The 54905-nt window shown below is 27.8% G+C and carries 66 protein-coding genes, 4 tRNA genes and 1 riboswitch (2 of these 71 running past the window's edge); of the genes, 42 read left to right on the top strand and 28 right to left on the bottom strand.

Features of this window, described 5'->3' with window-relative positions:
* The 12 genes in view from argS to secF are tightly spaced (at most 53 nt apart) and all read left to right on the top strand, a layout consistent with a single transcriptional unit that may run on beyond the window.
* Positions 1-1257, top strand: the 3' portion of a protein-coding gene (argS, locus tag ACTTAX_RS01630) for an arginine--tRNA ligase (RefSeq protein WP_440692342.1). Its footprint begins 477 nt before the window's first position; only the last 1257 of its 1734 coding nucleotides appear in the window; the start codon falls outside the window, past its left edge; it ends in the stop codon at positions 1255-1257.
* On the top strand, positions 1257-1520 hold the full coding sequence (locus ACTTAX_RS01625) for a hypothetical protein (RefSeq protein ID WP_440692340.1): 264 nt from the start codon (positions 1257-1259) through the stop codon (positions 1518-1520). Before argS ends, ACTTAX_RS01625 begins: the two co-directional genes overlap by 1 nt.
* A complete protein-coding gene (locus ACTTAX_RS01620; protein ID WP_440692338.1) occupies positions 1510-2460 on the top strand; it encodes a glycoside hydrolase family 3 N-terminal domain-containing protein in 951 nt (316 codons plus the stop codon). The genes ACTTAX_RS01625 and ACTTAX_RS01620 overlap by 11 nt, the downstream gene beginning before the upstream one ends.
* 9 nt (positions 2461-2469) lie before the next feature.
* On the top strand, positions 2470-3213 hold the full coding sequence (locus ACTTAX_RS01615) for a segregation and condensation protein A (RefSeq protein ID WP_440692335.1): 744 nt from the start codon (positions 2470-2472) through the stop codon (positions 3211-3213).
* Positions 3206-3907 carry an SMC-Scp complex subunit ScpB gene (gene scpB, locus ACTTAX_RS01610; RefSeq protein ID WP_440692333.1) on the top strand — a complete coding sequence of 234 codons (702 nt, stop codon included), beginning with the start codon at positions 3206-3208 and terminating at the stop codon, positions 3905-3907. Before ACTTAX_RS01615 ends, scpB begins: the two co-directional genes overlap by 8 nt.
* Before the next feature lie 47 nt (positions 3908-3954).
* Positions 3955-4155: a twin-arginine translocase TatA/TatE family subunit gene (tatA, locus tag ACTTAX_RS01605; protein WP_262589223.1), complete on the top strand. Its 201-nt coding sequence runs from the start codon at positions 3955-3957 to the stop codon at positions 4153-4155.
* A gap of 5 nt (positions 4156-4160) precedes the next feature.
* On the top strand, positions 4161-4379 hold the full coding sequence (gene tatB, locus ACTTAX_RS01600) for a Sec-independent protein translocase protein TatB (RefSeq protein WP_440692331.1): 219 nt from the start codon (positions 4161-4163) through the stop codon (positions 4377-4379).
* Positions 4372-5142, top strand: a complete 771-nt coding sequence (tatC, locus tag ACTTAX_RS01595) for a twin-arginine translocase subunit TatC (RefSeq protein WP_262589221.1) — start codon at positions 4372-4374, stop codon at positions 5140-5142. Before tatB ends, tatC begins: the two co-directional genes overlap by 8 nt.
* Positions 5135-6394, top strand: a complete 1260-nt coding sequence (serS, locus tag ACTTAX_RS01590; protein ID WP_440648414.1) for a serine--tRNA ligase — start codon at positions 5135-5137, stop codon at positions 6392-6394. The genes tatC and serS overlap by 8 nt, the downstream gene beginning before the upstream one ends.
* Positions 6395-6447: 53 nt before the next feature.
* Positions 6448-6738: a preprotein translocase subunit YajC gene (yajC, locus tag ACTTAX_RS01585; protein ID WP_262589219.1), complete on the top strand. Its 291-nt coding sequence runs from the start codon at positions 6448-6450 to the stop codon at positions 6736-6738.
* Between the two features lie 13 nt (positions 6739-6751).
* Positions 6752-8305 carry a protein translocase subunit SecD gene (secD, locus tag ACTTAX_RS01580; protein WP_440692329.1) on the top strand — a complete coding sequence of 518 codons (1554 nt, stop codon included), beginning with the start codon at positions 6752-6754 and terminating at the stop codon, positions 8303-8305.
* Positions 8305-9201 carry a protein translocase subunit SecF gene (secF, locus tag ACTTAX_RS01575; RefSeq protein ID WP_262589217.1) on the top strand — a complete coding sequence of 299 codons (897 nt, stop codon included), beginning with the start codon at positions 8305-8307 and terminating at the stop codon, positions 9199-9201. Before secD ends, secF begins: the two co-directional genes overlap by 1 nt.
* Here secF and ACTTAX_RS01570 read toward each other — a convergent pair.
* Together ACTTAX_RS01570 and uvrA are read right to left on the bottom strand one after the other, a co-directional pair.
* Positions 9198-9800, bottom strand: a complete 603-nt coding sequence (locus ACTTAX_RS01570) for a urate hydroxylase PuuD (protein WP_440692327.1) — start codon at positions 9798-9800, stop codon at positions 9198-9200. The genes secF and ACTTAX_RS01570 overlap by 4 nt on opposite strands.
* A 50-nt stretch (positions 9801-9850) precedes the next feature.
* Positions 9851-12703 (bottom strand): excinuclease ABC subunit UvrA, encoded by a 2853-nt coding sequence (gene uvrA, locus ACTTAX_RS01565; RefSeq protein ID WP_440692325.1) that lies wholly within the window; start codon positions 12701-12703, stop codon positions 9851-9853.
* Positions 12704-12792: 89 nt separating this feature from the next.
* Between uvrA and ssb the strand changes: the two genes are divergently transcribed.
* The 6 genes from ssb (at position 12793) to ACTTAX_RS01535 (ending at position 18226) form a co-directional block, all read left to right on the top strand.
* Complete coding sequence (ssb, locus tag ACTTAX_RS01560) at positions 12793-13245, top strand: single-stranded DNA-binding protein (protein ID WP_262589214.1); 453 nt, start codon at positions 12793-12795, stop codon at positions 13243-13245.
* Positions 13246-13250: 5 nt separating this feature from the next.
* Positions 13251-15830, top strand: a complete 2580-nt coding sequence (gene gyrA, locus ACTTAX_RS01555; protein WP_440692323.1) for a DNA gyrase subunit A — start codon at positions 13251-13253, stop codon at positions 15828-15830.
* Complete coding sequence (gene coaD, locus ACTTAX_RS01550; RefSeq protein WP_440692321.1) at positions 15830-16324, top strand: pantetheine-phosphate adenylyltransferase; 495 nt, start codon at positions 15830-15832, stop codon at positions 16322-16324. The genes gyrA and coaD overlap by 1 nt, the downstream gene beginning before the upstream one ends.
* Positions 16317-16877: a peptidylprolyl isomerase gene (locus tag ACTTAX_RS01545; RefSeq protein ID WP_262589211.1), complete on the top strand. Its 561-nt coding sequence runs from the start codon at positions 16317-16319 to the stop codon at positions 16875-16877. The genes coaD and ACTTAX_RS01545 overlap by 8 nt, the downstream gene beginning before the upstream one ends.
* An 8-nt stretch (positions 16878-16885) precedes the next feature.
* Positions 16886-17998: a tRNA guanosine(34) transglycosylase Tgt gene (tgt, locus tag ACTTAX_RS01540; protein ID WP_440692319.1), complete on the top strand. Its 1113-nt coding sequence runs from the start codon at positions 16886-16888 to the stop codon at positions 17996-17998.
* Between the two features lie 152 nt (positions 17999-18150).
* Positions 18151-18226, top strand: a tRNA-Lys gene (locus ACTTAX_RS01535).
* 10 nt (positions 18227-18236) lie between these two features.
* Here the strand turns inward: ACTTAX_RS01535 and ACTTAX_RS01530 are convergent.
* A complete protein-coding gene (locus ACTTAX_RS01530) occupies positions 18237-19064 on the bottom strand; it encodes a M48 family metallopeptidase (RefSeq protein WP_440692317.1) in 828 nt (275 codons plus the stop codon).
* 112 nt (positions 19065-19176) lie between these two features.
* Here ACTTAX_RS01530 and ACTTAX_RS01525 point away from each other — a divergent pair, with 112 nt between their 5' ends.
* Positions 19177-19833, top strand: coding sequence for a DUF502 domain-containing protein (locus ACTTAX_RS01525; RefSeq protein ID WP_440634143.1), 657 nt, complete (start codon positions 19177-19179; stop codon positions 19831-19833).
* On the opposite strand, the gene recG is transcribed toward ACTTAX_RS01525, so the two are convergent.
* Positions 19830-21881, bottom strand: coding sequence for an ATP-dependent DNA helicase RecG (recG, locus tag ACTTAX_RS01520; protein WP_440692315.1), 2052 nt, complete (start codon positions 21879-21881; stop codon positions 19830-19832). The genes ACTTAX_RS01525 and recG overlap by 4 nt on opposite strands.
* Positions 21882-21904: 23 nt before the next feature.
* On the opposite strand from recG, the gene ACTTAX_RS01515 reads away from it, so the two are divergent.
* Complete coding sequence (locus ACTTAX_RS01515; RefSeq protein ID WP_440692313.1) at positions 21905-22162, top strand: succinate dehydrogenase assembly factor 2; 258 nt, start codon at positions 21905-21907, stop codon at positions 22160-22162.
* A gap of 5 nt (positions 22163-22167) precedes the next feature.
* Here the strand turns inward: ACTTAX_RS01515 and ACTTAX_RS01510 are convergent.
* Positions 22168-22257, bottom strand: a tRNA-Ser gene (locus ACTTAX_RS01510).
* A gap of 85 nt (positions 22258-22342) precedes the next feature.
* Between ACTTAX_RS01510 and rarD the strand changes: the two genes are divergently transcribed.
* From rarD to ACTTAX_RS01465, 9 genes are read left to right on the top strand one after another with little or no spacing between them, the layout of a single operon-like run.
* Positions 22343-23221 (top strand): EamA family transporter RarD, encoded by an 879-nt coding sequence (gene rarD, locus ACTTAX_RS01505; protein WP_440692311.1) that lies wholly within the window; start codon positions 22343-22345, stop codon positions 23219-23221.
* On the top strand, positions 23208-24209 hold the full coding sequence (locus tag ACTTAX_RS01500) for a lytic murein transglycosylase (protein WP_440692309.1): 1002 nt from the start codon (positions 23208-23210) through the stop codon (positions 24207-24209). The genes rarD and ACTTAX_RS01500 overlap by 14 nt, the downstream gene beginning before the upstream one ends.
* Positions 24199-25038, top strand: coding sequence for an SPOR domain-containing protein (locus ACTTAX_RS01495; RefSeq protein WP_440692307.1), 840 nt, complete (start codon positions 24199-24201; stop codon positions 25036-25038). The genes ACTTAX_RS01500 and ACTTAX_RS01495 overlap by 11 nt, the downstream gene beginning before the upstream one ends.
* Positions 25031-26182, top strand: a complete 1152-nt coding sequence (locus ACTTAX_RS01490) for a D-alanyl-D-alanine carboxypeptidase family protein (RefSeq protein ID WP_440614371.1) — start codon at positions 25031-25033, stop codon at positions 26180-26182. Before ACTTAX_RS01495 ends, ACTTAX_RS01490 begins: the two co-directional genes overlap by 8 nt.
* Positions 26175-26789: a dTMP kinase gene (gene tmk, locus ACTTAX_RS01485; protein ID WP_440676893.1), complete on the top strand. Its 615-nt coding sequence runs from the start codon at positions 26175-26177 to the stop codon at positions 26787-26789. Before ACTTAX_RS01490 ends, tmk begins: the two co-directional genes overlap by 8 nt.
* Positions 26786-27715, top strand: a complete 930-nt coding sequence (locus tag ACTTAX_RS01480) for an AAA family ATPase (RefSeq protein ID WP_440692305.1) — start codon at positions 26786-26788, stop codon at positions 27713-27715. The genes tmk and ACTTAX_RS01480 overlap by 4 nt, the downstream gene beginning before the upstream one ends.
* Complete coding sequence (gene metG, locus ACTTAX_RS01475) at positions 27708-29249, top strand: methionine--tRNA ligase (protein WP_440692304.1); 1542 nt, start codon at positions 27708-27710, stop codon at positions 29247-29249. The genes ACTTAX_RS01480 and metG overlap by 8 nt, the downstream gene beginning before the upstream one ends.
* On the top strand, positions 29242-30003 hold the full coding sequence (locus tag ACTTAX_RS01470; RefSeq protein ID WP_440692303.1) for a TatD family hydrolase: 762 nt from the start codon (positions 29242-29244) through the stop codon (positions 30001-30003). Before metG ends, ACTTAX_RS01470 begins: the two co-directional genes overlap by 8 nt.
* Positions 30004-30008: 5 nt before the next feature.
* Positions 30009-30779, top strand: coding sequence for an MBL fold metallo-hydrolase (locus ACTTAX_RS01465; RefSeq protein WP_440692301.1), 771 nt, complete (start codon positions 30009-30011; stop codon positions 30777-30779).
* On the opposite strand, the gene ACTTAX_RS01460 is transcribed toward ACTTAX_RS01465, so the two are convergent.
* The 3 genes from ACTTAX_RS01460 to ACTTAX_RS01450 are packed head-to-tail and all read right to left on the bottom strand — an operon-like array spanning position 30774 to position 32984.
* Entirely contained in the window at positions 30774-31316 is a 543-nt protein-coding gene (locus ACTTAX_RS01460; protein ID WP_440692299.1) for a glutathione peroxidase, read from the bottom strand. The two genes, ACTTAX_RS01465 and ACTTAX_RS01460, sit on opposite strands and share 6 nt — an antisense overlap.
* On the bottom strand, positions 31313-32494 hold the full coding sequence (gene nhaA, locus ACTTAX_RS01455) for a Na+/H+ antiporter NhaA (protein ID WP_440692298.1): 1182 nt from the start codon (positions 32492-32494) through the stop codon (positions 31313-31315). Before nhaA ends, ACTTAX_RS01460 begins: the two co-directional genes overlap by 4 nt.
* A gap of 4 nt (positions 32495-32498) precedes the next feature.
* On the bottom strand, positions 32499-32984 hold the full coding sequence (locus tag ACTTAX_RS01450; RefSeq protein WP_440692296.1) for a zinc-ribbon domain-containing protein: 486 nt from the start codon (positions 32982-32984) through the stop codon (positions 32499-32501).
* A 94-nt stretch (positions 32985-33078) separates the two neighbouring features.
* Between ACTTAX_RS01450 and ACTTAX_RS01445 the strand changes: the two genes are divergently transcribed.
* The 7 genes from ACTTAX_RS01445 (at position 33079) to ACTTAX_RS01415 (ending at position 36795) form a co-directional block, all read left to right on the top strand.
* A tRNA-Pro gene (locus tag ACTTAX_RS01445) sits at positions 33079-33155 on the top strand.
* A 5-nt stretch (positions 33156-33160) separates the two neighbouring features.
* A complete protein-coding gene (locus ACTTAX_RS01440; RefSeq protein WP_440692295.1) occupies positions 33161-33442 on the top strand; it encodes an ETC complex I subunit in 282 nt (93 codons plus the stop codon).
* 3 nt (positions 33443-33445) lie between these two features.
* Positions 33446-34438 carry a putative transporter gene (locus ACTTAX_RS01435; protein WP_440692293.1) on the top strand — a complete coding sequence of 331 codons (993 nt, stop codon included), beginning with the start codon at positions 33446-33448 and terminating at the stop codon, positions 34436-34438.
* Entirely contained in the window at positions 34438-35394 is a 957-nt protein-coding gene (gene glpX, locus ACTTAX_RS01430; protein ID WP_440692291.1) for a class II fructose-bisphosphatase, read from the top strand. The genes ACTTAX_RS01435 and glpX overlap by 1 nt, the downstream gene beginning before the upstream one ends.
* 31 nt (positions 35395-35425) lie before the next feature.
* Positions 35426-35500: transfer RNA gene (locus ACTTAX_RS01425), tRNA-Glu, on the top strand.
* A gap of 3 nt (positions 35501-35503) precedes the next feature.
* On the top strand, positions 35504-35752 hold the full coding sequence (locus ACTTAX_RS01420; protein ID WP_440692289.1) for a GIY-YIG nuclease family protein: 249 nt from the start codon (positions 35504-35506) through the stop codon (positions 35750-35752).
* Positions 35749-36795: a glycosyltransferase family 4 protein gene (locus ACTTAX_RS01415; RefSeq protein WP_440692287.1), complete on the top strand. Its 1047-nt coding sequence runs from the start codon at positions 35749-35751 to the stop codon at positions 36793-36795. The genes ACTTAX_RS01420 and ACTTAX_RS01415 overlap by 4 nt, the downstream gene beginning before the upstream one ends.
* Here the strand turns inward: ACTTAX_RS01415 and ACTTAX_RS01410 are convergent.
* Positions 36785-37699 (bottom strand): site-specific integrase, encoded by a 915-nt coding sequence (locus ACTTAX_RS01410; protein WP_440692286.1) that lies wholly within the window; start codon positions 37697-37699, stop codon positions 36785-36787. The genes ACTTAX_RS01415 and ACTTAX_RS01410 overlap by 11 nt on opposite strands.
* Positions 37700-37776: 77 nt before the next feature.
* On the opposite strand from ACTTAX_RS01410, the gene ACTTAX_RS01405 reads away from it, so the two are divergent.
* Genes ACTTAX_RS01405 through ACTTAX_RS01395 form a run of 3 tightly spaced genes read left to right on the top strand, consistent with a single transcriptional unit; the run spans position 37777 to position 38706 of the window.
* Complete coding sequence (locus ACTTAX_RS01405) at positions 37777-37977, top strand: DUF6356 family protein (protein WP_440692284.1); 201 nt, start codon at positions 37777-37779, stop codon at positions 37975-37977.
* A gap of 35 nt (positions 37978-38012) precedes the next feature.
* Positions 38013-38450 carry an N-acetyltransferase family protein gene (locus ACTTAX_RS01400; RefSeq protein ID WP_440692283.1) on the top strand — a complete coding sequence of 146 codons (438 nt, stop codon included), beginning with the start codon at positions 38013-38015 and terminating at the stop codon, positions 38448-38450.
* Positions 38431-38706 carry a methylated-DNA--[protein]-cysteine S-methyltransferase gene (locus ACTTAX_RS01395; protein ID WP_440618399.1) on the top strand — a complete coding sequence of 92 codons (276 nt, stop codon included), beginning with the start codon at positions 38431-38433 and terminating at the stop codon, positions 38704-38706. Before ACTTAX_RS01400 ends, ACTTAX_RS01395 begins: the two co-directional genes overlap by 20 nt.
* 544 nt (positions 38707-39250) lie before the next feature.
* Here the strand turns inward: ACTTAX_RS01395 and ACTTAX_RS01390 are convergent.
* From ACTTAX_RS01390 to rplM, 7 genes are read right to left on the bottom strand one after another with little or no spacing between them, the layout of a single operon-like run.
* Complete coding sequence (locus tag ACTTAX_RS01390) at positions 39251-40102, bottom strand: DMT family transporter (RefSeq protein ID WP_440692282.1); 852 nt, start codon at positions 40100-40102, stop codon at positions 39251-39253.
* Positions 40103-40118: 16 nt separating this feature from the next.
* Positions 40119-41021: an AEC family transporter gene (locus ACTTAX_RS01385; protein WP_440692280.1), complete on the bottom strand. Its 903-nt coding sequence runs from the start codon at positions 41019-41021 to the stop codon at positions 40119-40121.
* Positions 41021-42313 carry a homoserine dehydrogenase gene (locus ACTTAX_RS01380; RefSeq protein ID WP_440692279.1) on the bottom strand — a complete coding sequence of 431 codons (1293 nt, stop codon included), beginning with the start codon at positions 42311-42313 and terminating at the stop codon, positions 41021-41023. The genes ACTTAX_RS01385 and ACTTAX_RS01380 overlap by 1 nt, the downstream gene beginning before the upstream one ends.
* Entirely contained in the window at positions 42310-42534 is a 225-nt protein-coding gene (locus ACTTAX_RS01375) for a hypothetical protein (RefSeq protein ID WP_440692277.1), read from the bottom strand. The genes ACTTAX_RS01380 and ACTTAX_RS01375 overlap by 4 nt, the downstream gene beginning before the upstream one ends.
* Positions 42531-43553 (bottom strand): N-acetyl-gamma-glutamyl-phosphate reductase, encoded by a 1023-nt coding sequence (gene argC, locus ACTTAX_RS01370; RefSeq protein ID WP_440692276.1) that lies wholly within the window; start codon positions 43551-43553, stop codon positions 42531-42533. The genes ACTTAX_RS01375 and argC overlap by 4 nt, the downstream gene beginning before the upstream one ends.
* Before the next feature lie 33 nt (positions 43554-43586).
* On the bottom strand, positions 43587-44024 hold the full coding sequence (gene rpsI, locus ACTTAX_RS01365; RefSeq protein ID WP_440633395.1) for a 30S ribosomal protein S9: 438 nt from the start codon (positions 44022-44024) through the stop codon (positions 43587-43589).
* A gap of 1 nt (position 44025) precedes the next feature.
* Positions 44026-44484 (bottom strand): 50S ribosomal protein L13, encoded by a 459-nt coding sequence (gene rplM, locus ACTTAX_RS01360; protein WP_440614344.1) that lies wholly within the window; start codon positions 44482-44484, stop codon positions 44026-44028.
* Positions 44485-44626: 142 nt separating this feature from the next.
* A riboswitch (SAM riboswitch) is annotated at positions 44627-44693 on the top strand.
* Between the two features lie 2 nt (positions 44694-44695).
* On the opposite strand from rplM, the gene ACTTAX_RS01355 reads away from it, so the two are divergent.
* Complete coding sequence (locus tag ACTTAX_RS01355) at positions 44696-46024, top strand: O-acetylhomoserine aminocarboxypropyltransferase/cysteine synthase family protein (protein WP_440692274.1); 1329 nt, start codon at positions 44696-44698, stop codon at positions 46022-46024.
* A gap of 27 nt (positions 46025-46051) precedes the next feature.
* On the opposite strand, the gene ACTTAX_RS01350 is transcribed toward ACTTAX_RS01355, so the two are convergent.
* Positions 46052-47077 carry a COX15/CtaA family protein gene (locus ACTTAX_RS01350; RefSeq protein ID WP_440692273.1) on the bottom strand — a complete coding sequence of 342 codons (1026 nt, stop codon included), beginning with the start codon at positions 47075-47077 and terminating at the stop codon, positions 46052-46054.
* A gap of 43 nt (positions 47078-47120) precedes the next feature.
* Between ACTTAX_RS01350 and ACTTAX_RS01345 the strand changes: the two genes are divergently transcribed.
* Positions 47121-47411 (top strand): chorismate mutase, encoded by a 291-nt coding sequence (locus ACTTAX_RS01345; RefSeq protein WP_075506733.1) that lies wholly within the window; start codon positions 47121-47123, stop codon positions 47409-47411.
* A 1-nt stretch (position 47412) separates the two neighbouring features.
* On the opposite strand, the gene ACTTAX_RS01340 is transcribed toward ACTTAX_RS01345, so the two are convergent.
* Genes ACTTAX_RS01340 through ACTTAX_RS01315 form a run of 6 tightly spaced genes read right to left on the bottom strand, consistent with a single transcriptional unit; the run spans position 47413 to position 49927 of the window.
* Positions 47413-47604 (bottom strand): 50S ribosomal protein L33, encoded by a 192-nt coding sequence (locus ACTTAX_RS01340; RefSeq protein ID WP_023853780.1) that lies wholly within the window; start codon positions 47602-47604, stop codon positions 47413-47415.
* Positions 47605-47967 (bottom strand): MerR family transcriptional regulator, encoded by a 363-nt coding sequence (locus ACTTAX_RS01335; protein WP_440651442.1) that lies wholly within the window; start codon positions 47965-47967, stop codon positions 47605-47607.
* Positions 47960-48259, bottom strand: a complete 300-nt coding sequence (locus ACTTAX_RS01330) for an integration host factor subunit alpha (protein ID WP_440692271.1) — start codon at positions 48257-48259, stop codon at positions 47960-47962. Before ACTTAX_RS01330 ends, ACTTAX_RS01335 begins: the two co-directional genes overlap by 8 nt.
* Positions 48260-49261 carry a phosphate acyltransferase PlsX gene (plsX, locus tag ACTTAX_RS01325; RefSeq protein WP_440692270.1) on the bottom strand — a complete coding sequence of 334 codons (1002 nt, stop codon included), beginning with the start codon at positions 49259-49261 and terminating at the stop codon, positions 48260-48262.
* Between the two features lie 13 nt (positions 49262-49274).
* Positions 49275-49457, bottom strand: a complete 183-nt coding sequence (gene rpmF, locus ACTTAX_RS01320; RefSeq protein WP_023853776.1) for a 50S ribosomal protein L32 — start codon at positions 49455-49457, stop codon at positions 49275-49277.
* A 2-nt stretch (positions 49458-49459) separates the two neighbouring features.
* Positions 49460-49927: a ubiquinol-cytochrome C chaperone family protein gene (locus ACTTAX_RS01315; RefSeq protein WP_440692269.1), complete on the bottom strand. Its 468-nt coding sequence runs from the start codon at positions 49925-49927 to the stop codon at positions 49460-49462.
* Between ACTTAX_RS01315 and bamE the strand changes: the two genes are divergently transcribed.
* Positions 49926-50408 carry an outer membrane protein assembly factor BamE domain-containing protein gene (gene bamE / locus ACTTAX_RS01310; protein WP_440692268.1) on the top strand — a complete coding sequence of 161 codons (483 nt, stop codon included), beginning with the start codon at positions 49926-49928 and terminating at the stop codon, positions 50406-50408. The genes ACTTAX_RS01315 and bamE overlap by 2 nt on opposite strands.
* On the opposite strand, the gene ACTTAX_RS01305 is transcribed toward bamE, so the two are convergent.
* The 5 genes from ACTTAX_RS01305 to ribB form a co-directional block, all read right to left on the bottom strand.
* Positions 50395-52500 carry a sodium-translocating pyrophosphatase gene (locus ACTTAX_RS01305; RefSeq protein WP_440692266.1) on the bottom strand — a complete coding sequence of 702 codons (2106 nt, stop codon included), beginning with the start codon at positions 52498-52500 and terminating at the stop codon, positions 50395-50397. The two genes, bamE and ACTTAX_RS01305, sit on opposite strands and share 14 nt — an antisense overlap.
* Positions 52501-52576: 76 nt before the next feature.
* The gene (gene thiL, locus ACTTAX_RS01300) at positions 52577-53536 is read right to left on the bottom strand and encodes a thiamine-phosphate kinase (protein WP_440692265.1); all 960 of its coding nucleotides are present in this window, start codon (positions 53534-53536) and stop codon (positions 52577-52579) included.
* Entirely contained in the window at positions 53529-53930 is a 402-nt protein-coding gene (locus ACTTAX_RS01295; protein ID WP_440692263.1) for a transcription antitermination factor NusB, read from the bottom strand. The genes thiL and ACTTAX_RS01295 overlap by 8 nt, the downstream gene beginning before the upstream one ends.
* Positions 53927-54316, bottom strand: coding sequence for a 6,7-dimethyl-8-ribityllumazine synthase (gene ribH / locus ACTTAX_RS01290; RefSeq protein WP_440692261.1), 390 nt, complete (start codon positions 54314-54316; stop codon positions 53927-53929). The genes ACTTAX_RS01295 and ribH overlap by 4 nt, the downstream gene beginning before the upstream one ends.
* On the bottom strand, positions 54316-54905 hold the 3' portion of the coding sequence (gene ribB, locus ACTTAX_RS01285) for a 3,4-dihydroxy-2-butanone-4-phosphate synthase (protein ID WP_440692259.1). 511 nt of this gene lie beyond the right edge of the window; only the last 590 of its 1101 coding nucleotides appear in the window; its start codon lies off the right edge, out of view; it ends in the stop codon at positions 54316-54318. The genes ribH and ribB overlap by 1 nt, the downstream gene beginning before the upstream one ends.

Genomic DNA, 54905 nt, shown 5'->3' with positions numbered 1-54905 from the left:
AAACACAAAGTTACAAAAGAATATTATGTGAATGATTATGGTAACCAAATTATAAATTTTACTAAATCAGTATATTTTAGAATTAGAGAAGTTCATTTTAAAGAAACATTTCCTGAAGATAATCCTGATTTGTATCCTGGAGATTATCTAATTGATTTTGCAAAAAATATAATTTCAAATAATTCAGATCTTAAATTTGATAATTTTGATGAAATTAGAGACAAATTAACAGTCTTATCAATAGAGCAGGCGCTTCTGCTTATCAAAAACAACCTTAAAAGCTTGGGTATTAAACATGATAATTTTGTTAGTGAAAAAAATATCGTATTAAACAATGAAGTTGAAAGTGTAATAAATTTTTTAGAAAAAAATAACTTTATTTATAAAGGAAAAATCAAAGCCCCAGCTGGTGAAGATAACAAAGATTGGGTTGAAAGGGAGCAATTATTATTTAAATCAACAGAATTTGGTGACGATAAAGATCGTGCACTTCAAAAATCAGATGGTACATGGACTTATTTTGCAAGTGATGTTGCCTATCATAAAAATAAAGTTGATAGAAATTTTGATTACTTAATCAATATCCTTGGTGCAGATCATGCAGGTTATATAAAACGGATTACCTCCTCGGTTGAAGCACTGTCAGGAAAAAAAGATACATTAATTTGCAAAATTAGTCAGTTGGTAAAATTAATTAAAGATAACAAGCCTTTCAAAATGTCTAAAAGAAAAGGGGATTACATTACGGTTGATGACTTGATTGAAGAAGTTGGAAAAGATGCAACAAGATTTATTATGCTTAACAGAAGCAGTGATGTTGAATTAGATTTTGATTTCGATGCAGTCAAAGAAAAATCCAAAGACAATCCATTATATTATGTTCAATATTGTTATGCTAGAATTTCATCTGTATTTAGACATATAGATAAAGACTTAAATTCAAAAATTGAATTAAATGATTTCAATTTTGAATATTCTAATGATGAAATTAAAATTTTAAAAAAATTATCTGAGTGGCCAAAATGTATTGACACAGCTAGCACAAAATTAGAACCACATAGAATACCTGTTTACTTATACGATCTTGCATCGGAATTTCACTCGTATTGGAATTTAGGAAAACAATTTCCAGAAAAAAGGTTCATTAAAGATCAAAAAACAGTCTCACCAGATAAATTGATATTTTTGAAAGCTATTTCTAATGTTATTAAAACAGGTATGGATATTGTTGGTGTCGATACACCAAATCAAATGTAATGCTTAAAGAAATAAAGTACTTAATATTTGTTTTAGTAATAATTTTATTTATATTTTTTACAGGAAAATATTATTTTTCAGATGAACACAAAAAAAAATCATACAGATCTCATCAAAATATTGATGAGAAAATAAAATTATATTCAAAAAATTTACCAGTTTTAGAGAATGATACTCAAAATGTAATTGAGTATGTTAAGCAAACAAACAAAAAGAAAAAGAAAAAATTTAATTTTTGGAAATTATTAGACAATGATAAGTAAAAGAAAATCTTTTATAGTTGGTTTAAAATCAACAAAATTATCTAAAAATGAAATTTTATTTCTAAAAAAATATAAACCCTGGGGAATTATCCTATTTACTAGAAATATTAAATCTTTTGATCAAGTTAAAAAATTAACCTCTAGCATTAGAAAAATTTTTAAGGATAAAAAATATCCAATTATGATTGATCAAGAAGGAGGAAGAGTAAACAGATTAAAAAATTTAATTTCTTTTGATAATATGACATCTGAATATTTTGGAGATTTGTTTAATAAAGATAAAAAAAAATTTGAAGTCGTTTATAAGTTATTTGTAGATAAGACTTCTTATTTATTGAATTTAATTGGTGTGAATATTAATACTGTTCCAGTTTTAGACCTTAGAGTTAATGGCGCAAGCATAGTAATTGGTGATCGATCTTATTCAATAAATAAAAAAATTGTCTCTAAATTAGGAGATATTTGTATTGAATTATTTCAAAATAACTCAATAGGAACTGTAATGAAGCATATACCCGGTCATGGTTTAGCAAAAGTTGATAGTCATTATGCAAGACCAATTGTTACCAAAACATATGGATATCTTCTTAAAAACGATTTTTGGACATTTAAAAATAAGAAATCTTTATTTGCAATGACAGGTCATGTTGTTTATTCAAAAATTGACAAAAATAACACGGCTACACACTCTAAAAAAATAATAAATATCATTAGAAAAAATATAGGATTTAAGAATATTTTAATTTCAGATGACTTATCAATGAAAAGTTTAAGTGCTGATTTAAAACTTAATACTACTAATTTATTCAGCGCAGGTTGTAATCTTGCACTTCACTGCAATGGAAATATGAAAGAAATGAAGATAGTTGCAGAAAATTCACCTCAAGTGAATAGTTTTATTGTTAAAAAAACATCTCAATTTTATAAAATTTTAAGTTAATATCTTTACATGTCCACTAATGATTCTGAATTATTTAATGTCGATATAAATAATTATAATGGACCATTAGATGTACTTTTAGATTTAGCAAAAGCTCAAAAAGTTGATCTAGAAGAAATATCTATAACTAAGTTAGCAGATCAATTTCATGAGTATATTACCAAAGAAAAAAATTTAAATTTAGAAATTGCTTCTGAATATCTTTTAATGGCAACATGGTTAGCTTATTTAAAATCAAAATTACTTTTGCCTGGTACTCCTGAAGAAGAATTTAAAGTTCAAGAAGTTGCAGAAAAGTTAAAATTACAGTTAAAAAAATTAGAATTAATTAGATTATTATCCGAACAAATGCTTAAGAGAAAAAGATTAGGTAGAGAGATAAGAACAAGAGGTATGAAAGGAAATATTAGATCAATTTATAGCACAGAATATAACTTAAGTTTATTTGAACTAATGAAAGCTTACTCAACAATAATAATGACTAAAGATTTTCAAAAAATGAATATTCCAAAACTACCTGTGTTCACAACAGAAGATGGCATCAAAACAATTAGAGAATTTTTTGGTAAACTATTTGAGTGGAAAAAATTGGATGAATTAATACCAAGTAATTTTAAAAGTGGTTCAAAATACAAAAGAACTGGTAAGGCTGGGATATTTGCTGGATCATTAGAATTAGTTAAAGAAGGAAATTTATCAATTAAACAAGATAAATTGTTTGATGAAATATATATAAAGGAAATAAATGATTAAAAAAGCAAAAGCTTCAAAAGATAATATTTTAAAGTTTCCATCAAAACTATCTGATTTAGATAAAGAAATAGAAGCAATTATTTTTGCTGCAGCTGAGCCTTTAGATGTAGACACAATAGAAAGTAAAATTTCTAAAAAAGGTAATGTTCCAGAATCTTTAGAAAAATTAAAACAAGAATATTCAAATAGGGGAATTAATTTAATTTGTATAAAAGATAAGTGGTCTTTTAGAACATCGCCAAATTTATCAAGTTTGATGTCCCAAGAAAAAACTGTTGAAAAGAAACTATCTAGAGCTGCAGTAGAAACATTAGCTATAATTGTTTATCATCAACCAGTTACGAGAGCTGAGATAGAGGAAATAAGGGGAGTTGCTTTTGGTACAAATACTTTAGAGATATTAATGGAATTAAATTGGGTAAAACCAGGAGGTCGAAAAGATGTCCCCGGTAGACCAATTCAATACATTACTACTGATGATTTTTTAAGTCACTTCAACATACAAAAATTATCTGATCTTCCAACAATTGATGAATTAGGTGCTGCTGGTTTAATTGATAGTTCAAGCGTTGATAATGCTATTTTTGGAACTGGAAAATTTTACAAAGAAAAGCAAGAAGAGAAAAAAGAGGATATTTATTCCAATATAGATGAAATGCTAAACAGCACTCTAGACCCTGAAGAAAAAGATTAATAAAAAAGTAACTTTCAAAATAACCTTAAAAAGGTTATAAGTTTTTTATGAGTATAGGAATTTGGCAAATAGCTATTGTAGTTATATTGGTTGTTTTATTGTTTGGAAGAGGAAAAATTTCAAGCTTAATGGGTGATGTAGCTAAAGGTATTAAAAGTTTCAAAAAAGGAATGGCGTCAGACGTAACTGACGATACAGAGCCAAAAAATATATCTGACGATAACAAAGACTCGGATAACAAAAATTAATTTAAATGCCTACTATCGGTTGGTTTGAAATTTTAATTGTTGTTGCTATTGCAATAATAGTTCTTGGACCAAAGGATTTTCCAGTGATGTTAAAGAAAGCAGGCTCATGGATCGGATCAGCAAAAAGATACGTTAATAATATTCAAAATGAAGTTTCAAATCTAGAGATTGATGACGAAAAAATTGACAACGAAATAAAAAAAGAAATTAAAAAAGATGAGTAATGAAGATCAGGAAGGTGGATTTGTAAGTCACCTAACAGAATTAAGAAAAAGGTTAATAAATAGCTTTATCTTTTTATTTATCTTTTTTGTAATTTGTTACTTATTTGCAGAACATATCTATGGTTTTCTTGTTGATCCATTTGCTAGAGCTGTAAAAGAAGACGGCTCTGATAGAAGATTAATATTTACAGCTTTACAAGAGACCTTTTTAACATATCTTAAAGTATCTTTCTTCACTGCTTTTTTTGTTACATGTCCATTTATCTTGATGCAAATTTGGAAATTTATTGCACCAGGTTTGTACAAACATGAAAAGGTAGCAATTCTGCCTTACCTTATATTAACACCAATATTATTTTTTTTAGGAGGCATGCTGGTTTATTATTTGATAATGCCACTTGCGATTAAATTTTTTCTTTCATTTGAAAGCACAGGTCTTTCTACAAATTTGCCAATTCAATTAGAGGCTAAAGTTAATGAATATTTATCACTAGTTATGAAATTAATTTTTGCTTTTGGTATCAGTTTTCAGTTACCAGTTGTTTTAAGTTTATTGGCAAGAATCGGAATAGTTGATAGTCAATTTTTAAAAGAGAGAAGAAAATATGTAGTTGTTATAATATTTGCAGCAGCTGCATTGTTAACACCACCAGATCCAATTACTCAAATAGGTTTAGCAATACCTTTATTAATTCTATATGAATTATCAATATTTTCAGTAAAATTTATAGAAAATAAAAATTTACAAAAAGAAGATGCATAACATTAAAGAAATACGAAAAGATTTTTCCAAATTTCAAAAATCTCTTGAAAAAAGAAATTTAGAAGTAGATTTTGAAAAAATTCAAAAATTAGATGAACAAAATAGAAATTTAATTCAAAAAAAAGAAAGTTTAGAAAAAGAAAAAAAAGATATTTCTAAATCAAAAGATGAGAGTTTGTTTAAGAAATCTAAAGAAATTAGCAAGGAACTCGAGAAAATTGTAGAAGATCAAAAACAAATTAAGTTTGATTTAGATAGTATACTGTCTAGTATACCCAATATACCACATGAAGATGTTCCAAATGGTAAAGACGAAAATGATAACAAAGAAATATTAAAATCAGGAGAGATACCCAATTTAGAATTTAAACCTAAAACACATTACGAATTAGGTGAAAAACTAAATATGCTTGATTTTGATTTAGCTACAAAAACTACTGGTTCAAGATTTGTATTTGTAAAAGATAAATTGGCTCTTTTAGAAAGGGCAATATCAAATTTTATGCTTGATACGCATATTCATCAAAATGGTTATCAGGAAATATCACCTCCATTAATGGCATCAGAAAGCACTATGTACGGCACTGGACAGTTGCCAAAATTTGAAAATGACCAGTTTGAAATTAAATTTGACGAAGGTTCAGATAGAAAATTTTTGATACCAACAGCAGAAGTGATTTTAACTAATATTGTTAAAGATAAAATGATTGATCTTAATAATTTACCAATGAGATTTGTTGCTTCAACTCCTTGTTTTAGAAAAGAAGCTGGAAGTTATGGAAAGGATACAAGGGGCATGATTAGGCAGCATCAATTTTACAAAGTTGAAATGGTAAGCATTGTTGAGAATGAAAAATGTTTAGAAGAATTAGAGAGAATGACAAATTGTGCCACTGACATACTAGATAAATTAGAATTACCTTATCGAAAAGTAATTTTATGTTCAGGTGATATGGGTTTTAGCGCAGAGAAGACCTATGATATTGAGGTATGGTTACCATCAGAAAATAAATATAGAGAAATATCTTCATGTTCATCTTGTTCGACGTTTCAAGCACAGCGTATGAAGGCAAGATATAAAAATAATAATAAGGAAAATGTTTTTGCAGGTACGTTAAATGGAAGCGGTTTAGCTGTTGGAAGAACTCTGATTGCAATTATGGAAAACTATCAGCAAAAAGATGGTTCTATTATAATTCCTAAAGTTCTAAGACCTTATATGAACAATATGGAATTGATTTCTAACAATTAAAGTTGTTTTAATTAGTTAGATGGTATAAGAATGCCATAATTTAAAGGAGTTTTATGGAAGGTTCAGGAATAGGTCAATTTATACCGCTAATTTTAATTTTTGTTATTTTTTATTTTTTCTTAATTAGACCACAGCAAAAAAAAGTTAAAGAGCATAAAGCAATGGTCGAAGGTTTAAAGAGAGGAGATAAAGTAGTCACTTCAGGTGGTATAACAGGAAGAGTAGAAAGATTAATCGATAACGACAAAGTAGAAGTTGAAATAGCTGAAAATGTTAAAGTAGAAATTGTTAAAGCTACAGGCATTCAAAGTCTCTTAAACAATACTCCAGAAGTTAAAAAATAATCAATTAAGATAAGTGCTTTATTTTTCTAAACTAAGAATCTTATTTGTAACTTTATTTTCTTTATTATTTATTTTAATTGCGTCATCAAATTTATTTAAGTTCGATGATAGTTTTTTTAATAAGAAAATAAACCTTGGTTTAGATTTACAAGGTGGTTCTTATCTTTTACTTGAAATTGATAATGAGCCTGTAATTGAACAAAAATTACAAAATTTAACAACCACTATTAGAAATTATTTCAAAGAGAAAAATATCAAAATTAATAATATTAAAATTGATAATCAAAATATTTTTTTCAATGTTGCTGATTTAGATAAACAAGCAGTTCTAGATGTGTTTCAAGATGAAAATAGTGATCTAAATCCTTATTACCCAAGATTTAAATCACACCAACTTGACATCGAAGATAATGTTATCAATTTAAAAGTAAGTTTTTCAAGACAAGGCATAATCAATCTTAAAACTTCATCGCAAGATCAAGCTATAGAAATTGTAAGAAGAAGGGTAGATGAAGTCGGTACTAATGAACCCAATATTTTAAAAAGAGGCAATGACAGAATCCTTGTTGAACTTCCTGGGTTAGATGATCCTCAAAGAATTAAATCACTATTAGGAAAAACAGCAAATCTTACATTTAGATTTGTAACCAATGATGAAAGTGACAGATTTGGTGTTGAGAAGTTAAAATTTGAAGATGGCTTAGAAGAAGCAACAGTAAGCAAAAGAATAATCATCAGTGGTGAAAATCTATTAGATGCACAACCAAAAATGGACACTCAAAACAATCAAACTATTGTGTCATTTACATTAGATAGAGTAGGTGCCAAAAGATTTGGTAAAGCAACATCTACTGGTATTGGAAAACAATTAGCGATTGTTTTAGATGGAAAAATAATTAGTGCACCTGTTGTTAGAGATACAATAGCAAGTGGGTCTGGACAGATCAGTGGTGGATTTACTTTCCAAAGTGCTACAGATTTAGCCTTATTATTAAGATCTGGAGCTTTACCAGCTCCTTTAGAGATTATAGAGGAAAGAACTGTAGGTCCTGATCTAGGACAAGATTCGATTAATGCAGGAATGATCGCTTTAGCCATAGGTTTTTTATTAGTTATTATTTTTATGTTTGTTAAATACAAAGTGTTTGGATTAATCACTAACGTCACATTAATAATAAATTTATTTTTATTACTTGGTATATTAACTTTATTTGAAGCAACACTAACTCTTCCTGGTATAGCTGGTATAATTTTAACTGTTGGAATGGCAGTTGACGCAAATGTTTTAATCTTTGAGAGAATTAAGGAAGAACTTAAAGATGAAAATAATAATATTTTAGCTTTTGATGGAGGTTACACAAAATCAAGAACAGCAATTATTGATGCAAATATTACTACTTTATTAGCAGCTATAATTTTATTTTTTATGGGTTCTGGTCCAGTAAAAGGATTTGCTGTTACACTAGGTGTAGGAATATTTACAACTCTATTTTCAGTATATTTTATAGCAAGATTGTTCACTAGTCTTTATGTGACAAGAAATAAAAATAAGGAAAAACTAATCTAATGATAGCCTTTAATAAATACTATAATCACTTTAACATACTATCTATATTCTTAATTACAGCATCACTTTTATTACTAATTTTTAAAGGTTTAAATTACGGTATAGACTTTAAAGGTGGAACATTAATTGAACTAAGGTCATCAGATAGCAAAATTAGCGTTAGTTCATTGAGAGATAAATTTAATCAAATGGATTTAGGAGATGTTTCTGTTAAAAAATTTGGAAATGATACTGATTTTCTAATTAAATTTGAAAATAAAGATAATAAAAAAAACATTATTGAAGAAATTAAAAAGGATTTAGATAGTTCTTTTGGAAATAACTATGACTTTAGAAGAGTTGAGAACGTAGGTCCTAAAGTGAGCGCTGAATTGCTTAAAGCTGGCGTGATAGCAATTTCTTTATCTCTAGCTGTAATGCTTATTTATATTTGGATACGTTTCGAGTGGCAATTTAGTTTGGGGGCAATTTTGGCATTATTTCACGATGTAATAGTTACATTGGGAATTTTTTCATTATTTAGTCTTGAAATTAATTTATCAATTATTGCAGCTGTTCTAACTATTGTTGGTTATTCTATGAACGATACGGTTGTAATTTTTGATCGTGTTAGAGAAAATTTGAGAAAATATTCAGACATTAAAATTTTTGAATTAACAAACATTTCAATTAATGAAACTCTATCTAGAACTATTATTACTTCAGCTACTACGTTATTAGCTTTATTGGCAATATTCTTTTTTGGTGGCGAAATTTTAAAAGGTTTTTCTTTAGCAATGATACTTGGTGTTGTGTTTGGAACTTATTCTTCGATTTATATAGCTAATACAGTTTTAGTGAGATTAAGAGTATCACAAAAAACAGTCTTAAGAGAAGACGATAATAAAACTGTTTAATATAAGTTTTGAGCAGCTACCATTGAAAGTAACATTGGTAGCGATAAAAGAGTATTTGTTCTTGAAAACAACATTGCAGTTTTAGCAGACTTAGCTTTTGTTTCTGGATCAGCTTCAACTATTCCTAAAGCTCTTTTTTGGTTTGGCCAAATTACAAACCAAACATTAAATGCCATAACAATTCCTAACCACATACCAATTCCTATTGCTGTATGTTTTGGAACACCCGATCCAATGCTTAAAGTCATAGCATCATGTAAATATCCATTTAACAGAGCTAAGATTAATCCTGAAAGAACAGTAAACGCAGCTGCCCATCTAAAATAAAATAATGCAGCAGGAGCAATTACTTTCCCAATAGCAGGTTTTTGTTCATCAGGTATTTTTCCCATATTTGGAATTTGAACAAAATTAAAATACCACAATAATCCTATCCACATTATTGCAACAACAACATGAATGTATCTAAATAACCAGCTCCAGAAAAGAGTATCGATTGAAATACCATCATTTAAATAGGAAAGACCTAAAAACAATATAATTGCTAATGCAAGCGATGCATGAATTGTTTTAGATAGTGATGATAATAAACTGCTCATGATTCTTAATTAATATACACTAAATTTAGATTTTTTATAAGTTTTTATATTTAATACAAAAGAGGTTTTAAAAACTGACCTGTGTAGCTTTCTTTTACTTTGCAAACTTCTTCAGGTTTGCCTTCTGCAACAATTTTACCACCTTTAACACCACCCTCAGGACCCATGTCAACTATATGATCAGCAGTTTTTATAACATCTAAGTTATGCTCTATTACAACTACGGTGTTTCCTAATTTCACGAAGGTGTGAAGAATTTCTAGTAACTTTTTAATATCGTGCTGATGTAGTCCAGTTGTTGGTTCGTCTAATATGTACATAGTTCTACCAGTTGATCTTTTTGATAATTCTTTAGCTAGTTTAATCCTTTGTGCTTCACCACCTGACAGTGTTGTAGCTTGTTGTCCAATTTTAATGTAACCAAGTCCAACTTTTTTTAGAGTTAATAATTTAGATTTAATATTTGAAATGTTTTCAAAATATTCACAACCTTCATCAACAGACATATCTAAAACATCAGCTATACTTTTTCCTTTAAACTTAATCTCTAAAGTTTCTCTGTTGTATCTCGTTCCTTTACATTCATCACACTGAATATAAACATCTGGTAAAAAGTGCATTTCATATGTAATAACACCATCACCTTCACAGGCTTCACATCTACCACCCTTAACATTAAACGAAAATCTTCCTGGTTTATAACCTCTAGTTTTAGACTCTGGTAAGCTAGTAAACCAATCTCTTATAGGACCAAAAGCTCCAGTATAAGTAGCTGGGTTAGATCTTGGAGTTCTACCAATAGGGGATTGGTCGATATCAATAATTTTATCAATTAATTCGACACCTTTGTAATCTTTAAAAGCTTTAGGAGTTTTTCTAGCTTTATTATTAAGTGTTAAGTTTAATGCATGAAATAATGTTTGTAATACCAATGTAGATTTACCACTTCCTGAAACTCCAGTTACACAAGTGAATGTGCCTGTAGGAATTTTAAGATTAACATTATTTAAATTATTCCCACTAGCACCATTTATTTCTACAAATCTACCATTTTTTGCTAATCGTCTAGTTTTAGGAATTTCAATTTTCTGTTTATTCGCAAGATACTGTCCCGTTATACTCTTCTTATCCTTTTTAAGTTCTTCGTAAGTTCCTTGAGCTGTTATTTGACCACCATTCGTTCCAGCTTCTGGTCCAAGGTCAATAATGTGATCTGCATTTTCCATTGTCTCAGTATCATGTTCAACAACAATTACTGTATTCCCAAGATCTCTTAGTCTTTTTAATGCATTTATTAATTTAACATTATCTTTTTGATGCAAACCAATTGATGGTTCATCTAAAACATATAATACTCCTGTTAAACCAGATCCAATTTGTGATGCTAATCTGATTCTTTGAGCTTCTCCTCCTGATAAAGTTCCAGACTCTCTTGAGAGTGTTAAGTAATCTAAACCAACATTAAGTAAGAAATTTAATCTTTCATTTATTTCTTTTAGGACATGTTCTGCAATTTTAAATTGCCTTTTATCTAAATTATTTTCTAAGCTTTTAAACCATTCAGCGGCATCATGAATTGATTTTTTAGTAACCTCACTAATATTTAAATCATTAATCTTAACACATAATGCTTCTTCTTTTAGTCTATCACCATTACAAGCTTCACATGCAGTATCTGATTGATATTCGGCTATTGCTTCTCTTTTCCATTCACTATCAGATTCCAAGAAACGTCTTTCAAGATTATTAATTACACCTTCGAAAGTTTTTTTATATGAATATTTTTCATACCCATCATCATAATTAAATTTAATTTCGTCCTCATCTGAACCATATAAAATTATATCTTTTATTTTTTTTGGAAGCTTCTTCCATTTTTCATCAAGAGAAAATTCATAATGTTTTGCAAGAGAAGCTAAAGTTTGCGCATAATATAAAGTTGTCGATTTAGCCCATGGTTCAATTGCTCCATCCGCTAAACTTTTACGATCATCTGGAACTACTAAATTTGGGTCTACATTTAATTTCATTCCTATACCTTCACATTCTTCACAAGCACCAAAGGGACTATTAAATGAAAACAATCTTGGTTCTATTTCTTCGATAGTAAATCCACTTTCTGGACAGGCAAACTTTGTGGAGTAAATTAATTTTTCAATTTTTCTAAATTTTTGAGGAAGTGTTTCATCTTCGTATTCAACAAAAACTAATCCATTAGCTAAATTTACAGCTGTTTCTACACTTTCGGCTAATCTGTTTCCAAGTTTTGAATTGAGTACAATTCTATCAACTAAAATTGAAATATCGTGTTTTAATTTTTTATCAAGGTTAGGGGATTTTTCTATATCGTATAAAACATTATCAATCTTTATTTTTCTAAATCCACGTCTTTTATAGCTTAAAATATCTTTTTTATATTCACCCTTACGACCTCTAACTACTGGAGCATAAATATAAATTGTAGATTTTTTTGGTAATTTTTTAATTAAATCAACAATTTGAGTAATTGTTTGAGAGGTTATTGGCTTACCTGTAAAAGGAGAGTAGGGAATACCAGCTCTTGCATAGAGCACCCTCATATAATCATAAATTTCTGTAACAGTTGCAACAGTTGATCTGGGATTTTTTGAAGTGTTTTTTTGTTCGATTGCTATGGCTGGACTTAAGCCTTCAATTAAATCAACATTTGGCTTTTTCATTTTATCTAAAAATTGGCGAGCGTAAGCAGATAAGCTCTCGACATATCTTCTTTGACCTTCTGCATAGATGGTATCAAAGGCTAATGAAGATTTTCCTGACCCAGACAAACCTGTTATGACTACAAATTTATCTTTTGGAATCTCTACAGTCACATTCTTCAAATTGTGTTCTTTAGCGCCCTTAATAACTATCTTTTTCATCATATTTTTAGTTGCTTTGAGTCAATAAAATTAATATTCAGAAGAATTGTGATATAAATCTTATTAATTAATTTAACAAATAGTAAAATATTATGGCTGGAAGTTTAAATAAAGTATTATTAATTGGTCGTTTGGGCGCAGACCCTGAAATTAAACAAATGGTAAATGGCAAGAGTGTAGCTAGACTAAGTCTTGCAACCAGCCAAACATGGAAAGATAAAAATACTGGTGAAAGAAAAGAAAAAACTGAATGGCACCGTATAGTTGTATTCAATGAAGGATTGGTAAATGTTGTTCAACAATATTTAAAAAAGGGTGCCCAAGTTTATGTGGAGGGACAACTAACAACACGTAAATGGAAAGATGAACAATCTGGCCAAGACAAGTATTCAACAGAAATTGTTATACAAGGTTATAATTCTTCACTTACAATGTTAGGTGGAGGAAATACAGGTGGTGGAATTCAGAATGACACAACTCAACAAAATAATATTGAGGATTCTTCTCAAGTGTCAAATGATATGGATGACGAAATACCATTTTAATTTCTATGCAAAAAACTGAAGAACCAAAAGATAAGAACATTAATCTAATCTCTATGCATGACGAGATGAGCTCGTCTTACTTGTCTTATGCAATGAGTGTTATTGTAAGTCGTGCATTACCTGATGTAAGAGATGGATTAAAACCAGTTCACAGAAGAATCCTTTATGCAATGTATAAAGGTGGTTATGATTGGTCTAAACAATTTAGAAAATCAGCAAGAATAGTCGGGGATGTAATTGGTAAATATCACCCTCATGGTGACCAATCAGTTTACGATGCATTAGTTAGAATGGTGCAAGATTTTTCAATGAGTTTACCTTTAGTTCAAGGGCAAGGTAATTTTGGATCCATTGATGGTGATCCTGCTGCTGCTATGAGGTATACCGAAACAAGATTGTCAAAAGTTTCACAATTTTTAATTGATGATATCGAAAAAAATACGATTAGTTTTAAAAGTAATTATGATGAAACAGAGAAAGAACCTAGCGTATTACCTGCACAATTTCCAAATTTATTAGTTAATGGGGCTGGAGGTATAGCTGTTGGAATGGCAACCAGTATTCCTCCTCATAATCTTGGTGAGATAATTGATGGTACTTTAGCCTTAATAGAAAACAAAGATATTAAAATAAAAGAACTAATGAAACATATTCCAGGACCAGATTTTCCGACTGGAGGAGTAATAATCGGCAAAGATATAATTAAACAAGGTTACAACAATGGTAGAGGCTCATTTAAAATTAGAGGTGAAGTATCAGTTGAAAGCTTAAAGAATGGCAGAGATAGATTAGTAATTACTTCAATTCCATACCAAGTAAATAAAGCTGTACTAAATGAAAGAATTGCACAATTAGTTAGAGAAAAGAAAATTGAAGGTATTAAAGATATAAGAGACGAGTCTAACAGAGAAGGTATAAGAGTTGCTATTGATTTGAGAAACGGTGTCGAGCCAGAAACAATTAAAAGACAACTTTACAAAAATACTCAAATAGAGAGCTCTTTTGGTTTTAACACTTTAGCAATAGTAGAAGGGAAACCAAAAACATGTACATTAAAAGAATTTCTTTCTAATTTTTTATCTTTTAGAGAAGATGTAGTAATCAAAAAAACAAAATTTGATCTTCAAAAAGCAGAGGAAAGAGCTCATATCTTAATTGGTCTATCTGTTGCAGTAGAAAACTTAGATAAAATTATAAAAATCATTAGATCTTCCAAAACACCTGAGGATGCAAAAAATGCTATTCTTAAAACTAAATGGAAAATAAACAAATCACAAAAGCTAATTTCTTTAGTAGAGGGAAAAAAAGGTAAAAATATTTATTCTTTATCTGAACCACAAGTTTTAGCTATCTTAGAATTAAGATTACAGAAATTAACAGCTCTTGGTATCAATGAAATTGAAGTTGAGATTAAAAAATTAGCTGAATTAATTGCAAAATATAAAAAAATTATATCGTCTAAAAAAGAGCTTTTGAGAGTAATAAGCGAAGAATTAAAAAATATTAAAGAAAAATTTGCTGTTCCTAGAAGAACTAAAATTATTGATGCGGTATTAAATTACGACATCGAGGAAACAATCCAAAAACAATCTGTAATTATTACAGTAACTTTACAAGGGTATATTAAAAGAGGATCATTAAATAATGTGAAGCAACAAAAAAGGGGTGGAAAAGGTAAATCTGGAATTACTACCAGAGATCAAGACTCCGTAATACAAACTCTGTCAGTTAATACGCATACATCAGTTTTATTTTTTTCAACAGAGGGGCTTGTTTATAAAATTAAAGCTTGGAAAATACCCGAAGGATCATCAGCTTCAAAAGGTAAATCTTTATTCAATATACTTCCATTAAAAAGTCATCAATCTATCAGTTCAATTATGCCAATGCCTGATGAAGATACAGATTCAAAAAATTATCAAATTATTTTTGCAACAGCACAAGGTAAAGTTAGAAAAAATAGTTTAGAAGATTTCTCTTCCATTAATGCTTCAGGAAAAATTGCAATGAAACTTGATAACAATGATAAAATTGTTGGAGTTAAAATTTGTAAAGATGATCAAGATATAATTCTGAGTACTAGATTTGGTAAATGTATCCGTTTCGAAGCTAGAAAACTAAGAGTATTTAAGGGGAGATCTTCAAAAGGAATTAAAGGTATTGAACTAGCATCTGGTGATCAAATTGTTTCATTGTCTGTAATTGATAATGATAAATTAAATAAAAATGGAAAAAAATCAAAAGATGAAAAATCTGAATTAAAAGCAAAAGAAAAATTTGTATTAGCAATAAGTGAAAACGGTTATGGTAAAAAGACTTCTCATATAGACTATAGAGTTACAAATAGAGGAGGCAAGGGTATTATTGGAATTATAAATTCTCCAAGAAATGGAAATATAACATCCTCTTTTCCAGTCTTTGAAGGTGATGAAATTTTAATATCTACAAACAAAGGAAGAGTTATTAGAGTTGCGGTAAAAGAAATAAGAACTGCTAGCAGAAATACTCAAGGTGTAAGAATTATAAAATTATCTGGTGATGAAAAAGTTGTTTCTGCAATTAAAATTGATGATAATTTAATTTAATGAATAAAATTGCAATATATCCAGGAACTTTTGATCCAATTACTTATGGTCATATAGATGTTATTAAAAAAGCATTAAAACTTTTTGATAAAATAGTAGTTGGAGTTTCAGATGTTAATAATAAAAATTATTTATTTTCATCAGATGAAAGAATAGAAATTGTTAATAAAGCTTTATTTAACGATTTAAAATTAAATAAAAAAAAAATTATAGTTGTTTCCTTTGGTTCACTAACTACAGATTTGTGCAAAAAATATAAATCAAATATTATATTGCGTGGCTTAAGAGCTGTATCTGATTTTGAATATGAATTTCAACTTGCTGGAATGAATAGAAAGTTGAATCAAGACATTGAAACAATTTTTTTAATGTCAGATGTAGAAAATCAAATTATTTCATCTAGATTTGTTAAAGAAATTGTAAAATTAAATGGAAATATTAAAAAATTTACTACCAAAAGCACAATAAAATCTTTAAAAGAAAAATATGAATAGAATTTTATCATACATATTTATTTTATTTTTTATTAGTGCAAATCAATTAATAGCTGAGGAGAATATAATGATTTTAAAACTAAAAGATGGTGATGTAAAAATTGAATTATTTGAAGACGTTGCGCCAAACCATGTCAAAAGAATTAAAGAATTAGCTAACAGTGGAAAATATGACAATGTTGTATTTCATAGAGTAATCGATGGTTTCATGGCTCAAACAGGAGATGTTAAATTTGGAAATTCAGAGTCTAAAGAATTTGATTTAAGAAGAGCAGGTATGGGTGGATCTGATATGCCCGATTTAGAACAAGAGTTTAATAGTTTACCTCATGACAGAGGCACATTATCTATGGCTAGAGCTCAAGATCCAAATAGTGCAAATAGCCAGTTTTTTATTTGCTTTCAACCAGCTCCTTTTTTAGACAGACAGTATACTGTTTTTGGTAAAGTTGTTGAGGGAATGGAGTTTGTAGATAAAATTAAAAGAGGTGACCAAAATAACAATGGTGCTGTAACAGATCCTGATAAAATTATAAGTTTTAAATCTTTGTAAAATATTAAATGGCATTAAAAAATTTTGCCTTTAAAGTTTTAAACAAAGATAAATTTGCTAGACGTGGTGTTATAGAAACTCATAGAGGTGAGATTAACACACCAGCATTTATGCCTGTTGGAACACAAGCAACAGTTAAAGCTTGTACGATCGATGATATAAAGAAAACTGGATCAGAAATAATACTATCTAATACATATCATCTAATGATCCGTCCTGGAGTGGAAAGAATTCAGTCTGCAGGGGGTTTACATGAGTTTATGAATTGTGATTTACCAATACTTACAGACTCAGGTGGTTTTCAAGTAATGTCTCTATCAAAGTTAAATAAAATAGATCGTGAAAAAGGGGCCATATTTAATTCACACGTTGATGGAAAAAAATTTTATTTAAGTCCTGAAGAAAGTATTAGGATTCAATTAGGCTTAAACTCAGATATTGTAATGATAATGGATGAGTGTCCAAAAAAAACTGAAGATTATAATTTAATAAAAAAATCTATGGATCTATCTTTGTATTGGGCTGAGAGATCTAAAAAAGCTTTTGGAAACAATCACCACAAAGGTTTATTTGGAATTATTCAAGGAGGATTATTTAAAGATTTAAGATTAAAATCGCTTGAAGGTCTTACAAGCATTGGATTTGATGGCTATGCAGTCGGAGGATTAGCTGTAGGTGAAACTCAAGAGGAAATGTTTACTACTTTGGATGGTATTAAGGAGCATTTGCCAGAGGAAAAACCTCATTATTTAATGGGAGTTGGTACACCTACGGATATTTTAGGAGCGGTAAAAAGAGGTATAGATATGTTTGATTGCGTTCTTCCAACTAGATCGGGTAGAACAGGGCTTGCTTTTACTTGGAATGGACGGGTAAATATTAAAAATAATAAATATCAACATGATAACACCCCATTAGATCCTAATTGTGAAAATTTAAATTTAAATAAATATTCAAAAAACTATTTAAATCATTTGTTTAATACCAATGAAATATTAGCATCAATGTTATTAACACTTCATAATATAAATTTTTATCAAGAATTAATGTCTGAAATCAGAAAAAATATTATGAATAATACCTTCGATGATTTTCATGATAAATACATTGATAAGTTGTAGTTTTATTAACTGTGCTATTATGTGTACAACTTTGTAATGAAAATCCCTCATTTATAACGAATTCTTTTTATAAAAATTACATTGAACGAATTGAAATATTAAAATTTATCTGTATACAAACCATATTCATTTTCATAAAAATGAATCTTTGTGGGCCGTTAGCTCAGTTGGTAGAGCAATTCCCTTTTAAGGAATGGGTCGATGGTTCGAGTCCATCACGGCTCACCACTATTTGAATTTAACTTATTTCAATCGGTGGATAATCAAGAATTACCTCATTCATCCAATCATTTAACTGTTTAATTCTAGTGTCAGATGAAGGGTGGGTACTCATAAATTGTGGAGGCTCTTTGCCTTTATTAAATTCTTTCATTCTTTCCCAAATTTTAACTGTTTCTCTGATATCATATCCAGATAAAGATGAAAAAATCATACCAAGATAATCAGCTTCGCTTTCTTGTTTTCTGTTAAATGGATTCATTAGTCCAATTTGAGATAGTAGGCCAACTGTATCCATTCCAGTTGTTCTGTTGATATCTGATAATATACCTCCACTTGCAATATCAATAATTCTAGTACCTGTGTTTAGTAAAACTCCTCTACTTGCTCTTTCAACTGAATGTTTTGCAACTGCATGAGCAACCTCATGTCCCATTACTGCAGCCAGACCATTAGTATTTTTTGTAACATCTAGTATACCTGTATACACTGCAATTTTTCCACCTGGCATACACCAAGCATTTCTAACTTTTTTATTATCAATTAATATATATTCCCAATCAAAGTTAGCAGTTGGATCATTTAAATTAGATCTATAGAAATATTCACTAATTGAATCTTCCATTTTTTTTCCAATTTCTTTTATTTCATTTAAAGTTTTTGTGTCGTCACTCATTTTCTCTTTTTCTTTAACTTTCTCATAAATTTGAGCAGCTTGAGCATTTAATTTAGCTTCAGGTATTAATTTTAATTGTTTTCTGTCAGTAATTGGAGCACTTGTGCACGAATGTAGAAGTAAGCTTCCACAACCACATCCAACATATGTTAAAAATTTTCTTCTATTCATTTCATTCTAAAATTGATAATAATTTATCATTATGAATCTTAATAATAAAATTTTAGTTGTATTATTTATCATTGCAATAATTTTTGTTACATATTCTAGTTATAGTTAATAAATGAAAGAAACCAAAAAGAAACCTATAAAAAAAAGAGAAATTATAGGTCTATGGTTTTATATATTATCTTTAAAAATTAGGAATTATTTTTTTACAGGTGTTGTCGTTTTAATACCAATAGGACTAACTATTTATTTAAGTAAATTTTTAATAAATACGTCTTCAAAAATTTTACCGTCTCAAATAAATCCAAATTATTATTTGCCATTTAATATACCTGGCCTAGAGATAATTATTTCAATTATTTTCATAACAATCATTGGATTTATATCTTTATCTTATTTAGGGAAAAAATTTCTTCAGTTAATAGACAGTTTATTTAAAAAAATACCACTCCTAGGAACTTTTTGGTCTGCAATTAAACAAATGTCACAATCATTTAAAGAAAGTGGAAGTAAAAGTAAGAGTGTTGTACTTGTTGAATATCCAAGAAAAGGTGTATGGGCTGTGGGTTTTGCAACTAAAGAAAATTCTGGAGAAATTGCTGAAAAAACAAATCAAAAATTAATAAACGTATTTGTTCCAACAACTCCAAATCCAACAAGTGGTTTTTTGCTGATGTTCCCAAAAGACGACGTTATATTTTTAAACATGACTTTTGAGGAAGCTTCTAAATTTATTGTATCGGCCGGTACAACAACAACTGAAAAAAATTAAGCTATATCGTTAATTATATCTGCTCTATCGTACAATTTAATTAAAGGTTTAAACTTACTTAAATTTTCATTTTCAAGTTCAATTCTTTTTATTTCTTTTTCAGCTAATTCAAATAAGTCACTGTTTTGAATTGGGTCTGCTAATTTGAAATTTTTAACACCACTTTGTTTAAAACCCAAAATATCACCGAAACCCCTAATCTTCAAATCTTCTTCTGAAATAACAAATCCATCATTGGTCTCTTTTAATATATTTATTCTTTTTTTAGCATTTTCACTCAAATTTGACTTGAACATCAAAATACAAGTTGCTTCCTTCTCTCCACGACCAACTCTACCTCTTAATTGGTGGAGCTGAGATAGGCCAAACTTATTTGCATTTTCAATTACAATTACATTGGCATTTGGAAAATCTATTCCAACCTCGATAATGGTTGTAGATACTAGTATTTTAAATTCTTTATTTAAAAATCTTTTTAAAATTTCATCTTTTTCATTTATATCTGTTTTTCCATGAAGAATAGAGACTTGTTTCGGGAATAATTTTTTTAAATATTCAAATTTTTGAATTGCAGAAGTATGATCTAATTTTTTAGACTCCTCAATTAATGGACAGACCCAAAATATTTGATTTCCTGAATTAATTTCTTTTTTTATAAATTTAATTACATCATCAATTTTACTTTCTAATTTACTGTAAGTTTTTATCATTTTACGGTTTTTAGGTTTTTCTCTAATAATTGATAAATCCATATCGCCATAAATTGTCATTGTTAAAGTTCGTGGAATAGGGGTTGCTGTCATCAATAGAACATCACAATCATTTCCCCCTTTGTCAGATAATTTTTTTCTTTGATTCACGCCAAACTTATGTTGTTCGTCAATAATAATTAATCCTAATTTTTTAAATTTTACTGTTTTTTGAAAAATAGCATGAGTACCAAAAATTATATTAATCTTATTATTTATTAGTTCATTAAGGATTAATTTTTTTTCTTTGTAGCTAGACTTACCAGAAATTAACTCTGTTGATATGTTTGATGGAAAAATTTTTTTTGCTAAATTATAATGTTGTCTTGCTAGTATTTCGGTAGGAGCCATAACAGCTACTTGAAAACCAGAATTGATAGTATTAAATGCAGCTAATAATGAGACAATTGTTTTTCCACTTCCAACATCTCCCTGTAATAATCTAAACATTTTAGTTGAGGATAATAAATCTTCATTAATTTCGTTAATTGATTTAATTTGATCGTCAGTTAATGAAAATTCTAATTTATCAATGAGTTGTTTTTGTTTATTTAAATTAATAATTTTATTTTTTTTCTTAACTTTCTTAATTTTTTTTCTTATTTCTGAATTAACTAAAAATGTTGCAAATATTTCATCAAAGGCAAGTCTTTGATAAAAATGATCTTTGTATTTTCCTATATTCTCATGCTTATGTAATTCTTTAATTGCATCATTCCAATTGATATTATTGAATTTATTTAAAATTTTACTTGAGTGCCATTCTTTTAAGTTAGGTAATTTATCTATTATTTGTTTTATGATTTTATTATAAATTTTCTCAGATATTCCTTCAGTTAATGAATATTTATTATGAACTTGTTTAATTAAACTTGAGTCTTCAGATACATATTTAGGATTGGTTATTTGATATTTGTTTTTAAAGTATCCAATTTTCCCACTTACAGTTATTTCTTTTCCTAAAGGTAATATTTTTTTAATATATCCCTCATAGCTATTAAAAAAGACACAATCTAACTCACCTGTTTCATCTGAACATTTAACTCTATTTGGTAATTTTCTAATTCTTGGAAACAAATATTTATTTGCTACCAAAGTAACAGTTTGATTTTCACCGATCTTTAAATCTTTTACTTTTGTTGATAAACTTCTATCTGTATAAGCCTTTGGTAGTTTCCAAAGTAAATCAAAAATATTATTTATATTCTTTTTCCTAAGTAAATTTGTTGTTTTTATACCTACGCCATTTAAAGCTGTTAGATCAGATAATAAATATTCAAAATTAGTTTTATTATCCATGATAAATTAATTATATTCTAATAATGAGCCTCAATATAGATGAATTAAAAAAAAAAATTATTTATCGTTCCAATTATCGAGGCACCAAGGAAATGGATAAACTCTTAGGTAAATTTGTAAAAAAATACATTAATGATTTACAAAAAGAGGATTTAATTGATTTAGATAAATTTCTTAATATTGATGACACAAATTTATATAATTTCTATAATGGTTTTGATACTGAATTTGAAATAGAAAGAAACAATATCAGCTTATTGTTTAAAAATTTTAAATATTAAGTTGATGGCGGAGAGACTGGGATTCGAACCCAGGAAAGAGTTGCCCCTTTGCCGGTTTTCAAGACCGGTGCTTTCAACCACTCAGCCATCTCTCCGTGAGCAAGGTTTTATAATTATAATTATTTAATTCAACCATAAAATAGTCGAAAAAAACTCATTAACGACTAATATCAAAGCCTCATGAACAAAGAATTTAATAAAGGGCTTTTACTTGCTGGATTTGGATCTTTTTGGTGGGGTTTTTTTGGGGTTTTATATTTTAAATATATTACTTTTATTGGCTATATTGAGCTAGTAGTTCACAGATGTTTGTGGACAACGTTGACTTTAATATTAACAACTTTCTTTTTTTCAAAGTGGGATATTTTTTTTAAGATAATTAAAAGTAAACAAAATCTTGTCTATCTTTTTATTTCAGGCTTTTTGATCTTTATGAATTGGGGTGTATGGATTTATGCAATCGCCACCAACAGAATAATAGATGCAAGTTTTGGTTATTTTATAATGCCAATATTAAGTGTTCTTCTTGGTTATATTTTTTTTAAAGAAAAATTAAATAATAAAAGAATTTTTTCAATTACATTAGTTATTTTATCAATTTTATATTTAATTATTATAAGTTTAAAATCGCTACCTTGGGTCGGCATACTTGTAGCACTAAGTTGGGGCTTTTATAATTTAGTAAGAAAAAAGGTTAATGTTGATACTGATATTGGACTTTTAATAGAAAGTTTATTTATATTACCAATTGCAATTGTTGCATTCTATCTAATTGCTGTTAATGGTTACAATGATTTCTCGTTATCCAACCCCCCAATGATGTTAATAATATTGTTGGCAGGTCCAATGACGGTAATACCTTTATTTTTATATGTAAGAGGAGTTGAATTATGTGGATTAGGTCCAACAGGGATGATTTTCTATATCACGCCAACTCTTCAATTTTTACTAGGTTTTTTTTATTACGATGAAGCTTTCTCATTTAACAAACTAGTAAGTTTCATTTTAATATGGATTGCTGTAATAATATATTTAAGGGATTTATATGAAACTAATTAAACTTATATTTATTTTATCTCTTTTTTTTCATTCAAACACATTAGCAGATATCAATATAGAATTCGAAAAATGGAAAAAAAATTTCAAAAAAATTGCTCTAGAAAACAATATTTCTGAATCAACATTTGACTTAGTTATGTCTAATACTAAGTTTTTACCAGATGTAATTAAATATGATAGATATCAACCAGAGTTTTATGAAGATACAAAAACTTACATATCAAAAAGGACTTCTGACAAAAAAGTAAAAAAAGGAAAAAAACTTTACATAGATAATTTAAGTTTAATTAACTCTGTTGAAAATGAATTTAATATAGAAAAAGAGCTTCTTTTATCATTAATGGGCATAGAAACAAATTTTGGGACCTATGTTGGTAAAATGGACATTCTCTCCTCACTCTCTACATTAAGTTTTGACAAAAGAAGATCTGAATTTTTCACTAAAGAACTTTTGATACTTTTAAACTTGATTGAGAAAAATCAAATTGATTATAAAACATTGTATGGTTCTTGGGCAGGTGCTTTTGGTTACTTCCAATTTATGCCTTCTACCATGAAAAATTATGCAACTGATTATGATGGCAATGGTTCTATAAATTTAAAAAGTAACGCAGATGCGTATGCATCTGCGAGTAATTATTTAAAAAAAATAGGTTGGAAATCTAATGAGCCATGTTTTTATAGAATTAATTTAAATAATGGTATTCCAAAAAAATATTTAAACATTTCTGCAAAAAAATTACATGATAAAAAAAAATTAAAATTTTTTAGGCAATATATTCAGAATAATTCTATTATTTCAAATAATTATGATGAGTTAGAAGTTGCAATAATAACACCAGATAAAGATATAATACCAGATGCTGAAACTTTAAATCCAGCTTATGTGGTATTTAATAATTATGAAATAATTTTACAATGGAATAGATCTCTAAGATTTGCTTTAGCTGTCTGCACATTAAAGGATAAATTTAAAGATGAACTTTAAAATAATATTTCCAGTATTTTTATTATTTTTTTTTATTGGCTGCAAACAATTAGATGAACCACAAAAAAAAATAATCAAAACAGAACCTGAAATTATTAAAGAGAAGGTTACTACAAAACCATCAGAAGATATTGAAGAAGATAGTTCTAAATATATTTTTGATAGAGAGTATACTAACCAAGGCTTTGCATTAATTTACGAAGAAAATCTCTTTAATGAAAAAAGTATTTCAAAAAAATTAGATAACAGAAGTTTGTTTATTTTTCATGCCAAAATTAGAAAAAATTCATTTGTAAAAATTACTAACCCTGAAAATACAAAAACTGTTATTGCGCAAGTAATATCTAATAAGGCAACTTTTTCAAATTTTTATAATTCAGTAATCACCAAAAGAATTGTTGATGAATTGTTACTTGATGAAAATGAACCTTATGTTGAATTATCCCTAATTTCAAATGAATCAACCTTTGTTGCCAAAAAAGCTAAAACATTTGATGAAGAAAAAAAAGTAGCTCAAAAAGCTCCTGTTGATGGAATAACCATAGATAATTTAGGAACCAAAGAGAAGAAGGAATTGCCTAAGACTACTCAAAGTAATTTTCTATATTCAATTAAAATTGCAGATTTTTATTATAAAGATTCAGCTGAAAATATGATCCAAAGGATTAAGGATGAAACAAAGATAACAAACCCTGTAATAAAAAAATTATCCCAAACAAAATATAGGGTATTATTAGGTCCATTTAATGATATAAAAAAAATTCAAGAGTCATTTGACGAAATAGAAAAACTGAATTTTGAAAACCTAAAAATTATTAAAGATGTTTAAAAAATTAAATTTAATTATTTTAATATTCATTTTATTTGCATCTAAATCATTTGCCAATTTTGATGTGAAAGCAAAAACTGCAATAATTCAAGATTATCATTCTGGTGAAATTCTTTTTGAAAAAGAAGCGGACTTATCAATTTATCCTGCATCCATGACGAAAATCATGACCTCCATCATTGCCTTTGACTTAATTAAGTCAGGGGATTTGAGTATGGATGAAAAATTTATTATTTCAGAAAAAGCTTGGCGTTTATCTACATCTGGTTATTCCTCAATGTTTATAATGGTAGGGGACGAAGTCTCAGTTGAAAATTTACTAAAAGGTATAATCATAGCATCTGGTAATGATGCTTGTATTGCATTAGCAGAAGGCATAGCGGGTACTGAAGAAGAGTTTGCAATCTTAATGACAGCAAAAGCTAAAGAGTTAGGAATGGACAATACAAACTTTTCTAATTCATCAGGAATTAATCACCCTGATAATAATTCAACAGTTAGAGACATAATGATCATGTCTAGATACCTAATTAAAGAACATCCAGAATTTTATAAAATGTTTGCAGAAAAAGAATTTACTTGGGATAGAACAGGAGGAGATCCAATAACACAAGGTAATAGAAATCCTTTGTTATATAAAAATCTTGGAGCAGATGGTATCAAAACTGGTTATTTAGCTGTAGAAAAATATTCATTAGCTTCGTCTATAGAGAGAAATGGAAGAAGATTAATTGCTGTTGGCAGTGGTTTTAATTCAAAAAACGCCAGATCAAAAGAAAGTACTAAAATGTTAACTTATGGACTTACAAATTTTGATTTAGTTAAAATTACTGAAGCTAATAAACCTTTTCAAAAAATAGACGTATGGTTGGGAAAAGAAGATACAGTTGATGTTTATACAAATGAAGATATTTACAAAACTATTAAAAAAGCCAAAAAAAAATTATTAAAGGTTTCTGTAAATTATGATGGTCCTGTAGAAGCACCAATAAACAAAGATCAAAAAGTTGCAACATTAAAAGTAGTTTATGACCAAGAATTAGTAGGTGAGTATGATTTGCTTGCTTTAAAAGAAATTAAAAAAGTAAATTTCTTTTCTAGATTGCTTAAATCATTAAACTACTTAATTTGGGGCGATGTCTAAGAAGCCAATTATTGTTTTTGAAGGTATAGAAGGCAGTGGCAAAAGTCATCATATAAAAATTGTTTCAAGGTATTTAGACAAAAATAAAGTTAAATATTTAAAAATCAGAGAACCAGGAGGGAGTTTAAATTCTGAAAAAATTAGAAAATTAATATTAAATAAGAAATCCAATTTTAATGTAAAAACTGATTTACTTTTATATCTAGCTGCCAGAAGTGAAAATATTAATCTTATTAAAAAATATTATAAAAAAAGAGTTATTTTAATTGATAGATTTATAGACTCTACAATTGCTTATCAGCATTATGGCATGGGTGTTGATATTAAAATTATAAATATAATTAATAAATATTTATTAAAAAATATTAAGGTTAATTTTACATTTCTTAATGTTGTAAATAAAAAAAATCTTTTCTTAAGATTGAAAATGAGAAAATCTTTGAATAGATATGATCAATTTAATAGCAGTTTCTATAACAAAGTTCAAAATGGATTTCTTAAGTTATCAAAACTAAATAAGAAAAAATATAAGATAATTGATTCAAATTTAGATATTAAGAAAAATGAAAAATTAATTATCAATCAAGTTAAAAAGTTAATTAAATGAATCTAAATTCATCTACACAACAGAATTTGTACGAACATCAAGAGATTTTCAACCATTTATCTAAATTATATTTAAATAACAAATTACCAAATAAAATACTTTTATCTGGTGAAAAAGGTATTGGTAAAGCAACATTAGGTTATCATCTAATAAACTTTGTATTATCAGAAAATGAAGAACATTCTTATGATGTTGAAAATAATAAAATTAATTTAGAAAATAAATCATTCAAACTTATACAAAATAAATCTAATCCAAATTTTAATCTTATAGACGTAGCTGAAGATAAAAAAAACATTGATATAAATCAAATAAGAGAATTAATTGTTAATCTAAATAAATCTTCATTTAATTATAAAAAAAGATTTGTTTTAATAGATAATATAGAATTATTAAATTTGAATTCTATTAATGCATTACTAAAAGTCTTGGAAGAACCTAACGAAAATATTAATTTTATCTTAATTAATAATAATAAAAGAGTTTTACCAACTCTTAAATCTAGATGTTTAAATTTCAAAATTTTTCTAACGAATGCTCAATCTATTGAAATTGTTAATAAATTAATAAACGATGATGTTTATAATTTTATAAATCAAGATTTAGTAAATTACTTTACAACACCAGGTAAATTATATGAATTATTAAATCTTGCAGAAAACTTTGATTTAAATCTTAAGGATTATAGTTTAGACACTTTTTTGCAAAGTCTAATATCAAGTAAGACTTACAAAAAAAACAAACCAATTATTCAATTAATCTATTCTTTTATTGAAGTTTATTTTAGAAACAATATATCTACGAAAAATATTAAATTATTTCAGCATTATCATTACTTTTTAAAAAAAATTAATGATACTAAAATTTATAATTTAGACGAAGAGACATTATTTATGGAATTTGAAGATAAAGTTTTAAATGGATAAAAATTTTTATATTACAACACCTATTTATTATCCATCAGCTAAACCTCATATGGGTCACGCCTACTCAAGTATAGCTGCTGATTTTTTTGCAAGATTTAAAATCATTGATGATTTTGCAGTACATTTTTTAACCGGTACAGATGAGCATGGTTTAAAAATTCAAAGATCAGCTGAACGAGCAGGGGAGACTCCTCAAAAATTTTGTGATCAAATAAGTAAAACTTTTCGAGACCTTTCGGATACTCTGAATTTATGTAACACCGATTTTATTAGAACAACCGAAGAGAGGCATAAAAAAACAGTGCAATATCTTTGGTCTGAACTTGAAAAGAATGATGATATTTATCTATCAAATTATTCTGGTTGGTATTCAGTATCAGATGAAGCTTTTTATAGCGAAGATGAGATAGAAGAAATAGATGGTAAAAAAATAGCTATATCTTCAAAATCACCTGTCGAATGGATTGAAGAAGAGTCGTATTTTTTTAGACTTTCAAAATGGGAAAAACCTCTTTTAAAATATTATGAAGATAATCCTGACTTTATTTATCCAGAGTCTAGACGAAATGAAGTTATTAGTTTTGTAAAAAGTGGTCTAAAAGATTTATCAGTTAGTAGGAAAAGTTTTTCATGGGGTATACCAGTTCCAAGTAATAAAAATCATGTAATTTACGTTTGGTTAGATGCACTTACAAATTATTTAAGCGCACTAAATTACCCAAATGAAGATGATGAATTATTCAAAAAATTTTGGCCCGCATCAATACATTTAATTGGCAAAGATATACTTAGATTTCATGCTGTTTATTGGCCAGCTTTTTTATTGGCTGCTAAAATTGAAGTGCCAAAAAGAGTTTATGGTCATGGTTGGATTTTATCTGGAGAAGAAAAAATGTCCAAATCTAAAGGTAATATTTTGGATCCTTTAGAAATAATTGAAGAGTATGGGTTAGATCCATTAAGGTATTATCTAATTAAGGAAGTTTCATTTGGCAATGATGGTAATATTTCTCAAGATAGATTGGAAGATTGTATAAACAGTGATTTAGCAAATAATTATGGAAATTTATGCCAAAGGGTTACTGCTTTTGCGATCAAAAATTGTGGTGGAAAAATACCTTCCGAAATTAAATTTCTAGATGAAGATTTGTTAATTTTAGACAAGTATAAAAAAAATTTAGATAATATTAGATCTAAAATTGATCATCAAAATATTAACTTTTATATAGACTACATTGTTAATTCACTATTTGAGGCAAATAAATATTTTAATGATCAAGAACCGTGGAAAAAAAAAGATGACCAAATCAGATTAAACACAATTGTCTATACTACATTAGAAATTGTTCGAAAAATAAGTTTCTTATTATATCCAATTATTCCAGAGTCTTCTTTAAAAGCACTAAAAATTTTTAATATTAATGAAGATCAAATAAAATTAAATTCCCTTACAGATAATGAGTATTTAACTAAAGGAAATAATATTAATAAAATTGATATATTATTTAAAAAAATAGAAAAAAATAATGATTGATTCCCATTGTCACTTAGATCACGAACCTTTGTTGAGTGATTTAACAAATGTTTTACAAAGGTCAAAAGATGTGGGTGTTGAAAAACTATTAACAATATCAACGTCTCATGAAAGTTTCTCTAGAGTTAAGGAACTAGTTAATAGAGATGAGATGATTTATGGTACAATTGGAATTCATCCACATGAAAGTTCTACAAACATAATTACTGCCAATGAAATTGTTGATAACTTAAAAAATAACAAAAAAATTATAGGTATTGGTGAAACTGGATTAGATTTTTATTATAATAATAGTGAAAAAGATAAACAAATTGCCAGTTTTAAAGAACATATAGAAGCTTCAATAAAGACTAATGTTCCTCTAATTGTTCATTCAAGAAATGCTGAAGACGAAACATTTGAAATTCTAAATCAATATAAAGATGAGAATATTAAAATTTTAATGCATTGCTTTACTGGTTCAAAAGAATTTTCAGAAAAATTATTATCTTTAAATTCTTACTTTTCTGCTAGTGGAATAATTACTTTTAAAAATTCAGTTGATTTACAAGAGACATTTAAATCAATCCCAAATGAAAATATTTTAATTGAAACCGATAGTCCCTTTTTGGCGCCAGTGCCAAATAGAGGAAAAAAAAATGAACCATCATTTATCAATTTTACAGCTGAAAAATTAGCTGAAATAAAGAATATTTCAAAAAAAGAACTGATAGAGATTACTACAAATAATTTTAATAAACTTTTTTTTAATTAACAAATATGAAATTTATTATTTTAGGCTGTGGTAGTTCAATGGGTGTACCAAGACCAGATGGTTTTTTTGGAAATTGTGACCCAAATAATAAAAAAAATTACAGAACAAGATGCTCAGCTTTATTGAAAACTACTGATGAAAATATACTAATAGATACCTCTCCTGATTTAAGACAACAACTTTTAAGACATAAAATTAAAAAAATTAATAAAGTTCTTTTCTCGCATATGCATGGAGATCAAACTCATGGAATTAATGATTTAAGATCTTTTTATATAAATAGTAGAAAACAAATTAATGTTTATGCAGATATAGATACTTCCAAATATCTTAAAAATTCATTTTCATACATTTTCAAAAGTTACTCAAAAGAATATCCAGCAACATTAAATATAAATAAATTGCCAAAAAATATTTATACAAGAAATAAGAATAAAAAAATTAATATTCAATCTATTACGGTTGAGCATGGCAAAGTAAATTCAAATTGTTTTATTATTGATAAAAAATTAGCTTATATCAGTGATGTTAGCAAAATTTATGAAAAGGATTTTAAATATTTTAAAAACTTAAAATATTTAATAATTGATTGTTTGTGGTACAATTTTCATCCATCACATTTCAATTTAGAAAATTCACTTAATATAATAAAAATATTTAAACCTAAAAAAGCTATTCTAACAAATTTATCACCTGTGTTAGATTATAAGGAACTTAAAAAGTTATTACCTAAGAATGTTTTACCTGCTTATGATGGTTTAACTTTAGAATTATAAAATATTTTCAATTGATTTAATCAACTTTTTTGACATTGGTTTAGTAAAAGATGCAAATGTATCTTCAACTTTTCCTTCTTTGTTAATTAAAATTTTATGAAAATTCCATTTTGGAACAGCAGATTTACCATGATTATCTTTTGCCCACTTGAAAAGTTCATGAGCATTTTCTCCTTTAACTTCTGTGATTGTAGTTAGTGGAAAATTGATATTGAAATTTACTTCACAGAACTCTTTTACATCTGCATTATTTTTTTTTTCTTGATTAAAAGAGTTTGAGGGGACTCCAAGAACAACTAAACCTTTATTTTTATATAAATCCCATAATTCCTGCAATTCATCATATTGTTTGGTAAAACCACAAAAACTAGCTGTATTAACTACTAGAATAACTTTATCTTTGTAATCATTTAGATTTATTGTTTCACCGGTAATGCTTTGAATAGTGAAATCATAAAACTTTTTTTCATAGTTTGCTGTTGCTGAGGTTTTAAAAAAAAACATAAATATTGAAAATAGAAATACTACTTTTCTCATTTCTTAGGTTTATTTGGAGTAAGTAATATTAAAAAATAACCAAATAAAGTGGATAATAGCGAACCAGTCAAAACGCCTATTTTTACACCATCAATATATTGCATGTTTTCAACAAAAGCCAAATTTCCTACAAACAAACTCATTGTAAAACCAATACCAGTAAGAACTCCAACTCCATAAAAATTGTACCAACTTGTATCGTTTGGCATTTGGGCTACTTTTAATTTTATTGATATATACGAGAATACAAATACACCAAGTTGTTTACCCAAGAATAAACCGAGCACAATACCTAGTGGAACCTTATCTAACAATGAAGCAAAAGATAAACCTTCAAGAGATACACCCGCATTTGCAAATGCAAATAAAGGCATTATACCAAAGGCAACATACGGACTAATTGCATGTTCTATTTTTATCAATAATGAAAAATCTTTGTCTTTTTTTCTATGAGGTATTGTCATAGCCAACAAAACACCAGCTATTGTAGCGTGGATACCTGAATTATGGGTAAAATCCCAAAGAAAAAGTCCAACAACTAAATATGGTAAAAATTTTTTAATATTAAATTTATTTATTAATAACAAAACAATAAAAGCTAATAGCATTAGGGTTAAATATTTTATGCTTAAATCTCCAGAGTAGAATAGGGCAATAATTACTATCGCTCCTAAATCATCAATTATAGCCAAAGCAGTTAAGAATACTTTTAATGATAACGGAACTCTTTTTCCAAGCAATGATAAAACTCCTAAAGAAAAAGCTATATCTGTAGCTGATGGTATTGCCCATCCATTTAAAGTTTCACTGTCTCCTAAATTTATGAAAACATAAAATAATGCAGGTACCAACATTCCTCCCACAGCAGCGATGATTGGCAGTAAAGCTTGTTTAATATTGGAAAGTTCACCTTGTAAAAATTCTCTTTTTATTTCCAAAGTAACAAAGAAAAAGAATATTGCCATTAAGGCATCATTGATCCAATGTAATACTGATAATTTTAATCCAAAATTGTTTATACCTATAAATAAATACTTATTTAAGGTAGCAAAATATAAATTTGCTAGACCAGAGTTGCTTATAAATAATGCAATTATTGCAGCAAACAATAATACAAGACCACTTGCAGCTTCTAATTTAAAGAACCATCTAAATGGTTTAGATATATAATTAATCATAAAATTAAATTAGGTCTATAATAAATAGTTTTATATCTTTCAAGGTTTCAAAAAGGTTAAATAATATAATTTCTAATCCTGGAAAAACATTGATTAGTAGATTTTTTAAAGTATCAAGCAAAATAATTAAAGCAACAGAAGATATAATAAATACAATTAAATAAGAGAATATTTTGAAATCTTTATTAGCAGATTTTTCAACAGACTTTGATATTTCATTTGATTTTTCTTCTTTTGTTTCAGTTTTATTTTTTTCTTCTTTCGGTAACTGTTTGCTAAATTCAAAATTTTTGTCTTTTTTTTCAGCAATTTGCTCTGGTTTATCTTTAGTTATATTTTCATTTAATGTTAATGGTTCTTTTTTTTCATTTTCCGGTTTATAAAACCAAATTCTTTCACATGTGCCGCATTGCAGTTCTCGTCCTTCTTGAGGAATTAATGACTCATCAATTTTGAACTGTTTCTTTTCACAAGGGCAGGTAATTATCATGCTTCGTTATATACCAGATTTTATCGAAATTTCTTTTATTTTAGGCTTCTTTATACGTTGAAATTATCAATAACTACTGTATTAGTACATCGATCGGAGTGTAGCGCAGCCTGGTAGCGCATCTGGTTTGGGACCAGAGGGTCGCAGGTTCGAATCCTGCCACTCCGACCATTATTATGAAAAAAGCTATAATTTACATTCCAAACAAAAACCCAATGCAATCTGGATTAGCAAAAAATGAAAAATGGATATTGGAATTTAAAACTAAAGATCCCACTAAGAATCCTTTGATGGGTTGGGAAAGCTCAACTGATACTTATTCAGAATTAAAGTTAGAATTTTCAAATAAAGAATTAGCTATCAATTATGCAAAAAAAAAGAAAATAGAGTTTGAATTAATTGAACCTAGAAAAAGAAAAACTGTAAAAAAATCCTACGCTGATAATTTTTTAAAATAGAAAATGTTTAGATTTTTTACTCAAAAACATTGGCTTCTTTGGTCATGGATTGGTTCAGCAATAATATTATCATCACTCTGGATACAGGTAAAAATTGATGTAAAAATCAATGAATGGTTTGGTGAATTTTATGACATGATACAAAAAGCCTTAGGTGCACCAAACTCAATTACAATTGATGAATATTGGGCAAGCTTATTATCTTTTATAACACTGGCTGCTTTTTACGTTGGTGTTGCAGTTATAGTTAGTTTTTTTACTTCACACTATTTATTCAGATGGAGAACTGCTATGGTTGAATGGTATCATAGCGTTTATGATAAAGCTCGAAAAATAGAAGGAGCCGCACAAAGAGTACAAGAGGACACAATAAAATTTTCTAGGATAATGGAGTCTCTTGGAACAAGTTTAATTGAGGCTCTAATGATTCTTATAGAGTTTATGCCAATTTTATTTGGATTAAGTGTCGGAATACCAATATTTTTTTTTGGTGACTGGGACTATGGTTTAATTGTTGGTGCTCTATTTTGGTCTGTAGGAGGAACTATATTTTTAATTCTACTTGGATTAATTTTAAGATTAGTTGGTGTTGAATACGATCTTCAAAAAAAAGAAGCAGCATATAGAAAAATATTAGTTATCGCAGAGGATGATGGAACAGTAAGACCTAAAACAATAGAAGAACTATTCGATGGAGTTAGAAGCATACATTTCTTAAGCTACATTAGGTATTTATACTTCAATATAGGAAGAATTGCTTATTTGCAGGCTAATGTATTATCAGCATATGTATTTTTAGCTCCAGCAATTGTAGCAGGAGCAGTAACTCTAGGTGTAATGCAGCAAATAATTAGAGCCTTTGGAAGGGTAGAGGGTTCCATGCAATATATTTTAAAAGCATGGCCAACAATTATTGAGCTTGCAAGCGTATATAAACGTTTAAGAGAGTTTGAATCAAAAATTAACCAAGACGAATTAATCGATGAAAAAATTTAATGACAATAGATAAAATATTTGTCGATAAATTTGTTAATGTAACTTCTAAAGCAGCAATAGCTTCATATTCTTTAGTAGGAAAAAAAGATAAAATTGCAGCTGATAAAGCTGCCGTTGACTCTATGCGTGAAGAACTAAATAAACTTAGTATTCATGGTAAAATTGTAATTGGTGAGGGAGAATTAGACGAAGCTCCAATGCTTTATATAGGAGAAGAGCTTGGTCAAATGAATGGACCAGAATTTGATATTGCTGTTGATCCATTAGAAGGAACCAATTTTGCAGCAAATAACTTACCTGGTGCTTTATGTGTGCTCGCAGTGTCGGCAAAAAATAATTTATTCAATGCACCAGAAACATATATGCAAAAAATTTCAGCAAATGTACATGAAAATGAAGTTATTGATTTAGATTATTCAATTAAAAAAAATATTTTTAATTTGAGTGAATATTTGAATAAATCTCCTGAAAATATAACAGCCTGCTTATTAGATAGGCCTAGACATAGAGAAATTATTGAAGAATTAAAAGATTTAAAAGTTAATTTAAAATTAATTACAGATGGAGATGTTTCGGGTGCTTTATTGGTTACAGATAAAAAATATGGTGTTGATATTTTTCTTGGTACTGGTGGTGGGCCTGAGGGTGTTTTAGCGGCCTCTGCCTTGGATGCTTATAATTGCACCTTTCAAGGAAGATTTCTTTTTAAAAGTGATGAAGAAAAACTAAGAGCAAAGAAAATGGGTATAAATGATTTTGCAAAAAAATATAATTTAGACGAAATTATTACAGGAGATTCTATTTTTTGTGCCACAGGTATTACTTCTGGGGATTTAGTAAAAGGGGTTGAAATTAATGATAATGAGTATTTAACTGAAACGCTAGTTACCCATAAGTCAACAGGCTTGAAAAAAGTAATTATTACAAAAAATTTATTAAATGATAAGCTTGATTAATCATCTCTTTTACAATAAAAAACAGCTTTTTGGTCCCTTCGTCTATCGGTTAGGACACGTGGTTTTCATCCTCGAAAGAGGGGTTCGATTCCCCTAGGGACCGCCATTTATGACATATTACGTATATATGTTAAAATCTATCAATAATAACAAATCTAATAAGTCTTACGTTGGATATACTAGCAATCTTTCAGAAAGAATAAATAAACACAATAGCAACAAGGGTGCAAAATCCACAAGAGGTTACAAATGGGTTTTAATATATAAAAGATATTTCAAAGACAAATCGAAGGCGATGTCTTATGAATATAAACTTAAGAAAGATAGAAAAAAAAGAGCTATTTTATTAGATAAATGAAAATAGGAATATTGTTACCGTATAAGGAGAATTATTCACCCAACTATCCTGGATCTATATCAATTTTTCTTAAAGATGTAATTAATTTTAGTACCTTTAAAAAAAATATAACAATATATGGCAGCACAAATTATTCAAATAGATTTTCAAAAAATTATATTAACATTGATCTTAAAAAAAAATTATTTTCAAGCTTAACTAAACAGTATTTGAAAAAATTTATTGATAAAACATCAAATAAAAAAATTGATATTTTAGAAATTCACAACAGACCAAACTATGTAAAATATCTTTTAAAAAGTTTTGATAACATAGTTTTATACTTTCATAATGACCCGACAAAGCAAAAGGGTTCAAAAACAAAATCTGAAAGACTTAATCTAATTAAAAATTTAAAATTTATAGTTTTTAATAGTCAATGGACAAAAAAAAAGTTTTTAACTAATTTAAATATCACGAAAAATTTAAAAAAAAAATTGTTAGTAATTCATCAATCCACCAATAAATGTAAAGTTAAATTACAGAGTAAAGAAAAAATTATATGCTTTATAGGTAGATTAAATTCATCAAAAGGATATGATTTATTTGGTAAAGCTGTAATTAAAATTTTAGATAAGTATTTAAATTGGAAAGCTATTGTTATTGGAGATGAACCAAGAGAGGAATTAGATTTTAATCATAAAAATTTAAAAAAATTGGGTTTTAAGAAACATAATTATGTTATGAATTTACTAAAAAAAGTAAGCATTTGTGTAGTACCATCAAGATGGGAAGAGCCATTTGGTCGTACTGCTTTAGAAGCTAGTAGTCGGGGTTGTGCTTTAATAGTCAGTAATAGAGGTGGATTAAAAGAGGCTTCAAAGCATTCAATTAAATTAAAACAACTTTCTTATCAATCTGTTTTCAACGCAATAAACAAATTAATTAAATACCCCGATTTAATGAAAAAGTTACAAAAAGATTCTTTAAAAAATTTTATATTAACTCATCAATTTATTTCAAAAAAAATAGACTCATATCGAAATGAAATAATTAAAACTTAATTTTATTTAATGCGTTATTTTTAAATAAGTTTGCTTCTTTTATATATCTTCTGACCATTTCTGTTGATTTATGACCTGTCATATTCATTATACTTCTTTCTTCAGCTCCAGCTTCAGCTGCAGATGTGGCAAATCCTGATCTTAAACTGTGACCCGCATATTTATTACTATCAAAACCTGCTAAATTTGAGTATTTCTTTATTATTAAGGCTATTGTTTTATCTGAAACATTAAAAATTTTTCCAGTTTTAATTTTTTTTTCATTTAACCAGTTTTTCAAAGTTTTTACGGGACAATAAATTTCGTTATCAAAGTAGGGTATAGCTTTTATTGACCCTTCTCCAGATTGGTCAGTTTTTGATCTTTTAATAAAAATTTTAACACCTTCATTTACGAATTCTAAATCTTCATAATCGATATTCACTAATTCTGATCTTCTAAATCCTCCAGAAAACCCAATTAGTAATATTGCTTTATCTCTTAATCTCTTATTAATATTCCCTTTGGTATTTTCTAATACATTAATAATTAATTTTAAATCATTGATTAATAATGGTTTTTTACCTTTTTGATTGATACCAAATTTCCTTTTAATACCCATTAAATTTTCAACAATTATAGGATGTTTGGTGTCCAGATAATGACCCTTTAATTTATGTAATATGCCTATTGATGCTATCCTTCTTTTTAAAGTGCTGTATTTAGATGTAGATGAAAGTTGAGTTAAATATAATGACAATATTTTTGGATTAGCTGGCATTTCTTTAAATCCGTTTTGACTGCAAAAATTTGTAAAATCTTTAAAATCAGCTTGATAAGCTCTTAATGTATTTGAGGCTTTTGAGTTTTTTAAATTGTTAATTGTTTCAAATTCTAAATTTTTTATATTTATTAAATTAGACATAATTTCCGATAACCATTAATTATCGGAAATAATATATTAATAGAATTTATAAGTCAATATCTATATTTTAATTAATTATGATAAAAAAATCTAAACAACATCTTAATTCAGTTAATGAAACTTATAGTGAGCACATGGTTGTGGCCACAAAAGTAAGTTTTATAATGCTAATTGGAGGTTTAATGGCTTTAATTCATGGATTTATACCGGCATTGTTTGAAAAAAGTGCAAGTGATAAGATTAAAAAATTATATAATTACATAAATCAAAAAAGATAATAATTACAATAATTTATAAAATATAATTAATATAAATGATTAGAAAAATTCAAAGAAAAGATAAAGAAAATTGGATAAAATTATATTGTGGGTATGCTAGATTTTATAAAGTTCCTATGAAACAAGAGATTTTAGACACTTTATGGAGTTGGATACACGACGAAAATCATGTTGTTAATGGAATTTGTTACGAAATTGAAGATAAAATTGTTGGAATTGCACACTATAGAACAATGCCAAGACCAATTAAAGGTCAATATATTGGATTTTTAGAAGATTTATTTGTTGATGAACATTTTAGAGGTCAGAAAATAGCTCAAAAACTTATAAAATACCTAGAATCTTTATCTAAAGAAAATAATTGGGACGGAATTCGTTGGATAACCCACTCTTCCAATGAGACGGCGAAAAAATTATATGATAAGATTGCTAAAAATACAGGATTTGAATTATATGAACTTAAAAGGGACTAAATTTCAGATAAAAGTTTGGAATTACTTAAAAAAAATACCTAAGGGAGAAGTCAGAACTTACCTCCAGGTGGCAAAAGCTATTGGAAAGCCAAAGGCACATAGAGCAGTTGCAAATGCAGTTGGTAAAAATCCATATCCTCCAAAAATACCTTGTCATAGGGTAATTAGGACTGATGGATCACTCGGAGGGTACTCAGGAAAAGGTGGAATTAAGACTAAACTGCGTTTGCTTAGATCTGAAAAAGTAGACATTTAAGGTTAAAAAAGTGTTGAAAATAAAGGTTTTTAGGCAATTTTCACACATAATCACGTAAATAGTGCTTTTCACCCTTCAGTTGTACCATATAACTAAACATAACTAAATAAATACCCTCTATGGGCGATTAAAGAGCATATTCTATTACTGCATTGCTCTATTTTTCAATGATATCAACCCTTTTTTAATGTCTTAGATTTTCTGTATTTTACAGTTTTTTTAAGCCGCCTGCCCTACAATTTTTGATGAAAAAATATACGTTAGAATTTTATTAGTAAAAAACTGTTGAAATTAAACACTTCTAGCAATTTATATTATTTTTAAACTCTATTAACTAAATTTAGTGTTTTTTACATATCTATTTGATCCAAAAAAGCGCTTAATATAAATGATTTTAATTAAAAAACTAAAATATTACTCTACTTCAGTAAGTTTTAATGCATTTTAATTATATTTATATACAAATAATTAATTAAATAATTACAATAATTTAATTAAATATATTAATGTAAAACATTAATAATTAGTATACAAATAAATACTATTAATTACTTCTTTTTAAAATGTATTCTCTTCTGGTTATATAGAGACCACTTAAGACAATTATAAAAAGACCTAAGTAAGTCCAATTATCAGGTAATTCATGGAAGAAATAATAGCTAATTAATATGTTTGTTATGATTTCTGTATAGCCCAAAGGAGCTAATTTTGAGGCATCAGCATATTTGAGTGATAAAATTAAGAAAAGATGGGCTACAGAGGCTATAAGGCCTATTAAAGCCATTAAAATCCACTGATTTGTAGTGGGATTTACCCATACAGAAGGCATAAATAAGCTAATAATAACTGTTCCTATTAACCCAGAAAGCAAAAGTGTTAAAAGAGGGTTGTCTGAAGTGCTAAGTTTTCTAGTTATAATAAGGTAAAATCCATAGCAAATTCCATTACCTAAAGCAGCTAAAGTAGCTAAATTAAGTTCAATAAATCCAGGTCTAATGACAATCAAAGTGCCAACAAATCCTAATGATACAGCAGTCCATCTTTTTACCCCTACTTTCTCATTTAAAAAAAATGGAGATAAAGCTGTTACACAAATTGGTGCTACAAATGCTAACGTTAAAGCTTTAGGGAGTGAAATTTCAGATATAGAATAAAAGAATAAATACGTAGAAAAAACAAATATCAAACCTCTTATTAGTTGAAGAGCTGGTTTTTTAGTCCAAACTAATGACTGCCTATAAAATATTAGCATTAAAGACAAAGTAAAAACTACGGTAAAAAAATATCTAGCCCATGTTATTTGCAAAACATCCATTGATGAGCTTAAATATTTTGCAAACGCATCCATAACAGGGACAATCATCCAAGCAGACGCATTTAAAATTATAGCCTTCACAGCTGAAAGATATATCTTAATAGAAGTATTTTAAAGCAAAGAATACAACTATTGGAACTGTAACAAATGACATTAATGTAGAAACAACAATGGTGCTGGCGATGTTATCTACTATTTCCTTTGGCGAGTACATTGATCCAATTAAATAATTTAAAATAGCGCTTGGCATAGCAGATTGAATTAAAATAACGCCTGCGCCAAATCCAGAAAGATCGAAAAAAATTATAATTAAAAAACCAATTATAGGTCCGATGATTACTCTTCCAATAGAAGCAATAATTGAGTTAGTGAAAGAAAAAACTTTTAATTTTGTTAATGCAATTCCTAATGACATCAATATTAAAACAATTGCAGTATATGTTAATAATTCAGTTAAATTAATAATTGCTTTGGGCATCTCCAGGTCAAAATAAATAAATGTAACTGAAAATATAATTGCGTAAAAAGGTGGATTTTTAATTAAAATATTAAAATCAAATTTTCTGTCAGCCAGAAACACTCCTAATGTAAAGTGAAGTAAAATTATAAGCGAAGATATTGATGCGGCTATCCCTAAACCTTGCGAACCATAAGCAAAAAGACAAATAGGAATACCCATATTCCCATTATTAGGAAGAAGAAAGACTGGGATTTCTCTAATGATATCTTTAGTTTTTAATAAATGCAAAATAATCAAGCCTGTTAAACCAAAACCAGCAATAGCAATTAAATAATAAATAAAATAACTGGTATATTGTTCAAATGTTATACCTGTAGAAGTAATCGAATATATAACCATTGCAGGTGTACCAACATTTGAAGCAAAAGTAGTTATAAAGGAATTATCAAAATCTGGTTTTTTCTTGCCCAGATAATATCCAATCCCTACAACAAAAAATACAGGAAATAATACTTCAATAAGTTTGAAATATATTTCCATTAATCAAGTAATCTAATTAACGTAGGTGATTTTAAGATATTCTTATTTTTTTTAAATATAGATAAACAGCTATTACAATTTAATTCCGTAGTTTTATGAGTGACTATTACGATTGTAGCTTTATTATTTTTTTTATCTGGAGTTTGAATTAATCTTTTTACAGAAATTTTATATTTAGCTAAACGATTGGTTATTTGAGATAAAACACCTGGTTTATCTTTAACTTCAAATCTTAAATATAGAGAATTAACATAATTATTTACGTTGTAAGTCTTTAAAGATTTTAGCTTATTTACACTTACACCAAATGGCTTTTTGATGTTTCCTCTTAATATAGATAATAAGTCAGATAATAAAGATGATGAAGTAGGACCTGGTCCAGCACCCTCCCCTTGTAATACACTTTCTCCTACTGGCTTACCATTAAGGATCACAGCATTCATTACTCCATTTACATTACCAATATATGATTTTTTACTTACAAGACATGGATGAACAGTTTCAAAAAGTTGATTATTTTTGAGTTCAGAGATACCCAGTAGTTTAATTCTTAAATCTAATTGATTTGCAATTTTAATATCTTTTAAATCAATTTTTTCTATTCCTTCCATTAAACATTTTTTATTTGATATTTTACTATTAAAAGCCAAAGCAGATAAAATTCTTACTTTTGCGAATGCGTCAAAACCATTTAAATCTAACTTAGGATTACCAGGTTCTGCATATCCAAGCAGCTGAGCTTTTTTCAAAACATCTATAAAATTTTGCTCAGAATTTTCCATCTCTGATAATATATAATTTGAAGTACCATTTAAAATTCCATAAACTTTAGATAATTTATTAGTAGCTAATCCTTCTTTAATAGATCTCAATATCGGTATCCCGCCAGCAACAGATGCTTCGAATTCTAAATTGACATTATTTTTTTCAGCTAGTTTTGCTAAATTGTTTCCATGTTTTGAAATTAAAGCTTTGTTTGGTGTAATTACATGAATTTTATTCTTTAAAGCAGTTTCAACTAATTTTTTAGAAACTCCATCAGATTGTCCGATTACTTCAAATAATATATCAACTTTTTCTTTTTTAAATATTTCAAAAGGGTTTTTATAAAAAATTTTTCTATTAATTTTATATTTTCTTTTTTTATTAATATTTTTTGCAGAAATAGCTACTACATTAACTCTTTTGCCTGTTTTAAGTTCAATATCTTTTTTTTTAACAATTAGTTCATTAAATAAATAATTACCAACTTGACCAAGTCCAACAACTGCAACATTCACTATATTATTCATTTGCTTATATCTGGATATTTACTTTTTTTAGTATAGTCATCTATATAAATCTCATATTCTTCTAATGTCATTTTTGTTATATCGTCTGACTTTTTAAGTATTTCAGTTATTTTTTTTTGATTTTTTTTATTTTCAGCAGGATGTTCTGTCCAATACTGAGAATCTTTATTTAAAGAACAACTACATAAAAAAATTAGAAAAATAATTAACAAATATTTCATTTTAAAGCAGTTCTTTCGGGAAAATTAAATTTATTATTTAAATTTTGAACAGCCTGACCTGCTCCACCTTTGATTAAATTATCTATTGCAGAAATAATGATTATTTTATTTTTATATTTTGATTTACACACCGTGATAAAGCAATTGTTTGTATTGATAACATCATTTGTGCTCAAGAGTTTATCAGAGTCTAATATTTTAACAAAATTTTCTCCCTTATAAAACATCTCAAGTGTTTTGATGATTTTTGATTGATTTATATTTTTTTCTAAATCTAAATAAATTGTACTTAATATACCTCTAAACATTGGAGATAAATGTGGAGTAAAACTAAATTGAAAATTTTTATTCGTAAATTTGCATAAAAATTGATGAATTTCAGAATTATGTCTATGAAAACCAACACCATAAGCACTTAAAGACTCGTATAAATTCTTATCTTTATATTTTTTATGAACTCCTCTACCGGCACCAGAATATCCAGATTTTGAATCAATAATTATATTGTCTAATTTAACTAATTTTTTTTTAATTAGCGGAACAAGAGGTAATAATATTGATGTTGGGTAACATCCTGGACATGAAATAATATTGTGATTTTTTAATTCATCACGATTTATTTCTGGCAAACAATAAATGCTTTTCTTCTGTAGTTTTGGAGCACGATGTTTTTGTTTATACCATTTTAAATAATCATTAGCTTTTTTTAATCTAAAATCTGCTGCTAAATCAATTAGAGTAATATTATCATTAAGTTTTTTTGCTATATCTTGAGCTTCACCATTTGGTAGAGCTGTAAAAACAACATCAATACCATTTAACAATTTAGGATTAAATTTTACAATTTTAGGTAATTTTTTTTTTAATAAAGATTTATCATAATAAGAAATATTTTTTCCAACAGACGAATTTCCACATAGATATCTAATATTAATATATTTGTGGTTAACTAATAACTTGATTAATTGAACACCAATATATCCTGTAGATCCGGCAACTAATGCATTAAGCTTAGACATTTTTTATTATAGCAGTTTAAATTGTAAAAAAAATTATCTTTTAGAAAACTGGAAGCTTCTTCTAGCTTTTCTTCTACCTGGTTTTTTTCTCTCAACAGCTCTAGAGTCTCTAGTTGTAAGCTTTTCAGTTTTCAATGTTGTTTTTAAATTTTCATCAAAGAGAACTAAAGCTTTAGAAATACCATGAACCATTGCTCCTGCTTGACCTGTAGGTCCACCACCTTTTACACTACATCTAACATCATAATCTGTAGCTTGATTTATAATCTCAAAAGGTCTTGTAATTTGCATTTTATGAATTTCATCAGCAAAATATTCATTATATAATTTGCCATTTACATAAATTTTACCAGAACCTTTTTTTAACCAAACTTTCGCTATTGAAGTTTTTCTTCTACCTGTCGCGTACTTACTATCTTTAAAATCTAACTTTAATTTTGGAGTTTTTATGTTTGATTGTACGTTTTCCATATTAATTTCTTGCAATGTTTTTATTGTTTAGTTTGTCTAATTCTATAACTTTTGGATTTTGTGCAGCATGAGGATGTTCACTTCCTGAATAAATTTTTAACTTTGTTAATTGTTTTCTACCTAAAACACCTCCAGGCAACATTCTTTTAACTGCTAGTTTTAAAGTTTCTCCAGGTTTTTTTTCATGAAGTTTTTCTGGTGTAGTAACTTTAATTCCACCAGGATGCCCTGTATGTCTATAGTACTTTTTATTTTGAAACTTCTTACCAGTAAATTTTGCTTGCTCGATATTTTTTACTACAACAAAATCACCATCATCCATATGAGGTGTATAAGTAGTCTTATTTTTACCTCTAATAATATTAGATACAACAGTCGCTAATCTTCCCACAACTGCATTTTTTGCGTCTATCTCGTACCAGGATGATGTAACTTGATCTTTTTTTGTGAATTTTGTCATTGTGCGAGGATTAATACTATTAAATTATTCAAAGTCAATTTTATATTTAGCTTGTAAAACATAACTAATATGCTATTTATCATATGCCGATTTGATCCTATTGCGGGCATAAAACTGCTAAAATGGAATTTTCATAAAATTTTAAATCGGTAGGCATTTGAACTGTATTGTGCGCCTTGCAGAAAGCAAAAGCACTAAAAAAGGAGTAAAAATGAGTACAAAAAGAAATAATCCAGAAACTATTGCGATACATGGTGGAGATTACAGAAGTGATCCAGCTACAAATTCAGTAGCAGTTCCAATTTATAGAACAACCTCGTATCAATTTAATAACACTGAACATGCAGCAAATTTATTTGCGTTAAAAGAGTTTGGAAACATCTATACACGAATAATGAATCCAACTAACGATGTGTTAGAAAAAAGAATCGCTGCTCTTGAAGGTGGTCTTGCAAGTTTAACTGTAGCGTCTGGTCAAACTGCATCTACTTTTGCAATATTAAACGTTGCTCAAGCTGGAGACAATATTGTCAGTTCAACAGATCTATATGGTGGAACAGTTTCGTTGTTTACACATACTTTAAGTAAGCTTGGTATAGAAGTAAGATATGCGGATCCTTCTGATCCAAAAAACTTTGAAAAAGCAATAGACGATAAAACTAGAGCTTTTTATGGAGAAACATTACCAAACCCATATTTAAGAGTTTTTCCAATTAAAGAAGTTTCAGATATTGGTAGAAAATATAACATTCCATTAATCTTGGATAACACTGCTGCCCCTGTAATTTGTAAACCAATTGAACATGGTGCTGCTGTGGTTGTTTATTCTTTAACAAAATATATAGCAGGTCATGGAACAGTAGTTGGAGGCGCACTGGTAGATGGTGGAAATTTTGATTGGACAGCAGATCCAAAAAGACAGCCACTATTTAATGAACCAGATGCAAGTTATGGAGGTGTTGTTTGGGGTAAAGCTGTGCCTGAATTAACAGGTGCAAATGTTGCCTTTGCAGTACGAGCAAGAGTAACCTTGTTAAGAGATTTAGGATCAGCACTTTCTCCAGATAATGCATTTGGTGTTATACAAGGACTTGAAACAGTTGCTTTAAGAATGAAACAACACTGTGATAATGCTGCAAAAGTTGTAGAGTACTTAAAAAATCATAAGGCTGTTGAGAGAGTAATTTATGCCACTGAACATAATGAAGAGATATCAAGTCGAGCAAAAAAATATCTGAAAAATGGTAATGGTGCTTTAGTTGGTATTGAATTAGCTGGTGGTATCGAGGCTGGTAAAAAATTCATTGAGGCTTTAAAAATGTTTTATCACGTTGCAAATATAGGTGATGCTAGAAGTTTAGCAATACACCCAGCAACAACCACTCACAGTCAATTAAATGAGGATGAATTAGCTGCTTCTGGTGTAACCCCTGGATATGTTAGACTTTGTATTGGTTTAGAACATATTGATGATATCATTGATGATTTAGATCAAGCTTTAGACAAATCATCAAAAGGTAATTTAAAAGCAGTTAGTTAATTTTATTTATATGTCTACAAATAGAAATTAATTAATTTGTCTTTTATATTTTGAGATAAATATAAAATACAAAGTTGAAAGTATTATCAAAATAGAATTTATCTGGTGTAAAGATGCAAATAACATTTTTACTCCAGATAAAATAGTTATTACTCCAAGAAAAATTTGAAATGCTAAAGCCAAACCAATTACTGTGATGGGTTTGTATAATTTTTTGTTTCCAGTGTTAATTACCTTAAAGAGGATTAAGGCATAAAAGATAACAATTAAGTATGCTAAATTTCTATGTATAAATTGAACAATAGAGGGATTATCAAAAACTTTAAAATTCAAAAACTCTTTAAAACTACTATCATCGGGAAAATAATTAACTCCCATCAATGGCCAGGTGTTATAGATTTTACCAGCATCCATACCGGATACAAAAGCACCTATAATTAATTGCAAAAATAATAAAGCTAAAAAAATTTTTACTATAAAAAGATTAATAGAAATTGTTTGATTTGAAGAGGATGATAAATTTAAAAATTGCCAATATACAATTGATAAGATTATAAAAGCTGTAACTAAATGTATTGCTAGTCTATAATGACTAACATCTACTCTCTCAACTAATCCACTTGATACCATGTACCAACCCAAAAATCCTTGAAAACAAACTAGTAAAAAAATAATTCCATATTTTTTTATAATCCAAAGTCCATGTTTTACTGAAAAATAAACCATTGGGAGCAATACTGTTAAACCAATTATTCTCCCTAATTGCCTGTGTCCCCACTCCCACCAAAATATTACTTTAAATTCATCAAGAGTCATATTGAAGTTTTGTTGGCTATATTCAGGAATTGTTTTATATAAACTAAAATATTCTAACCATTTTTCATTTGTAAAAGGTGGAAAAAAACCAACAAATAATTCCCAAGTAGTAATTGATAGTCCGGAGTCAGTTAATCTTGTTAAACCTCCAATCAATATTATTGAAGAAACTAAAATTAATAATGATAGCATCCACAATTTAAGTTGATTATTTAAATGATTATTCTCACTGTACATGCTCAGATAAATATAATAATTATTAAGTATTCCAATAAATTAAATGTCGCCAAATAATAAAAAAAAACTAGATTTAATAAGAGTTAAGCTAGATAAATTAGATAATAAACTGTTATCACTTATAAAATATAGAACAAAGCTAGTTGAAGAAGTTTTAAAGCTTAAAGAATTTAAAAAAGAAATTGTAGATAAGAAAAGAATTAATTTTATTTTAAAAAAAATTAAAGCAAAATCCTTAAAACAAGGCATTGATCCAAAGATAACTAATCGTATTTGGAAAAATATGATTTGGTCTTATATTGATTACGAAAGAAGAAATTTTAAAAAAAAATAATTTATTTACTGTGCGGTGGAAGCTTTTTCTCCACAAACATTTCATGTTTTCTAGTATCAGGATTATATTTTTTTGCAGATAATTTTACTTTAGCTTTTTCGCCACCTGCAGGTTTTTTTACATAATAAAAGTAAGGACTATCTGGTTTAGCTTCTGGTACCATTCTAACTTTTACGTGTGTTTTTTTCGCCATTTATTTTAGTGTTTTTAAAATATTTGATATTTTAGTTAACTTATTTTTTAATTTTTCAGCTTTTATAGATTTATCTGCCATTTCGTCAAGCTTTAAAGTATCTTCATTATCAAGGATCTTTTTAACTCCATTAATTGTCATTCCTTGATCCTTGAGTAAATATTTAATCTTCTTGAGAAGATCAATATTTTTTTCATCATAATATCTTCTATTGGAATTAAGAATTTTTGGCTTGATTTGTTTAAACTGTGTTTCCCAAAATCTTATTATGTGAGTAGGCAAAGAACCTTTCTTATTGACTTTTAAGTCTAAAATTTTAGCAACTTCACCAATAGTTTTATAAGCCTGATCAGCTTTATCCATAGTCTTTAAGATTTATAAATTCTTTAAATTCTTTTGAAGGTTTAAATAAAACAACATCCCTACTAGATATTACTTTTGTTTCCTTGGTTTTCGGGTTTCTGCCAATTCTACTTTTTTTTTGTCTTATAGAAAAAGTTCCAAACTTAGATAATTTAAGTGTTTTCTCAGATTTAATGTTGGAAACAATAGTAGATAAAAAATCATCAATTAAGTTTTCTGAAATCTGTTTAGAAAAACCTAGTTGCATATAAACTAAATTAACTAAATCTTTTTTAGTTAAATTTATTCTCATTTAAAGATTCTGTTTGATCTTTTCTATCAAATTACCTTTAACAATTCTATGACAAACATCTAATGAGTTAGCAAAGCCCACATAATCTGTACCACCATGACTTTTTACTACTGGAGAGTCTAATCCTATAAAAATTGCACCATTGTACAACCTTGGATCTAATCTTTTTTTAAATTTGCTTAGATTTGCAATATTTAAAAAAGAAGACAACTTACCTATCCAATTTCCTGTCATCGCTTTTTTTAATTCACTTGTAATAAAATTTGCAGTTCCCTCTGCTGTTTTTAATGCTACATTTCCTGTAAATCCATCTGAAACAATTACATCAACTTCACCATCCATAATATGATTACCTTCAATGTATCCTGAAAAATTAAAATTTTCATTTTTTTTGTCATTAAGAATTTGATATGTTTCTTTTATTACTTCATTACCCTTTAATTCTTCTGAACCAATATTCAATAAAGCAACATTGGCCATTTCATTTGGATATAACGAGTTATAAAGTGCAGCTCCCATAGAAGAAAAATCACTTAGATTTTTTGCACTGCATTCAATATTAGCCCCAAGATCTAATACAACGCTCATGCCTTTTTTATTTGGCCACAGCGCAGATAGAGCTGGTTTATCTATATTTTCAATCATTTTAAGATTTAATTTTGATACAACTAATAGAGCGCCTGTATTACCAGCAGATATAACTATATCAGCATGCTTTTCTTTAACACTTTGAATAGCCAACCACATACTAGTATCTTTTCCTCTTTTTGCCCCTTCTAGAGGGCTATCTGTACTTTTTATTGCATTCTCTGTATGAAAAATTTCATAAAACTCTTTATTAATTTTATTTTCAATTAATGGAGAAATTTTATTTTTATCTCCAAATATTTTGTAAAAATTGTTTTTATTTGATTGATGGTTGTAAATAATACCATCGATAACTTTTTTTGGTGAACCATCACCACCCATTGCATCAACTGCAATTTTAATTTTTTCGGACATTAAGATAATTATACTATTCTTTTGGGTCTAAAACTTGTCTACCCTTATACATACCAGTTTTTAAATCTAGATGATGAGAAAGTCTGTATTCACCTGATTTTTTATCTTCAACTATATTTTTAGTTGAAAATTTCATTGTTTGTGCCCTTCTCATTCCAGTTCTGGAAGGGGTTTGTTTTCGTTTTGGTACAGCCATAATTATGGGTTACTTACACTTTTTAAATGATAATTCAAAGTTTTTTTTGATAAATTTAAGTTAAATTCATCAAAATAATCAAGTAAATCATCGATATTATTAAAATCTTCTAAAAATATTGATAATTTTTCAATTTTATCTGATTTCGATAAATCGTCCCAAAAATGTATCTCTGAAACCATGGAATGAAACAAATTAATATAATCTTTCATTTTTTTGTTTATAGATTGATCTCCATACCCTATTTCTCTGATACTCAGTTCTAATTGTCTAAAATTGAAATCATAAATTTCTTGTAATACTTTTTTATTTTCTTCATTTTTATAATTTTTCAGAAAAAATGAAAAATGAAGTAAAAATAAAGTCAATCTATCAGAAAAACTGTCTTCTCTATTTAAATCCTTATATAAATCTTTATTTCTAGTGAAATTAATCAATTTATTATAAATATGTATATACTCATTACTCATGAATAAATTATATATTTTTTTTGCATTATTAATACTCTCAAATTGCTCATTTAAACCTGTTATTGACCATCATGGTGTACATTTTTTAGAAAAAAAACAATTAGATATTGTTGAAAATGAAACAAACAAAAACGATATAATTAAAATACTTGGTCTTCCTTCAACTAAAAGCAAATTTGATAACGATGTTTGGATATATATTGAAAGAAAGCAAACTCAATCTAAATTTGCAAATTTAGGGAAAATGAAAATATACAAAAATGATATTTTGGTATTAGAAATTGATAAATACGGATTACTTAAGAAAAAAAATTTTTATAACAAAAAAGATATGGAAAAAATTGAATACGTTAAAGCTACAACAGAATCAAACTTTAGAAAAAATTCATTTGTATATGATTTTATGTCTAGTATGAGACAAAAGCTTAATGACCCTCTTGGAACGAGGGCCAAAAAACGTAGAGAAATTAACCAGCGATAACTGCTAATAATAATAAAGCTACAATATTTGTAATTTTAATCATTGGATTAACAGCTGGACCTGCGGTATCTTTATATGGATCACCAACAGTATCTCCTGTTACAGCAGCTTTATGAGCCTCTGAACCTTTGCCACCATGATTTCCATCTTCAATATACTTCTTGGCATTATCCCATGCGCCACCACCAGCAGTCATAGAAACAGCTACAAACAGTCCAGTAATAATAACTCCTAAAAGCATTGCACCAACAGCAGCTAATGCTGCAACCTGACCACCTATTGATAGAATTATAAAGTATAAAACTACAGGTGATAATACTGGTAATAATGATGGGATTATCATTTCTTTAATTGCAGCAACAGTCAACAAATCAACTAATTTTGCATAATCAGGTTTTTGTTTTCTTTTCATGATACCTGGGAATTTTTTAAACTGTCTTCTAACTTCTACTACTACAGCACCACCTGCTCTTCCAACAGCTTGCATTCCCATAGATCCGAATAAGTAAGGTAACATTCCACCAATTAATAGACCAACAACAACATATGGGTTTGATAAATCAAAAGTTACAACTATACCTTCAAGAGCAGAGCCTGCTTCTTTAGAAAAATGTTTAATATCTTCTGTGTAAGCAGAAAATAAAACTAGTGCCCCTAAACCAGCAGAACCAATCGCATATCCTTTTGTAACAGCTTTAGTTGTATTACCAACAGCATCTAGAGCATCAGTAGTTTTTCTAACTTTTTTATCCAAGTTAGACATTTCAGCTATCCCTCCAGCATTGTCAGTTACTGGACCGTAAGCATCTAAAGCTACAACCATTCCAGCTAATGCCAACATAGTTGTAACGGCGATTGCAATACCAAATAAACCAGCAATAGAGTTTGTGATTAAAATACCAGCAACAATTATTAATGCTGGAATAGCTGTTGCTTCCATTGATACAGCCAAACCTTGAATAACGTTAGTACCGTGACCAGTTGTTGATGATAAAGCAACAGATTTAACAGGTCTATAACTTGTTCCTGTGTAATATTCTGTAATCCAGATTAATAAACCAGTGATAACTAAACCAATTACTCCACAGTAATATAAATCCATTCCATTAAACGTATTTCCATTAACAGAGTATTCATTTGTAAAACCAATAACATGATCAGTTACTGGCCAAAGAATAACTAGTGATGCAACTGCAGATACAATAAATCCCTTGTATAATGCATTCATCACATTGTTATCTTTTCCAAGTTTAACAAAGAATGTACCTATTATAGATGTTAATAAACAAGCTGCACCAATTGTAAGAGGATAAATCATCATGTTGAGATCACCTACGAAGAAAATTGATGATAAAACCATGGTAGCAACAATAGTAACTGCATATGTTTCAAATAAATCAGCTGCCATACCTGCACAATCACCAACATTATCTCCAACGTTATCTGCAATTACAGCTGGATTTCTAGGATCATCTTCAGGAATACCAGCTTCAACTTTACCAACTAGGTCAGCCCCAACATCTGCACCTTTAGTGAAAATACCTCCACCTAATCTTGCAAAAATTGAAATTAAAGACGCACCAAAACCTAAGGCAACAAGAGCATTTACAATCTCTCTCTCATCAACTTCATATTTAAGTAATAAAAAATAATAAACTGCTATAGCCAACAATGCTAAACCAGCAACCAACATACCAGTTACAGCACCAGATTTAAAAGCCACTGAAAGACCTTGAGCTAGACCTTTTCTTGAAGCTTCAGCAGTTCTAACATTTGCTTCTACAGAAACTAACATTCCAACATATCCTGCAATACCAGATAATGCTGCACCTATCAAATAACCAAGACCAACTAATGGACTAAATGCAATACTAACAATTACAAGAACAGCTGCACCAACAATTGCAATTGTTTTGTATTGTCTAGCGAGATAAGCTTTTGCTCCAATTTGGATAGCTGATGCAATATCTTGCATTTTTGCATTTCCTGCACTTGAATTTAAAATGTTTTTTCCAGTTAAAAACCCGTAAACGATAGATAAAAAACCGGCTCCAATTGTATATAATAAAATAGTTTCGACAGTTGCGCTCATATAACCCTTAGTTGTTGGTTGTTAATTTTTTAAGCCCGGACAATACAAAAAAAGTCAAAAAAGACAATAATTAACTTCAAAATTGATGGATATAACCACCTGTATTATTGGCGATTTCTCTATCTTTTTGATCTAAAATTAAAGACTTGTTTTTACCAGATAAAATAGTTCCTATTTTAGAAATTTTTACACCAAGAGATTTACTTAATTTATTTATGATTCTGGCATTGTTTGGTCTAGCAGTAAACAAAATTTGATAATCATCTCCATTAGAAACTAGATCAATTTTATTTAAATTCTTACTATTAATTAGGTTGTTGAGATTTCTTGATACAGGAATGGATTTTTCATAAATTTTATAAGAAACATTTTGCTTGTTTATTAATTTATTCAAATCTGCGATTAAACCATCAGATATATCCATAGAACTTGTTGCTAGAGAAAGTAAATTTTTAGAAAACTTATTTTGGATATCGGGCATATAATATTTATTTATAAAATACTTAGTTTTAGATTTATTCAACTTAATTTTATTTTTTAAAATCTGTAGTCCGATAAAACTATCACCTAAATTTCCTGTAACATATATATCATTATTTACATTAGATTGATTTCTATAGATTATTTTTTTTGAGTAACCAACTGAGGTTATTGTAAAGCTAAGTTTATTTGAAAAAGTTGTATCCCCTCCTCCTAATAATAAATTATATTTTTTTTGCTCTTCTCTTAAAGAATTAGATATTTTTTTAAGATTATTTTTTGTGAAGTTTTGTTTATTTCCTGATCCAGCAATAAAATAATATTTCGGGTCAACTCCTTTACAGATTATGTCAGAAATGGAAGATCTTAAAATCTTTTTAATAACTAAATCTGGTCTTTTAAAATCTATGAAATGGGTACCTATGTTGTATGTGTCTACTGAAATAACTAATCCTTTTTTTTTATCAAAAAAAACATCATCGTTTAAATTTAAAGCTGCTTTATTTTTTTTAGAAATATTAGAAAAATAATTGTTTATTAATTCAAATTCATGCATTTGTTCTTAATTTTTTTCCAACATTATCAAGCAAAGCATTTAGATATTTAGTTTGTGAATTTTCTAAGAAATAATTTGATGAATTTAAATACTCTTTAATAATTATTTTTAAGGATAAATTAGGTTTATACATTAATTCATATGTAGCAGCTTTTAAAATAGTTTGAAAAACCTTATCTAAATTTTCAAAGACAAATTCATCACCTAATTTATTTTTTAATTCATCTATAATTAGATCATTTCTTTCGATAGTTCCTAGTACAATATCTTTAATAAATTTTTTAAATCTGTGTTTTGGAAACTGTAATTCATCATCTTCGTTATAAAATTTACCATAGAGTTTTTGAATTATTATAACCCTAGGATTATTTTTTGGATTAAAATGTGTTCTCATTTTTGAGATAGAACAGAAATTACTGCTTCAGCTGCTTCCGCACCTTTTTTCTTTCTCGCTTTAGCTTGAGACATATTCAAACAAGTAATTATTCCATTCCCAATTGGTTTTTTACTTGAAATTGATAATTCCATAATACCATTAGTTGCTGCTTGAGAAATAAAATCAAAGTGAGGAGTTTGACCCTTAATAACACAGCCTAAAGCTAAAAAGGCATCATGCTTATTTATGTTTTTTGAAATAGTTACTGGGATTTCAAAAGCTCCTGGAACATTAATAACTTTTATATTATTTTTTTTTGAGATTAATTTTAAAGCACTTTTAAGTAGTCCATCTGCAATATCTTTGTAATAATCACCTATAACAATCAAAATTTTTTTCTTCATTATATCAATTCTTGTTTAGTAATTTTTATACCATAACCATCTAAACCAATAACTTTTTTTGGAGATTTTGTGATTAATATCATATTTTTAATTTTCAAATCTTTTATAATTTGAGCTCCAATTCCGTAATTTCTTATTAATTTATCATTACCCTTTTTATAAAAATCTTTATTTTTATAATCTTTTAGAGTTTGTGTTACAGATTTTAAATTAGAGTCTTTAATAAAGATTAATACACAATTGTTATATTTTTTAAAATAATTCAAAGTTTTGTTAAATGAGTTTGGTAATTGTTGATTAATTAAATAATTTTGAACTACATTTGAAGAGATCACTCTTACCCTTGGGGTAATACCCTTTTTTATTTTTCCTTTAATTAAAGCAAAATGTTCTGCACCATCAATTAAATTTTCATAAATTCGAATATTATACTTTTGATCTTTTACAATTATTGAGCTTTGTTTTTTTAATTTAATTAATTTTTCTTTTTTAAGTCTATAAGCAATCAAATCTTCAATCTTACCTATTTTAAGTTTATGCTTATTTGCAAAATTAAATAAATCGTTACCTTTGGCCATTGTTCCATCTT

The sequence above is a fragment of the Candidatus Pelagibacter sp. HIMB1695 genome (assembly GCF_052047655.1).
Classification (GTDB): Bacteria; Pseudomonadota; Alphaproteobacteria; order Pelagibacterales; family Pelagibacteraceae; genus Pelagibacter.
Note: the sequence above shows the minus strand (reverse complement) of the source record. Positions and strands in the feature narration are given on the sequence as shown.

What these genes read in the sequence shown, in the direction of transcription:
- ACTTAX_RS01620 (WP_440692338.1), top strand. Translation starts at nt 1,510, where the DNA reads ATGATAAGTAAAAGAAAATCTTTTATAGTTGGTTTAAAATCAACAAAA.
- ACTTAX_RS01500 (WP_440692309.1), top strand. Translation starts at nt 23,208, where the DNA reads ATGAAACTAATTAAACTTATATTTATTTTATCTCTTTTTTTTCATTCA.
- ACTTAX_RS01335 (WP_440651442.1), bottom strand. Translation starts at nt 47,967, where the DNA reads ATGGATAAAGCTGATCAGGCTTATAAAACTATTGGTGAAGTTGCTAAA.
- tmk (WP_440676893.1), top strand. Translation starts at nt 26,175, where the DNA reads ATGTCTAAGAAGCCAATTATTGTTTTTGAAGGTATAGAAGGCAGTGGC.
- ACTTAX_RS01470 (WP_440692303.1), top strand. Translation starts at nt 29,242, where the DNA reads ATGATTGATTCCCATTGTCACTTAGATCACGAACCTTTGTTGAGTGAT.
- ACTTAX_RS01350 (WP_440692273.1), bottom strand. Translation starts at nt 47,077, where the DNA reads ATGTACAGTGAGAATAATCATTTAAATAATCAACTTAAATTGTGGATG.
- gyrA (WP_440692323.1), top strand. Translation starts at nt 13,251, where the DNA reads ATGCAAAAAACTGAAGAACCAAAAGATAAGAACATTAATCTAATCTCT.
- ACTTAX_RS01380 (WP_440692279.1), bottom strand. Translation starts at nt 42,313, where the DNA reads ATGAATAATATAGTGAATGTTGCAGTTGTTGGACTTGGTCAAGTTGGT.
- rpsI (WP_440633395.1), bottom strand. Translation starts at nt 44,024, where the DNA reads ATGGAAAACGTACAATCAAACATAAAAACTCCAAAATTAAAGTTAGAT.
- coaD (WP_440692321.1), top strand. Translation starts at nt 15,830, where the DNA reads ATGAATAAAATTGCAATATATCCAGGAACTTTTGATCCAATTACTTAT.
- ACTTAX_RS01495 (WP_440692307.1), top strand. Translation starts at nt 24,199, where the DNA reads ATGAACTTTAAAATAATATTTCCAGTATTTTTATTATTTTTTTTTATT.
- thiL (WP_440692265.1), bottom strand. Translation starts at nt 53,536, where the DNA reads ATGCATGAATTTGAATTAATAAACAATTATTTTTCTAATATTTCTAAA.
- scpB (WP_440692333.1), top strand. Translation starts at nt 3,206, where the DNA reads ATGATTAAAAAAGCAAAAGCTTCAAAAGATAATATTTTAAAGTTTCCA.
- recG (WP_440692315.1), bottom strand. Translation starts at nt 21,881, where the DNA reads ATGGATAATAAAACTAATTTTGAATATTTATTATCTGATCTAACAGCT.
- ACTTAX_RS01345 (WP_075506733.1), top strand. Translation starts at nt 47,121, where the DNA reads ATGTCGCCAAATAATAAAAAAAAACTAGATTTAATAAGAGTTAAGCTA.
- ACTTAX_RS01420 (WP_440692289.1), top strand. Translation starts at nt 35,504, where the DNA reads ATGACATATTACGTATATATGTTAAAATCTATCAATAATAACAAATCT.
- ACTTAX_RS01465 (WP_440692301.1), top strand. Translation starts at nt 30,009, where the DNA reads ATGAAATTTATTATTTTAGGCTGTGGTAGTTCAATGGGTGTACCAAGA.
- ACTTAX_RS01435 (WP_440692293.1), top strand. Translation starts at nt 33,446, where the DNA reads ATGTTTAGATTTTTTACTCAAAAACATTGGCTTCTTTGGTCATGGATT.
- ACTTAX_RS01295 (WP_440692263.1), bottom strand. Translation starts at nt 53,930, where the DNA reads ATGAGAACACATTTTAATCCAAAAAATAATCCTAGGGTTATAATAATT.
- ACTTAX_RS01315 (WP_440692269.1), bottom strand. Translation starts at nt 49,927, where the DNA reads ATGAGTAATGAGTATATACATATTTATAATAAATTGATTAATTTCACT.
- rpmF (WP_023853776.1), bottom strand. Translation starts at nt 49,457, where the DNA reads ATGGCTGTACCAAAACGAAAACAAACCCCTTCCAGAACTGGAATGAGA.
- ACTTAX_RS01570 (WP_440692327.1), bottom strand. Translation starts at nt 9,800, where the DNA reads ATGAGCAGTTTATTATCATCACTATCTAAAACAATTCATGCATCGCTT.
- metG (WP_440692304.1), top strand. Translation starts at nt 27,708, where the DNA reads ATGGATAAAAATTTTTATATTACAACACCTATTTATTATCCATCAGCT.
- argC (WP_440692276.1), bottom strand. Translation starts at nt 43,553, where the DNA reads ATGTCTAAGCTTAATGCATTAGTTGCCGGATCTACAGGATATATTGGT.
- ACTTAX_RS01480 (WP_440692305.1), top strand. Translation starts at nt 26,786, where the DNA reads ATGAATCTAAATTCATCTACACAACAGAATTTGTACGAACATCAAGAG.
- ACTTAX_RS01340 (WP_023853780.1), bottom strand. Translation starts at nt 47,604, where the DNA reads ATGGCGAAAAAAACACACGTAAAAGTTAGAATGGTACCAGAAGCTAAA.
- nhaA (WP_440692298.1), bottom strand. Translation starts at nt 32,494, where the DNA reads ATGATTAATTATATATCTAAACCATTTAGATGGTTCTTTAAATTAGAA.
- serS (WP_440648414.1), top strand. Translation starts at nt 5,135, where the DNA reads ATGCATAACATTAAAGAAATACGAAAAGATTTTTCCAAATTTCAAAAA.
- ACTTAX_RS01490 (WP_440614371.1), top strand. Translation starts at nt 25,031, where the DNA reads ATGTTTAAAAAATTAAATTTAATTATTTTAATATTCATTTTATTTGCA.
- ACTTAX_RS01545 (WP_262589211.1), top strand. Translation starts at nt 16,317, where the DNA reads ATGAATAGAATTTTATCATACATATTTATTTTATTTTTTATTAGTGCA.
- ACTTAX_RS01440 (WP_440692295.1), top strand. Translation starts at nt 33,161, where the DNA reads ATGAAAAAAGCTATAATTTACATTCCAAACAAAAACCCAATGCAATCT.
- ACTTAX_RS01395 (WP_440618399.1), top strand. Translation starts at nt 38,431, where the DNA reads ATGAACTTAAAAGGGACTAAATTTCAGATAAAAGTTTGGAATTACTTA.
- ribH (WP_440692261.1), bottom strand. Translation starts at nt 54,316, where the DNA reads ATGAAGAAAAAAATTTTGATTGTTATAGGTGATTATTACAAAGATATT.
- ACTTAX_RS01305 (WP_440692266.1), bottom strand. Translation starts at nt 52,500, where the DNA reads ATGAGCGCAACTGTCGAAACTATTTTATTATATACAATTGGAGCCGGT.
- ssb (WP_262589214.1), top strand. Translation starts at nt 12,793, where the DNA reads ATGGCTGGAAGTTTAAATAAAGTATTATTAATTGGTCGTTTGGGCGCA.
- tatA (WP_262589223.1), top strand. Translation starts at nt 3,955, where the DNA reads ATGAGTATAGGAATTTGGCAAATAGCTATTGTAGTTATATTGGTTGTT.
- uvrA (WP_440692325.1), bottom strand. Translation starts at nt 12,703, where the DNA reads ATGATGAAAAAGATAGTTATTAAGGGCGCTAAAGAACACAATTTGAAG.
- ACTTAX_RS01330 (WP_440692271.1), bottom strand. Translation starts at nt 48,259, where the DNA reads ATGAGAATAAATTTAACTAAAAAAGATTTAGTTAATTTAGTTTATATG.
- plsX (WP_440692270.1), bottom strand. Translation starts at nt 49,261, where the DNA reads ATGTCCGAAAAAATTAAAATTGCAGTTGATGCAATGGGTGGTGATGGT.
- ACTTAX_RS01375 (WP_440692277.1), bottom strand. Translation starts at nt 42,534, where the DNA reads ATGAAATATTTGTTAATTATTTTTCTAATTTTTTTATGTAGTTGTTCT.
- tatB (WP_440692331.1), top strand. Translation starts at nt 4,161, where the DNA reads ATGCCTACTATCGGTTGGTTTGAAATTTTAATTGTTGTTGCTATTGCA.
- secF (WP_262589217.1), top strand. Translation starts at nt 8,305, where the DNA reads ATGATAGCCTTTAATAAATACTATAATCACTTTAACATACTATCTATA.
- ACTTAX_RS01385 (WP_440692280.1), bottom strand. Translation starts at nt 41,021, where the DNA reads ATGGAAATATATTTCAAACTTATTGAAGTATTATTTCCTGTATTTTTT.
- yajC (WP_262589219.1), top strand. Translation starts at nt 6,448, where the DNA reads ATGGAAGGTTCAGGAATAGGTCAATTTATACCGCTAATTTTAATTTTT.
- ACTTAX_RS01625 (WP_440692340.1), top strand. Translation starts at nt 1,257, where the DNA reads ATGCTTAAAGAAATAAAGTACTTAATATTTGTTTTAGTAATAATTTTA.
- rplM (WP_440614344.1), bottom strand. Translation starts at nt 44,484, where the DNA reads ATGACAAAATTCACAAAAAAAGATCAAGTTACATCATCCTGGTACGAG.
- ACTTAX_RS01405 (WP_440692284.1), top strand. Translation starts at nt 37,777, where the DNA reads ATGATAAAAAAATCTAAACAACATCTTAATTCAGTTAATGAAACTTAT.
- ACTTAX_RS01525 (WP_440634143.1), top strand. Translation starts at nt 19,177, where the DNA reads ATGAAAGAAACCAAAAAGAAACCTATAAAAAAAAGAGAAATTATAGGT.
- glpX (WP_440692291.1), top strand. Translation starts at nt 34,438, where the DNA reads ATGACAATAGATAAAATATTTGTCGATAAATTTGTTAATGTAACTTCT.
- ACTTAX_RS01410 (WP_440692286.1), bottom strand. Translation starts at nt 37,699, where the DNA reads ATGTCTAATTTAATAAATATAAAAAATTTAGAATTTGAAACAATTAAC.
- tgt (WP_440692319.1), top strand. Translation starts at nt 16,886, where the DNA reads ATGGCATTAAAAAATTTTGCCTTTAAAGTTTTAAACAAAGATAAATTT.
- ACTTAX_RS01615 (WP_440692335.1), top strand. Translation starts at nt 2,470, where the DNA reads ATGTCCACTAATGATTCTGAATTATTTAATGTCGATATAAATAATTAT.
- ACTTAX_RS01515 (WP_440692313.1), top strand. Translation starts at nt 21,905, where the DNA reads ATGAGCCTCAATATAGATGAATTAAAAAAAAAAATTATTTATCGTTCC.
- ACTTAX_RS01415 (WP_440692287.1), top strand. Translation starts at nt 35,749, where the DNA reads ATGAAAATAGGAATATTGTTACCGTATAAGGAGAATTATTCACCCAAC.
- ACTTAX_RS01530 (WP_440692317.1), bottom strand. Translation starts at nt 19,064, where the DNA reads ATGAATAGAAGAAAATTTTTAACATATGTTGGATGTGGTTGTGGAAGC.
- tatC (WP_262589221.1), top strand. Translation starts at nt 4,372, where the DNA reads ATGAGTAATGAAGATCAGGAAGGTGGATTTGTAAGTCACCTAACAGAA.
- ACTTAX_RS01400 (WP_440692283.1), top strand. Translation starts at nt 38,013, where the DNA reads ATGATTAGAAAAATTCAAAGAAAAGATAAAGAAAATTGGATAAAATTA.
- bamE (WP_440692268.1), top strand. Translation starts at nt 49,926, where the DNA reads ATGAATAAATTATATATTTTTTTTGCATTATTAATACTCTCAAATTGC.
- ACTTAX_RS01355 (WP_440692274.1), top strand. Translation starts at nt 44,696, where the DNA reads ATGAGTACAAAAAGAAATAATCCAGAAACTATTGCGATACATGGTGGA.
- ACTTAX_RS01460 (WP_440692299.1), bottom strand. Translation starts at nt 31,316, where the DNA reads ATGAGAAAAGTAGTATTTCTATTTTCAATATTTATGTTTTTTTTTAAA.
- ACTTAX_RS01450 (WP_440692296.1), bottom strand. Translation starts at nt 32,984, where the DNA reads ATGATAATTACCTGCCCTTGTGAAAAGAAACAGTTCAAAATTGATGAG.
- rarD (WP_440692311.1), top strand. Translation starts at nt 22,343, where the DNA reads ATGAACAAAGAATTTAATAAAGGGCTTTTACTTGCTGGATTTGGATCT.